Genomic DNA, 57,443 nt, shown 5'->3' on the forward strand with positions numbered 1-57,443 from the left:
TGCGCATGTGGTCGTGTGGGCGCTGGACTCGGAGCTGTACACGCTGGTGGTGCTGGCCGGGGTCGCGGTGGTGGGGGTCGTGGCAGGGGTCCTCGCACGTGGTCCGGCCGCGCGGACGGGTGCCGCCGCCGCGGCCACCGTCGCGACGGGCGGGCTGGCGATCGCCTCCGCGCTGTCGGCGGGGTTCCGGCTGGAGGTGGCGGCCTTCGCGGCAATCGCCGTCGCCGCACTGTCCGCCCTGACGGCGGCCGGACTGGCCCGCCAGGCTGAAGGCAGGGTGGCTCTCGGGGTCGAGGTGCCTGGGTGGTGGCTGGCCGGGGTCGGGTTGATCATGGCCGTGTCCGATGCCCGGCTGGTGAGTCTCGCGCTGGCCTGCAGCGGCGTCCTCGCGCTGGCCGTCGCCCTGCGCCCGGATCGGCGTCCGGCCGCCTGGGCCGGGCTGGGCCTGCTGCAGTTCGCCCTCTGGCTCCAGCTGGCGATCTCGAACGTCACGGCCCCCGAGGCGTACACCGCGTCCCTGTCCGTGGCCGGCCTGATCGCGGCATGGCTGGCCAGGCGGCGTGATCCCGGTGTCTCCTCCTGGGTGGGCTACGGCACGGCGCTCGCGCTGACCTTCCTGCCGAGCGCGTACGCGGCCTGGAACGACCCCGGCCTGGCCAGGCCGCTGCTGCTCGGCGTGGCCGCGTTCGCCGCGACCCTGGCCGGGGCCTGGGCGCGGCTACAGGCGCCGCTGATCCTCGGCGGGGCGGTGCTGGTGGTGACGGCGGCCCACGAGTTCGCGCCGACCCTCGCCGAGTTGATGGGCGAGGGTCCGCGCTGGCTGCCGATCGCGCTGGCGGGCGCGTTCCTGCTGTTCACCGGGGCGACGTACGAGCACAGGCTGCGTGACCTACGCAAGATCCGCAGGTTGATCGTCAGGATGCGCTAGCCGATCGGGGGAAGGCCCGGTGGTCAAGACGGATCGGCCGGTTCGATGCCCGCGAGCAGGTTGAACGCCCCCGTCAGCAGGTTGAGCGCGACCAGGCCGACGATCTCCGCGATCACCCGGTCGCTCCAGCCGTGCGACCGCAGCTCGGCCACGTCCTTGTCGCCCAGAGAGCCGGGCTCGGCGAGCACCCGCATCGCCACCCCGATCAGCGCCGCCTCACGCGCGTCCGTGGAGGTGCCCTGCCTGGCCAGCGCGATGTCGCTCTCGCTCAGGCCGGCCTTGCCCGCCGCCCTCGCGTGGGCCTGCTTGCACATCTCGCAACCGATCCACTCCTGTACGGCCAGCGAGATCTTCTCGCTCAGCGGCCTCGGGAGCTTCGATCTCTTCATGGCCCTGGTCAGCCCCAGGTAGCCCTCCAGCAGCGCCGGAGAGTGTGCCATCGTGGCGACCATCTCGCCGACGGAGCCATGGCGGCTGATGAGGTCCGTCAGCAGTTCGCGGGACTTGTCCGGAGCGTCGGCGGGTTCTAGAGCGGTCAAACTTCGCATGTGTCCTCCTCCACCCTGAATATACCCCGCCAGGGTATAAGCAAGACGGCCCCGGCTAACCCGAGATGACGATCGTCTCCGACGACGAGTCCGCAGGTGGGTCCGGCTCGTCCTCCCTCCGGCGCGACCGCCCAGGCAGGCGGGACAGAGGCGACAGGCGCGGCAGGGGCAGCCATTGCAGGCCCGCCGCGGCGAGCAGCGCGCCGCCCACGGCGGCGATCAGCAGCGTGTACGCGGGAACCCCGCCGGACTCCTGCCGCTGCGCCGCCTCTCCAGCAGCAACCTTCTCCTGCGCGGACGCCGTGGCCACCGGAACCTGAGGAACGGCCGTGGCCACCGCGCCCTGCGGCGACACCGTGGGCACCGCATGACCGGAGCCGACGGTCACCTTCTCGCCCGGCAGGTCCGGGAATCCGGGCGGACGTACGGCGTCCCAGTAGTCGGTCCCCCGCGACACGAAGCCCTCGACCACTTCCTTCCCCACGGGCTTGATCTCGAGACCGCCCGGAACCGTGAGCACCCCCACGTCGTGCGGCTGGAACATCCCCTGGATGCCCTCGACCTTCCACACCCCTTCCGGCACGACCACCGACGTGGCGTAGTGCCCGGCCTCGGGCAGGGCCGTGCCGTCGAAGGACAGGCTCTTCCCGTCCTTCTCCCTGGTGAGCCGCAGCCCGACGGCCCCGAGCTCCCCCTCGAACGGGTGGGTGCCGTGCTGAAGCACCCAGAAGCCCAGCGCGTACGGCCTACCGTCCTCGAACCGGGCCGGCAGCGGATCCAGGTACGTCACCGCCCAGCCGCCCGCCGCGGCGGCCGGAACGGTCACGGCGCTCAGGGCCGCCACCGCGGCGACCAGCACGGCCAGCATTCTCCTCATAGGATCACCTCGGTGTAGATACACCGGGCGCGCCACGCAGGTTCCAGGAGCACAGGGCCAAGGAGATGCGACGTCGTCCTCGGCCATGCGCTGAAGCCCTCGTGCCTGTCCCTCGACGCGGCGCAGCCGTCGCAGGTGCTCCTGCTCGCCGTCGGTGTATCCGACCATCTCGCCTCACTCGCTACACCGACAGCGGCAATATACCCCCTCCTGTATTCCCTGGCGGAATCCGCTCAGGCCGCCTGGTTGCTCATGAACTGCGAGATCTTCCACTCCCCGCCGTTCCGCGTGACGACGAACAGCTCGCGGCTCTCCTCGTCGTCCTGCTTGCTCGTCGCGCGGACGATGGCGTTGTCGCCACCGGCCGCACGCGACTCCTCGATGGTGTGCGTCTGGCCCTTCATGTCCTGGAGCCGGTCCTTGAAGAGCTTGGCGATCGCGTCGGAGCCCTTCGCCGTGGGCTCCCCGTCCAGGGCGACCACGGCGTCGTCGGCGAACTTGCCGGCGGCCTGGTCCGCGTTCCCGGACTTGAGCGCGTCGAAGAAGCCCTGGACGACCGACCGCGCCTGGCCGGCCCCACCCGTTTCCGTCGGCGAGGCGGTGCCCGTATCCGTCCCGATCGGCGGTGACATGTCGGTGTCGTCAGGCGACATCATGGTGTCCGTCGGCGTCATCGGGCTCGCCGCGCCCTTCATGGCCTGGGAACTGTTGCCTCCCGCGGCGCAGCCCGCCACGAGCATGGCGGGGACGATCGCGGCCAGCAGGAGTGCCCTGCGCTGAGAAATCTTGCTCATGGCCGCTTGATGCCCCCGCCACTCACGAGCGAATGCGCGGTTTAGGCACTTTGCACGTCTCCTTTACCTCGTTCGGCATTACTCGGCGAAATGACCGGTTTTGGCGAGACCGTTCAGAGCTTCGATCGTTGCCCCCACGAGACCATTGCGGCAGGTGGCGCGGATAGCGTCCGTCCAGTGCCGCGAACACAGGCGAACCCCGAACCACTCCCCCAGCGCGAGGACGCCGAACGCTGCGACAGCGTAGAGGCGGGACGGCGCTGCGTGCTACCAGCGGCCCACCGGAGTCCGCACGTCTACCCCCCGGCCGAGAGCAGCAGAGGCTGACGGCGCCGCAGCGGGCACGCCAGACGGTCGCGCCGAGCGGCGCCCCCACGCCCCTGGACACGACCGGGAACAGCACAAAACCAGGCCCAGGCCGTCGTGCGAGCTCACGGCCTGGGCCTGGTTTTCACTGGTGACTAGACGGCCACCTCCACGAGCCCGCCGGCCACCCGTACCGGATAGACCGGCACCGCGATCTCCTTTTCGTCCAGGCACACCCCGGACACCAGCGAGAACACCTGCTTGTGCAGCGGCGAGGCCACCGTCGGCTCACCCTTCCTGGTGCCGACGATGCCGCGCGAGAGCACGTACGCGCCGCTGAACGGGTCGAGGTTGTCCAGCGCATGCAGCGTGCCGTCGTAGGTGCGGAAGACGGCAACCTGCCTGCCCTTCACCAGGGCGCAGACGCCGCGTTCCGGGAGCAGCGCGTCGAGGTCGCAGATCGGGGTCCAGCTCATTGCGCCATCACCGGCTTGATCTGGCCGCGCTCGCTGGCGAACACGATCGACGGGTCGGGCACGCCGGGCGCGTTGACGAAGCTGACGAACCTGCTCAGCTTGCCGGGGTCGTCCAGGGTGGCCGCCCACTCGTCGGCGTACGTGGCGATGTGGTGCTCCATCTGCGCGTCGAGGTCGGCGCAGATGCCGAGCGAGTCTTCCATGATCACCTCGCGTAGGTAGTCGAGCCCGCCGTCCAGCGACTCGATCCAGGCGGCGGTGCGTTGCAGCCTGTCCGCCGTGCGGATGTAGAACATCAGGAACCTGTCGATGGTCCTGATCAGCTCTTCCGAGCTCAGGTCCTTGGCCAGCAGATCGGCGTGGCGGGGCTTGAATCCGCCGTTGCCGCCGACGTACAGGTTCCAGCCCTGCTCGGTGGCGATGATCCCGAAGTCCTTGGACCTGGCCTCGGCGCACTCGCGGGCGCAGCCGGAGACGGCGGACTTGAGCTTGTGCGGCGAGCGCAGGCCGCGGTAGCGCAACTCCAGCGCGATGGCCATGCCGACCGAGTCCTGCACGCCGTAGCGGCACCAGGTCGAGCCCACGCACGACTTGACGGTGCGCAGCGCCTTGCCGTACGCGTGCCCCGACTCGAACCCGGCCTCGACCAGCCGCCGCCAGATCTCCGGGAGCTGCTCGATCCGGGCACCGAACAGGTCGATCCGCTGCCCGCCGGTGATCTTCGTGTAGAGGCCGAAGTCGCGGGCCACCTCGCCGATCACGATGAGCTTGTCGGGCGTGATCTCGCCGCCGGGGATGCGCGGGACGACGGAGTAGGTGCCGTTCTTCTGGATGTTGGCCAGGAAGGCGTCGTTGGTGTCCTGCAGCGTGGCCCGCTCGCCCTCGAGCACGTGCCCGTTGTGCAGCGAGGCCAGGATCGAGGCCACGGCCGGCTTGCAGATGTCGCAGCCCCGGCCCTGGCCGTGCTCGGTGATGAGCTGGGAGAACGTCGTGATCTTGCGGACGCGTACGATGTCGAACAGCTCGGCCCGCGAGTACGTGAAGTGCTCGCACAAGTTCTTGCTGACCTCGACGCCCGACTTCTCCAGCAGCTGCTTGAGCATCGGCACGCAGCTGCCGCAGGTGGTGCCGGCCCGGGTGCACGCCTTGATCCCGGGGACGTCGGTGACGCCCTTGTCGGCGATGGCCGTGCGGATGTCGCCCGCGCACACGTTGTTGCACGAGCACACCTGCGCCTCGTCCGGCAGGTCCAGGCTGGCCCCCGCCCCGCTGAACAGCAGGTCGGACGGCGATGCCGGGAGCGCCTTGCCCACGAACGGCCGCAGCGACGTGTACGGCGAGGCGTCGCCCACGCAGATGCCGCCGAGCAGCGTCTGCGCGTCGTCACTGATGAACAGCTTCTTGTAGACGCCGGCCACCGGGTCCATGTAGGTGACGTCCAGCGCCCCGTCCATCGCTCCGAACTGCGCGACCTCGACGCCGAGCAGCTTGAGCTTCGTGGACATGTCCGCGCCCTCGAACGTCGAGGACCCGCCCATGATCCGGTCGGCGGCCACCTCGGCCATGTTGTTGCACGGCCCGACCAGCCCGTAGATCATCCCGCTGAAGAGGGCGCACTCGCCGACCGCGTAGATGGCGGGGTCGGAGGTGAGCATCGAGGAGTCCACCACGATGCCGCCCCGCTCGCCCACCTCCAGCCCGGACGACCTGGCCAGCTCGTCGCGCGGCCTGATGCCCGCCGAGAAGACCACGACCTGCGCGTCCAGCACCGTCCCGTCCGGCTTGCGCAGCCCGGCGACCTCGCCGTCGGACAGCACGATCTCCTGCACGCCGGCGCCGGAGTGCACGCCCAGCCCGAGGCTCTCGATGTGCTGCTTCAGCACCGCGCCGCCGCCCTCGTCGACCTGCCGCGGCATCAGCCAGGGGCTCATCTCGACGATGTGCGCCATCAGCCCGAGCGACCGCAGCGCGTCGGCCGCCTCAAGACCGAGCAGGCCGCCGCCGACGACGACGCCCTCGGCCGCGTCCTTGGCGGCCACCCTGATCGCGTCGAGGTCCTCGATCGTGCGGTAGACGAATGCGTGCTCGGCCCCGGGCACCGGCGGCACGAACGGCGCCGAGCCCGTGGCCAGCACCAGCACGTCGTACGGCTCGACGTCCCCGTCGGCGGTGACCACGTGCTTGGCGTCCCTGTCGATGCCCGTGACGCGGCTGTTCAGCCTCGTCACGATCCCAGAAGGCACGGCGTAGGTGAGGTCCTCCGCGCTGGTGCCCGACAGGTAGGAGGTCAGGTGCACCCGGTCGTAGGCCGGGCGCGGCTCCTCCCCGATCACGGTGACGCGCCCGTCGAAGCCCTTGCTCGTCAGGGTCTCGACGAGCCGGTGAGCCGTCGGACCGTACCCAACGACGACGATCCTGTTCATACGGAGATCCCTTCCTGCTCGCAAAGCCAGCCGACGATGCCCTCCACGGCGTCACGGCAGGTACCGCATCCGGTCGTGGCCCTGGTCGCGGCCGCCACCCCGGCCACGTCCCGCGCCCCCGCCTCCCAGCACGCCCTGATCTGGCCCTTGGTCACGTTGTTGCACTGGCAGACCTTGGCCGCGTCGGGCATGAGCGTCGGGCTGTCCGCCACGGGCGTCGCGGACAGCCCGGGGAACAGCAGCCCCGCCCGATCCCCCGGCACGGGTCCGCCGCGGTCGAAGAGCTGGGTGAGCGTGCCGACGGCGTCGCTCTCGCCCAGCAGGATCGCGCCGACCAGCCGGCCGTCGCGGATGACGAGCTTGCGGTAGGTGCCGCGGGCCCGGTGGCTGAAGCGGACGACCTCGGCGTGCTCCTCGGTGAGGTGCGTCTCGCCCATGGCGGCCAGCTCGACGCTCCTGGCCTTGAGCCTGGTGACGAGCCTGGAGCCGCGGTAGAGGGCCTTGCCGCCGGTGATGACGTCGGCGGCCACGGAGGCCTGCTCCCAGGCGGGGGCGACCAGACCGTACACAGTGCCGTCGTGCTCGGCGCACTCGCCGATGGCGAAGATCGACGGGTCGTCGGTGCGCATCTCGTCGTCCACGACGACGCCGCGCCGCACCTCCAGCCCGGCCTCCGCGGCCAGCCCGGTCACGGGGCGGACGCCGCAGGCCAGCACGACCAGGTCGGCCTCGATCAGCTCGCCGTCCGCCAGCAGGACGCCGTCCTCCCGCACGGCGCCGGCGCTGACGCCGGTGCGGATGTCGACGCCGAGCCCGGCCAGCGTCTCGCCGAGCACCTCGCCGGCCTCGACGTCAAGCTGGCGTTCCATGAGGTGCCCGGCCAGGTGCAGCAGCGTGACCGGCAGGCCGCGGCCGGCCAGGCCGCGGGCGGCCTCGATGCCGAGCAACCCGCCGCCGACGACCACCGCCCGGCGGGCCTGGTCGGCGGACTGCAGGATGCGCTCGCAGTCCTCCAGCGTGCGGAACGGGATCGCCCGCTCCACGCCGGGGATCGGCGGCACGATGGCCTCGCTGCCGGTGGCCAGGACCAGCAGGTCGTACGGCTCGCGCCGCCCGCCCTCGGTCACGACGTGCCTGGTCTCCCTGTCGATGTGGGCGACCGCGCTGCCGAAGGCCGCCTCGACGTTGTGGGCGGCGTACCAGGAGGAGTCGAGCAGCCGCACCTGCTCGGGGCGCGAGCTGCCGGCGAGCACGTTCGACAGCAGCACCCGGTTGTACGGCTGGCACGTCTCCGCGCCGAGAATTGTGATCTTCATGTGCGGGTCCCGGGTGCGCACCTCGCTGACCAGCCGCGACCCGGCCATCCCGTTCCCGACGACGACGAGCCTCATGAGTCCCTCTCCACCCTGACCGCGCAGACCTTGAACTCCGGCATCTTCGACGTCGGGTCGAGGGCCGGGTTGGTGAGCCGGTTGGCGCCCTCCCAGTGGAAGGGCATGAATACGGTGTCGCGCCTGATGGCGTCGCTGATCCTGGCGACGGCCTTGGCCTCGCCTCTCCTGCTGCTGACCCGCACGACGTCCCCGGCGGCGATGTCGAGCTGCTCGGCCAGATCCGGGTGCAGCTCGACGTACGGCTCGGGAGCGGCCTGGACGAGCGCCGCGATCCTGCGGGTCTGCGCGCCGCTCTGGTAGTGGGCGAGCACCCGGCCGGTGCTCAGGTGGACGGGATAGTCCGCGTCGGTCTCCTCCGCCGGGGGCCGGTGCTGGACGGGGACGAACCTGGCGCGGCCGTCCGGGGTGGCGAAGGAGTCGAGGAACGGGCGCGGCGTCCCGGGGTGCCCGGTCTCCGGGCAGGGCCAGAACACGCCCTTCTCGGCGGTGATGCGCTCGTACGTGATGCCGGAGTAGTCGGCGACGCCGCCCTTGCTGGCGCGGCGCAGCTCGTCGAACACCTTGACCGGCTCGGTCTCGAAGCGGTGCCCGAGCCGCCCGGCGAGCCCGGCGAGCACGTCGAGGTCGCTCCTGACGCCCTCGGGCGGCGCGGTGGCCTGGTTGCGGAGCAGGACGCGTCCCTCCAGATTGGTCATGGTGCCGCTCTCCTCGGCCCACTGCGTGACCGGGAACACGACGTCGGCCATGGCGGCGGTCTCGGACATGACGAAGTCACAGGTCACCAGCAGGTCGAGGGAGGCGATGCGCTCGGCGACGTGCTCGGCGGCGGGCGCGGAGATCACCGGGTTGGAGCCGAACAGCAGCAGCGCCTTCGGTCCGCCCGGGGTGCCGAGGGCGTCGAGCAGCTCGTACGCCGACCGCCCCGGCCCCGGCAGGGACTCGGCGGGCACGCCCCACACCCCGGCGACGTGCTCGCGCGCGGCCGGGTCGTCGATCTTGCGGTAGCCGGGGAGCTGGTCGGCCTTCTGGCCGTGCTCCCGGCCGCCCTGCCCGTTGCCCTGCCCGGTCACGCAGCCGTACCCGGAGCCGTGCCGGCCGGGCAGGCCGAGCGCGAGCGCCAGGTTGATGAACGCGGTGACGGTGTCGGTGCCCTTGGCGTGCTGCTCGGCGCCGCGCCCGGTCAGGATGTACGCCTTCCTGGCCGCGGCCATGGCCCGGGCGGCCTGCCGCATCCGGTAGACGGGCACTCCGGTGATCCGCTCGACCCGCTCGGGCCACCAGGAGGCCAGCGAGGTGCGTACCTCGTCGAACCCGGTGGTCCGCGTGGCCACGTACTCCTCGTCCACCAGCTCTTCGGCGACGACCAGGTGCAGCAGCCCGAGGGCGAGCGCCAGGTCGGTGCCGGGCGTGGGCTGCAGGTGCAGCCAGGCCAGCTTGGCGGTCTGGGTGCGGCGCGGGTCGATGACGATCATGCGCGGGCCGGTCAGGTGCCGGACGAACGGCGGCATGGTCTCGGCGACGTTCCCGCCGGCCAGCAGCACGATGTCGGCCTCGGCCAGGTCGGTGATCGGGAACGGCATCCCGCGGTCCATGCCGAACGCCTTGATGGAGGCGGCCGCCGCCGACGACATGCAGAAGCGCCCGTTGTAGTCGATCTGGCTGGTGCCGAGCGCGACCCGGGCGAACTTGCCCAGCGTGTAAGCCTTCTCGTTGGTCAGCCCGCCGCCGCCGAAAACGGCGACGGCGTCGGGGCCGTGTTCGACGCGGATGGCGCTCAGCCGGTTCGCCACGTAATCGAGCGCGACGTCCCATTCCACGGGCTCGCCGTGCAGGAGAGGGGTGGTCAGGCGCTCGCCGTTGGAGAGCAGGTCGCCCGCCGTCCACCCCTTCTGGCACAGCGCGCCCGAGGCGTTGGCCGGGATGTCGGTCCTGGGCCGGATGGCCAACTCAGGACCGATTTCCATGCCGCACTGCAGAGCGCAGTACGGGCAGTGCGTCTTCACCGCGTCGGCCACGATTCAGACCCTGGCGTGCGCGAGGCTGGCCACGGACTTGACGCCGACGGTGCGCATGTAGCACCACCAGGTCAGGCCGAGGCAGGCCGCGTAGAAGATGGCGAAGGTGAGGAAGGCGGGGGCAGGGGTGCCGGTGGCGGCGAAGGCCATGCCGAACGCCCGGTTGATGAGGAACCCGCCGAGCGCTCCGACCGCCGAGATGATGCCGATGGCGGCCGACGCCTGGCGCTTGCCGTACAGCAGGGCCTCCTCGCTCTCACCGCGCTCGGCCACGGCCTTCGCCTGGAAGATCGCGGGGATCATGCGATACGTGGAGCCGTTGCCGATGCCGGAGGTGAGGAACAGCACCTGGAAGGCCAGGAAGAACAGCCAGAAGTTGCCGGAGGTGCTGGCCACCCAGACCAGCAGGACGCCGCCGCCCATCGCGGCGAAGTTCCACAGTGTGACGGGCGCTCCGCCGAGCTTGTCGGCCAGCCAGCCGCCCACCGGCCTGATCAGCGAGCCGACCAGGGGCCCGACGAAGGCCACGACCGCGAACGGGGAGTCGGGGAACAGGCTCTTGCTCAGCAGCGGGAAGGCGGTGGCGTAGCCGATGAACGAGCCGAACGTGCCGATGTACAGGAACGACATGATCCAGGTCTGGGCCTTGCCGGCCACCGCGAGCTGCTCCCGCGGGCTGGCCTTGGCGCTGGTCAGGTTGTCCATGAAGAACCAGGCGCAGACGGCCGCCACGACGGCGAACGGGACCCAGAACCAGCCGGCGGCGGCCAGCCCGAGCGAGCCGATGACGAGCGGCATGACGAGCTGGACGGAGCTGACGCCGATGTTGCCGCCCGCGGCGTTCAGCCCGAGCGCCACCCCCTGCTTGTTGCGGGGGTAGAAGTAGGTGATGTTGGCCATGCTGGAGGCGAAGTTGCCGCCGCCGAAGCCGGCCAGGGCCGCGATCACCAGGAACAGCCAGTACGGCGTGTCCGGGCTGCTCACCGCCACCCCGAGAAGCACGGCGGGGATGATCAGCAGCAACGCGCTGACCACGGTGAAGTTGCGCCCGCCGAACTTGGCGGGGCCGAAGGTGTAGGGGATCCGCAGCACGGAGCCGATCAGGTTCGGCAGGGCGACCAGCCAGAACAGCTGGTCGGTCGTGAATTCGTAGACCCCCAGCTTGGTGGCCACGATGCTCCACAACGTCCATACGGTGAAGCCGAGGTGCTCGGCAAAGATCGAGAAGATCAGGTTGCGCCGTGCGACGCGCTTGCCTGAACTCTCCCAGAAGGCTGGGTTGTCGGGATGCCACTCAGCGATCCAGCGCGCCATCGAAACTCTCCTACACTCGGCGACCGGGGATCTCCAAGGTAGGAATCGCGCGTTACGCACTCTGACAATCCGTGGCTGTGCGTTCGTTACATGTGATTCACCGACGTAACAAGCCACGCACAAGCGTCACGCCGGAAACATGCTCGTAATGATCGGTTACGCGGCGCACGCTCGGGTAACAGCTCTCACATCAAGGGGGGAAGCATGATCAAGAAGCTGCACCAGATGGGCCTCAGGTCCAGTCACATGTACACCGCGGGGGCCCTATCGATCGCCGTGTCCTTCGGGACCTGGTTCCTGTCGAGGAACGTCGAGCGAGCTGGCCTGGATCGGGCCGACCGGTGGGGGATCTTCATAGGCGAGTGGGCTCCGACGTGCTTCGCGCTCGGGGTGGCACTCCGCATGGAGGAGACCCATCGCGAGATCGGGGAGCCAGAGATGGGGGTGTACGACGAGGCGGAGAGGGCGCGAGCCAGGACACCCGCCGGTATTTAACGGATCATGTCACGCAGGTCACGTCACCGAGCGTGACCTGCGTGATGTGTGTGGCCACGGCGCCGGTCACGGCGACTCGGCGGCCGTCAGTCCTGGCTGCCGCCGAGTCGCTGGAGCGGCTCGTCCGTCAGCCGGTACTTGAGCCACTCGTCCTGCCGGACCGCGCCGAGCTTGTCGTAGAAGCCGATGCTCGGCTCGTTCCAGTCGAGCACCGCCCACTCCAGCCGCTGGTATCCCCGTTCCGCGCAGATCCTCGCCAGCTCCCCCATCAGCGCCAGGCCGTGCCCGCCGCCGCGGTGCTGGGGACGTACGTAGAGGTCCTCCATGTAGATCCCGTGCACGCCCCGCCAGGTGGAGAAGGTGAGGAACCACAGGGTGAAGCCGGCGACCTCGCCGTCCTGCTCGGCGATGTGGACGAAGGCGGCGGGGTGGTCGCAGAAGAGGACGGCGCGCAGTTGTTCCTCGGTGGCACGTACCTCGTGGGCGGCCTTCTCGTACTCGGCGAGCTCACGGATCATGTCGAGGATCGCGGGCACATCTGCGGGCGTGGCAGGACGAATCATGCCCAACAGCGTAGGCGCAGGCGCGGACTACCCGTCGCGGGCGAGGGACGCGATGGCGGTGGCGGCCCACCCTCCGTCAACGCCGCCGCCTGGGCTACCAGCGCTGGTGGACCTGGGGGCGGATCAGCTCGTCGTAGACCGACCGCACCGCCGCCAGCGTGTCGGCGGCGAGCGGGGCGAGGGAGGCCGCGGCCGCGTTCGCGGCCGCCTGGGCCAGCCCCGCCACGATCAGCACCATGCCGATCGTCATCGGCAGGTCCATCGGCATCCCGGCCAGCTTGTAGTGCATCTCCGCGCCGTGCAGGTACATCGGCAGATGCAGCACCACCCCCGCGACGGTGGCCAGCGTGCCCAGCCAGAAGTACAGCGGTCGAGCTAACTCGACGCCGCCCATGAGTTCCCCCTTCGATCGATCACAGCAGGCGGCCACCCCGAAGCCGCCACTTGACGAACAGCACCCGCATGGGCCCGTTCACGAACAGCCACTGGCCCAGCCAGACGACCGTGAACATCAATACGAACGCCCACCAGGACACCGGTCCCCGAATGCCCGGCACCAGGCCGGCGTCGAGCAGCACCCACATGAGCAGCCCCTCCGGCACGGCGGTGACCAGCCCGAACAGCGTCGGCCAGTCCTTGTCCCAGCGGAACTGCATCAGCAGGTGGTACAGCAGCTCCCAGCCGACGCCGGCCACGGCGACGGCCAGCAGCACGAGATAGGCGTCCTTGACGGACATCGGCAGCAGCAGCGTGAGCAGCGCGGTCAGCACGGTCCCCACCGTGGCCAGCACGAACAGCCGGGTCTGCACGCGCCCGGCGAGCGTCGGGATCAAGCGAGCCTCCTGTTCGCCACCCACTTGAGCCACTGGGACACGGACCTGAACGGGCCGAGCCCCTTGCAGAACCCGCGCCTGGCCAGGTCGTCGGCGATGTCGAGCGCGGCGGTCTGCATGCCGAGGAAGCTGTCCACGGCCAGGAAGTGGTTGCCGGCGGTGGCCGCGCCCGAGGCGTAGAGCACGCCACCGTCGCTCTCCGCGCCGAGCACCTCGAAGTGCGGGCCCACCTGCAACCGGCCCGCCTTGTTGGGCCGCGCGCCGCCGTGCTTGAGCAGGTCGTCGAGCACCCGGTGCTCGGGCATGTCGGCCTCGAGCCCGGTGCAGTCGATGATGAAGTCGGAGGCGTACTGCATGCCCGCCGAGTTCGCGCTGCGGGTGTAGGTGACCAGCCGGCCGTCGGGCGCCTGGTCTATGCGTTCCACGACGGCCTGCACGGCGTGGTACCAGCTGCCCTGCCTGGCCCGGTGCAGCTGCTCCTGCCAGCGGGCGAGCTTGGGCGTGGTGGTCCCGGCGACCAGCCCGGCCAGCCTGGCCCGCCGCTCGGGGGACGCCTTGCGGAACTGGGCCTTCAGCTGGCCGCCGAACGCCGACTTCGGCATGGTGAACGCCTGGTAGGCCCAGCCGCCGCCGCCCTTGCGCCGCATGAACAGATGCGGCCCGTGCGCCCCGGTGACGTACGTGCGGAAGAGGTGCACTATCTGCGTCTGCAGCCCGTATCGCTCCCGGTCGTCCATGAGCCGCTGCAGCACGCGCGAGGCCACGATGCCGGCGCCGCGCACGACCACCACGCCCGGGCGCTTGCGCAGCTGGTCGTAGACGTGCTCGTGCGGCTCGTACGCGTTGACCACCCGGTATCGCTCGCCCTGCCGCTGCCGGAACTCCTGCAGGTCGTCGAGGAACTTCAGCCCCGGATAGCCCACGGCCAGATGCACGTATCGGGAGCGCAGTACCACCCGCTTGGTCGGCCCGCTGCCGGACGGCGGGGTCAGCACGGTGAAGTAGCCGCCGCCCAGGCGCTTCCTGACCATGCGCACCTGGCCCTTGGCCAGCATCTCCCAGTAGCCGATGCGGTCGGCCTCGCGCCGTACGCTCCACGTGACCATCGCGGACTTCGGGCTGTAGAAGTCGGCCATGAGCGGCTCGGTGAGCACCTGGAGCAGCGGCTTGAGCGAGCGCTCCTGCCACGCCTCCTGCACCGCGTACGACGGGAAGCCCCAGATGTTGTCGGGCCGTGCGCCCGAGTCGGAGCGGATGCGCTCGTGCGCCGGAAGCTGCGAGACGCGGGTCAGGTATTCCCAGGTCTGCCAGGGGGAGTCGCTGTTGGAGAGCACCCGCATGGCCGACGCCGCGACGCCGCTGACGCGCAGGACGTCCACCAGGGTGAACGAACCCAGCCCGCCGCCCACCGACACCAGCGGCATGTCGTACACCGGAATGCCGGCCGACTCCACCAGCCCGTCGGCCCAGACGGAGGAGTGGAGTAACTCCGGCGTCAGATCTCCCCAGGACACGAGAGCTAAAGGTAGCGTAAAGGCCCCGAATTCAGTCCCACCAGAAAGACCAGGCGTGTCCCCCGATGATCTGCTCTGCGTAGCCCTGGAGATCGCCGGCGCTCTGGACGACGTTGTCCGGGCAGAACGTCCAGTGCTCGGCCGCCACGTGTAACGCGTGCTCGGGATCCACCGGCGGCGCGGCCACGCTCAGCTCCAGCGTGTTGAACCCGACGCCCACCACCCGCGCCCCGAACCGGTCCTCCCAGCTGCGCACCACCGCCGCCATCGGCACCATCCACTCGTTGTGGTGCAGCGCGCCCTGCCAGCCCATGACCGCGAGCGCGTCCGCGCCCCTGGCGGCCGCGACCAGGCCGAGCGGCATGCCCCTGGCGGCCAGCTCGCGCGCGTACCAGTCGGCGACCGCCTCGGGATCGGCCTTCGGCACGCCGGGCGGCGCCAGGCCGGGGCAGATCGCACCGTAAGGCTCCAGCTCGGCCAGCGCGTCCTGCGGCATCTGCGTCACCCACTCCTGCCACACCTCGGCCATGAAGCCCTCGGCGGTGAAGTGGTCGATCATGCGTGGATCGTCCGGCACGACCTGCCCGACCGCCCAGGGCTGCGCCGACTCGTCCAGCAGCAGAGGCCAGAGCCCGCTGTGCGGATGCCACTCGCGCAGGCGCGCCCAGTCTTCGCCGGTCGCCGGTTCGTCGCTCATCCAGAACGCCGGCCTGGCCGCCTCGCCCTGCCGGGTATAGCCGGGGTCAGGCCAGACCACGTCGCCCGGGGGCAGGGGAGCAGACAGCGTACGGCCCCTGCCGCCGTCGGGGAACAGCCGGCACAGCTCTCGTGGCAGCCGGTGATCGTTCATGCCCTACCGTTCCGATACCGAATCCTGTCTCGGAGATGGTAGTGCCGCTGGTCGCTCCAGCACCTTCGGTGGTACGCGAAAAGCCTGGGGCTGCGAGAATGAGAGGTTGTGATCCCCTTTGCCGCGGTGCTGTCCGACCTCGACGGCGTCCTACGCCACTTCGACCATGCCGCCCAGACCGACATCGAGGCCCGCTACGGCCTGCCCCTGATGAAGACGGCCTTCGACCCCGTGCTGATCACGCCGCCCACGCTCGGCCAGGCCACCGAGGCGCAGTGGGCGGAGTCGATCGTCGTCGCGCTCGGCGGGGACGAGCGGGCGCGGCAGGCCGTCGCCGAGTTCATGGAGGTGCGCTTCTGGGTGGACGAGGAGGTCAAGGCGCTGCTGGCCACGGCCCAGCAGCACGTCCCCGTGATCCTCGTGACCAACGCCATGGACACGGTGGAGGAGCACCTGGACCGGCTGGGGCTCACCTATTTCGCCGACGACCTGGTCAGCAGCGCCAGGGTCGGCGTGGCCAAGCCTGACGCGCGGATCTACGAGATCGCCGCGGAGCGCGCCGGGGTCCCGCCGGAGCGCTGCCTGTTCGTCGACGACCGGCTCGCGAACGTGGAGGCGGCCAGGGCGCTCGGCATGACCGGCGTCCACTACCGCACGGTCGCGGACCTGGCGGCCGTCCTCAGCTACTAGGGCATGGCCAGGTCGAAGAACGCCCGCTCCAGCTCGACCGCCAGGCGGAACACGTCCAGCACCTCATGCCGCCGGGTCTCGTCCAGCCCTGCGCCCAGCCGGTCCAGCTCGCCGCGCAGGAACGCGACCCAACCGCGGAACTCCGCGCCCTCGTGCAGCTCGATCCACTCCCGGTGGACGAAGCTCTCCGGCAGCGGCGCCTCGGCCCGCGAGGCCCAGCCGAGGTAACACCACTCGGCCACGCACAGCACGGCGACGATCAGCGGGTAGTCCTGCTGTGTCCGCACCTCGTCCATGAGCTGACGGAACGCCGCCGTCACCGGCTCCAGCGGCACCTCGGTCCGCCCGCCCAGCTTCGCCAGCGCGCGGTGGAAGTAGGTCTTCTCCTCCGTGGTCGCCACCTGCCCGAGGAACCTCCCGTACGGGACCCGTGCCTCGAACGTGTCGGCGCTCGCCACGGCCGCCCCGAGCAGGGCCGTGAAGGAGTCCACGAACTGGAAGTCCTGCTCCAGGTAGCGCCGCATGTCGTCGTCGGCCGCGGTGCCCGTCGTGATCGCCATGGCGAACGGGTGCGTCACGACCGCCGTCCACTCGGGCTCGCACTGCTCCCGGAGCCATTCGCTGAAAGATCGCTCATTCACGTAGGAATTTGTTTCCGGCGCGGCTCGCGCCAACCGCGCCGGAAACGTCATGGGACCGCCGCCCCCGGCCTGCTGCCGGCGAGCTGCGCACCTCGCCTGGCTGGGGGCGGCGGCGAGAGAGCCGCCGGTCAGTACCCGCCGTACGGGTTCTGGGAGGAAGACGACGGCGAGGGGGCCGGGGCGCTCGACTTGTGGCCGGACGGGTGCGTCTTCGACGGCGAGGGCGACGGGGTGGCTGATGGCGTGCCTCCCGCTCCCGTGGACGTCGGCTTGGTGCCCTGCGGGGCGATGACGCCGATCAGGCCGTGCTTGGTGCCGTCGATGCCCGCGGAGAACCACAGGGCGTTCTCGCCGCCGGTGGCCGCGGTGCCCGGCTCCAGGTCCCACAGGCCGGGCATCACGACCGGCTTACCGTCGGACGTGCGCAGCGAGCCCATGTGACGGCCGCGCTTGTACGCGTGCACGGTGCCGTCGCCGAAGTTGCCGACCAGCAGCGCGCCGGCGTACTCCTTCCAGCCCTTGGGCGCGGCGGTGAGGGCCCAGGGGGCGTTGAGCCCCGTCCTGGAGATGCGGCCGGTGAGGCGCCCGCTGGCGTTGTAGCGGCTGACGAAGCCCTTGCCCTTGCCGAAGACCGGCTTGCCCGTGGACGGGTCGCGCAGCGCGTAGGACACCCAGATGTTGCCGTTGGCCACCGCGACGTTGTACGCGTGGTAGCCGTCGGGCAGGTCCGGGTCCGCGAACTGCCAGCGGCCCAGACGGATGCGCCGGAAGTCCTCGTCGAAGGCGTGGATGCGGCCGCTCGCGAAGTCGGCGGCCAGCAGGTATGCCTCGTCCTCGGTCTCGACGAGCTCGAGGCCCTTGTAGTCGGCGCCGCGGGTGAACGCCGCTATGATCGCGTTGGCCGGGTCCACCTCGGAGTTCCAGCCGGTGATGGCGCCGCTCGGGCTGGAGAAGATGAAGGTGGCGGGCTTGCCCTTCACGGTGAAGCCTTCGCCGGAGTTGAACACCTGGCCGGTCGGGGCTCCGCCCGGGATGGCCACTTCGGTCTGCTCCTTCTTGCCCGTACCGGAGTAGACGGTGGCGGTGCCGGTCCCCGTGTTGGAGACCCACAGAGTCTTGCCCATGGCCAGGCCCCACGGGTTGACGACCTTGGGGTCGGTGACCGGGGCTTTGCCCTGGACGTCCGACACAAGGGGGATGACGTCGAAACGAGTCCTGGTGGTGGCGTGTGCGGGAGAGGTGAGAGTCGCTCCCAAGACGACCGCAACAGCGCAGAGTGTGATGATGCGTGGCCGCATCCGTTGCCTCCTAGTTAGCGCTTGTGACGCGAGATACGCGGAGGGCGTGAGGCAGGTTCAGCCGGGGTGGCGAAATATCGGTATTGGAGTTGCTCCGTGTCATGCGGGGAGAAGGAGAGTTATGAACGTGTTGGGCATCGACATCGGCGGCTCGGGGATCAAGGGCGCACCCGTGGACACCGAGGCCGGGCGGCTGATCGAGGAGCGCCTGCGCGTGCCCACGCCTCAGCCGGCCGGCCCGGATGACGTGGCCGGCGTGGTGGCCTCGATCGTCCGGCATTTCGCTTGGAATGGTCCGGTCGGCGTCACATTTCCCGGTGTCGTCGTGGACGGCGTCGTGCGATCGGCCGCCAACGTCGACCGCTCGTGGCTCGGCGTGGACGCGGCCGCGTTGTTCGGCGGCGCGACCGTGCTCAACGACGCCGACGCGGCCGGCGTGGCCGAGATGACCTTCGGCCGGGGGCGTGGGGAGCGGGGGACCGTGCTGGTGCTGACGTTCGGGACGGGGATCGGCAGCGCCCTGTTCACGGACGGGACGCTGGTGCCCAACACCGAGCTCGGGCACCTGGAGCTCCACGGCAAGGACGCCGAGCACCGGGCCTCGGCGCGGGTGCGCGAGGAGCACGACCTGAGCTGGGAAAAGTGGGCCGAGCGGGTGCAGGAGTACTTGGAGCACGTCGAGATGCTGTTCTCGCCGTCGCTGATCGTGATCGGCGGGGGAGCGAGCAGGAAGGCCGGCAAGTTCCTGCCGCACATCACCCTCGCCACCCCCGTGGTGCCGGCCGCACTCGAGAACGAGGCGGGCATCATCGGCGCGGCCCTTGCGGCGCGGCCCTGAGCCGGCTCAGGACGATACGGCCTCGGCCGGCTCGGTGTTCGGCCCACGACCGCTAGGCACGATATTGGGATGCGCGGAGCGGGCGCGTCGGGCACTATGGGCGGTTGGCTCCGGGGAAGCCGGGCTCAAATATCCTTGAAGCAGTATGGGAACGCCTTCGTTGTCCTCTCCACTCGCCGACCTCCAATCCCGCCTGCCCGAGCTCATGCCGCGCGACCAGCGGCGGCTGCGGCGCAGGCTCGACGGCATGCGCCGGGTGCGCTCCCGCGACACCCGCGACAAGATCGCCGCGGAGATCCTCGCCGACGTGGAGCGGGCCGAGCAGCGACTGGTACGGCGCCGCGAAGCCGTACCAGAGGTGAGATATCCGGAAAACCTGCCGGTCTCTCAGCGCAAGGACGACATCCTCGCGGCCATCCGCGACCACCAGGTCGTGATCATCGCCGGCGAGACGGGGTCGGGCAAGACCACCCAGATCCCCAAGATCTGCCTGGAGCTGGGCCGTGGCGTACGCGGGCTGATCGGCCACACCCAGCCCCGCCGGATCGCCGCCCGCACGGTCGCCGAGCGCATCGCCGAGGAGCTCGGCACCGAGCTGGGCGAGGTGGTCGGCTACAAGGTCCGCTTCACCGACCAGGCGAGCGACCGCACCCTGGTCAAGCTGATGACCGACGGCATCCTGCTGGCCGAGCTGCAGAACGACCGCATGCTCGACCAATACGACACGCTGATCATCGACGAGGCCCACGAGCGCAGCCTCAACATCGACTTCATCCTCGGCTACGTGAAACAGCTCCTGCCGAAACGCCCCGACCTCAAGGTCATCATCACCAGCGCCACGATCGACCCCGAGCGGTTCTCCCGCCACTTCGGCGACGCGCCGATCGTCGAGGTCTCCGGCCGCACCTATCCCGTCGAGGTCCGCTACCGGCCGCTGGACGAGGACGACGACCAGACGCAGGGCATCGTGACCGCCTGCCAGGAGCTCATCACCGAGGGCCCCGGCGACATCCTCGTCTTCCTGTCCGGCGAGCGGGAGATCCGCGACGCCGCCGACGCCCTGACCAAGGCTGACTTCCGCAACACCGAGATCCTCCCGCTGTACGCCCGCCTCAGCGCCGCCGAGCAGCACCGCGTCTTCCAGCGCCACACCGGCCGCCGCATCGTGCTGGCCACCAACGTGGCCGAGACGTCGCTCACGGTCCCCGGCATCAAATACGTCGTCGACCCCGGCTACGCCCGCATCTCCCGCTACAGCCACCGCACCAAGGTGCAGCGCCTGCCGATCGAGGCCATCTCCCAGGCCAGCGCCAACCAGCGCAAGGGCCGCTCGGGGCGCACCTCCGACGGCATCTGCATCAGGCTCTACGAGGAGGAGGACTTCCTCGGCAGGCCCGAGTTCACCGACCCGGAGATCCTGCGCACCAACCTGGCCTCGGTCATCCTGCAGATGACCTCGATCGGGCTCGGCGACATCGAGGCGTTCCCCTTCGTCGAGCCGCCGGACCGCCGCCAGGTCAAGGACGGCGTCAACCTGCTGCACGAGCTGGGCGCGTTCGACGCCCATGACAAGCTCACCCCCATCGGCCGCAAGCTCGCCGGCCTGCCCGTGGACCCCCGCCTGGGCCGCATGGTCCTGGAGGCCGAGAAGAACGGCTGCCTGCGCGAGGTCATGGTGATCGCCGCCGCCCTGTCCATCCAGGACCCTCGCGAGCGCCCCAGCGACAAGCAGCAGCAGGCCGACGAGAAGCACCGCCGCTTCGCCGACCCCGAGTCGGACTTCATGGCCTACCTCAACCTGTGGAACTACCTGCGCGACAAGCAGAAGGAGCTGTCCTCCAGCGCGTTCAGGAGGCTCTGCAGGGCCGAATTCCTCAATTACCTGCGCGTCCGCGAGTGGCAGGACATCTACAGCCAGCTCCGCCAGGCGCTCGGCGCCCAGCCCAACAGCGCACCCGCCGACCCTCACCACGTGCACGTGTCCCTGCTCGTCGGGCTCTTGTCGCACATCGGCGTCAAGGACGTCGTGGAGAAGCGCGGGCAGGACGGACGCCGGCCGATCCAGGAGTACATCGGCGCCCGCAACGCCCGCTTCGCCGTCTTCCCCGGCTCCACGCTGGCCAAGAAGCAACCGCAGTGGGTCATGTCGGCCGAGCTGGTGGAGACCTCCCGCCTCTGGGCCCGGGTCAACGCCAAGATCGAGCCCGACTGGGTCGAGCCCCTCGCCCAGCACCTGGTCAAGCGCACCTACTCCGAGCCGCACTGGGAGAAGAACCAGGGCGCGGTGATCGCCCTGGAGAAGGTCACCCTCTACGGCGTGCCGCTCGTGACCGGCCGCAAGGTCAACTACGGCCGCATCGACCCCGACCTGTCGCGCGAGCTGTTCGTCAGGCACGCCCTGGTCGAGGGCGACTGGGACACCCACCACCGCTTCCTCGAGGAGAATCGCAAGCTCCTGGAGGAGGTCGAGGAGCTGGAGAACCGCGCCCGCCGCCGCGACATCCTGGTCGACGACGAGGCCTTGTTCGACTTCTACGACCAGCGGGTGCCCGCCGACGTGGTCTCGGCCCGCCACTTCGACTCCTGGTGGAAGCAGGCCAGGCAGGAGCAGCCGGAGCTGCTGACATTCTCGCCGGAGATGCTGGTCAACGAGGGCGCCGACATCAGCGCCCGCGACTACCCGGACGCCTGGAAACAGCTCGGCCAGCGGATGAAGCTGACCTACCAGTTCGAACCGGGCGCGGACGCCGACGGCGTGACCGTGCACGTGCCGCTCCAGGTGCTCAACCAGGTCAGCTCCGACGGCTTCGACTGGCAGATCCCCGGCCTGCGCGAAGAGCTGATCACCGCGCTGATCCGCTCCCTGCCGAAGCACCTGCGCCGCAATTTCGTGCCCGCCCCCAACTACGCCAAGCAGGTGCTGGCCGGGGTGGAGCAGGGCGGGGAGCCGCTGCTGGCGGCCGTGGAGCGTGAGCTGCTGCGGCTCACCGGCGTACGCGTGCCGCGCGACGCCTGGCAGCTCGACCAGGTGCCCGACCACCTGCGCATCACGTACCGAGTGATCGACGAGCGCAAGCGCACGGTGGCCGAGGACAAAGACCTCGACGCCCTCAAGCGCCGCCTGGCCCCGCGGCTGCGCCAGACGCTGTCGCAGGCGGGCGACGACCTCGAGCAGACCGGCCTGCACACCTGGAGCTTCGGCCGGCTGTCGAAGGTATTCGAGCAGGGCCGGATGAAGGGCTATCCGGCGCTCGTGGACGCGGGCGACTCGGTCTCGATCAAGATCTTCGAGATGGAGGCCGAGCAGCGCCGCTCCCACTGGCCCGGCGTGCGCCGCCTGCTGCTCCTCAACGTCACCAACCCGGCCAAGTCGCTGCTAGGCGGCCTGTCCAACCAGGCCAAGCTGGCCCTGTCACGGAGCCCGCACGGCGGGGCGGTGGCGCTGTTCGACGACGTGGTCAACGCGGCCGTGGACAAGCTCATGCTCGACGTCGGGGGCCCGTCCTGGGACCCGGTCGCCTTCGACCGCCTCTACCAGCACGTACGAGCCCACCTGTACGACACGGCGGCGGATGTGCTGGCGAAGGCGGAACAGATCCTCGCGGTCTGGCACGAGGCGGGGGCACGCCTCGACGCGCTCCGCCCGAGCGCGGCGACGGACGACATCCGCGACCAGCTCGGCAGGCTCATCTACCCGGGCTTCGTCACGGCCACCGGCTACCGCCGTCTATCCGACATCCTTCGATATATCCGGGCCATCGACCGCCGCCTCACCAAGCTTCCGGAGGAGCCCTGGCGGGACCAGGAGTGGATGGATCGGGTGCACAAGGTCGAGGACGACTATCACGACCTGCTGCAGAAGCTGCATCCGGCGCGGCGGGGGGATCCGGACGTGGCGGAGATCGGGTGGATGATCGAGGAGCTGCGGGTGAGCTTCTTCGCCCAGACGCTCGGCACGCCCACGCCGGTGTCGGAGAAGCGGATCGCGAAGGCGATGGAGAAGCTCACACCGTGAAGATCGCGAGCCCTCGCCACACCGATCGGCCACCCCGCCAAACGGCGAGGCGGCCGATCGGCTGAGAATCACGCGGGCACGAGCTCCACGTCCCGCTCGTAGAAGCGGTGCCCCGCCACCGCCTCAGCGAACTCCTTCGCGATGTCGTTCCCGTCCCCCATCACCACGCCCACGGCGTTGGGCAGTTGCGCAGCCTCGACGAGCTGCCTGCCGGAGCCCACCGCCGCGATGGCCTTGCCGTGCTTGAACGCCTCCTTGAGGAAGAACTGCGCCCGTCCGGTCGCCGCGAGCGCCGAACCGTCGGCCGCCACCACCGCGTCGTAGATGACCGAGTTGGCCGCGCTGAGCTGCCGGTCCACCGGGAGGCCGCCCACGGTGCCCTCCGCGGGGGCGACGATCTCGCAGGTCGCCCCCTGGCCCTCCAGGAACCGCCGCAGGTTCGTGACCGCGGCAGCGTCCGTGCCGTCCGCCATGAGAATGGCGATCTTGCGGGTGGCGATGCCGCGCGGCTGGTTCGTCATGCTGAGGGCGGGGGAGGCATTCGAGTGGACCTCGGCCATGGCCGGCTCGGGGAGGCCGAGGCCCTGGGCCACCTGCGCGGCCAGGTCCGGGTGGATCTTGCCGAGGTGCTGCACCATGCCCTCCTTGATGTGCCTGCGCTCCACGTGCCCCAGCTCGAACAGGAACGCGGCCACGATGTGCTGCTTCTCCCAGCCGGCCATGCTGTTCCAGAACAGGGTGGCCTGGCTGTAGTGGTCCTCGAAGCTCGGGCTGCGCATCCGGATCTTGGAGCCCTCCACCTTCTCCTGGTAGTGCCGGTAGCCGTCCATGGCCGCCGGGCAGCCGCCGCTGATGGAGTTCGGGGCGTAGCTCGTCCGGGACTCGTGGATCAGGTGCTGGTGGAAGCCGTCGCGCTGATCGTTGCGTACCTCCGCGATCGGGCGGTTGATCGGGATCTGCGAGAAGTTGGGCCCGGCCAGCCGCAGGAGCTGGGTGTCGAGGTAGGAGAAGTTCCTGGCCTGCAGCAGCGGGTCGTTGGTGAAGTCGATGCCGGGCACGAGGTTGGCGGTGTGGAAGGCCACCTGCTCGGTCTCGGCGAAGAAGTTCTGCGGGTTGCGGTTGAGGGTCATCTTGCCGATGGGCCGCAGTGGCACCTGCTCCTCGGGGATGATCTTCGTAGGGTCGAGCAGGTCGAAGTCGAAGTCGTACTCCCGGGACTCGGGCACGAGCTGCACGCACAGCTCGTACTCGGGGTAGTCGCCGCGCTCGATCGCCTCCCACAGGTCGCGCCGGTTGAAGTCGGGGTCGTTGCCCTGGAGGCGCAGGACCTCATCCCACACCAGCGAGTACGTCCCCAGCACCGGCCGCCAGTGCCACTTGACGAACGTGCCCTGCCCCGACGCGTTCACGAGCCGGAACGTGTGGACCCCGAACCCCTGCATCATCCGGTAACTGCGCGGGATCGCGCGGTCGGACATCAGCCACATGACCATGTGCAGCGACTCGGGCTGGAGCTGCACGAAGTCCCAGAACGTGTCGTGCGCCGACTGGGCCTGCGGGATCTCGTTGTGCGGCTCCGGCTTGACCGCGTGGACGAAGTCCGGGAACTTGACGCCGTCCTGGATGAAGAAGACCGGGAAGTTGTTGCCGACGAGGTCGAAGTTGCCCTGCGTGGTGTAGAACTTGGTGGCGAACCCGCGCACGTCCCTGACGGTGTCGGCCGAGCCGCGCGAGCCGGCCACGGTGGAGAAGCGCACGAAGGTCGGCGTCTTGGCCGAGGTGTCGTTCAGGAACGCGGCCGTGGTCAGATCGCCGAGCGGCTCGTACAGCTCGAAGATCCCGTACGCGCCGGCGCCCCTGGCGTGGACCACGCGCTCGGGGATGCGCTCGTGGTCGAAGCGGGTGAGCTTCTCGCGGAAGTGGAAGTCCTCCATGAGCGTGGGCCCGCGGGTGCCCGCGCGCAGCGAGTTGTCGGTGTCGTCGACCCGGACGCCCTGGTCCGTGGTCATATTGAGGTCGTCCTGCGGGACGCGCTGGGCGTCGAGCTGGCGGTCTTTGGCGTCTCGCTCTGGTTGCATGGAAAAATCCCCCTTGTGGTTACTTGTCGGGCTCTCACCAAGTGCCCGAAGAAATGAGCCGAAACAGGTTCGGGCAGGGGGATTGATGATCAAGGCTGTGGTGTTCGACGTCGGCGAGACGCTCATCGACGAGACGCGCATCTGGTCGCGCTGGGCCGGGCGGCTGGGCGTGAGCAGCTTCGTGCTGATGGGCGCGCTCGGCGGCATGGCCGCCCTTGACCGCCCGCACGCGGACGCCTTCGAGCTCATCCGGCCGGGGTTCGACCTGGACGAGGAGGACGCCGCCTGGGAGCGCGACGATCCGCACGGCCTGCGCAACCACTTCGACGCCGACGACCTCTACCCGGACGTGCGGGAGGCGCTGGCCGCCCTGCGCGCGGCCGGGTTCCAGGTGATCATCGCGGGCAACCAGCCGAAGCGGGCCTACGACGCGCTGGTCGCGATGGACCTGCCGGCCGACTCCGTGCACACCTCCGAGGGCTGGGGGTTGTCCAAGCCGCAGCCGGAGTTCTTCACCAAGGTGGCGGCGGTCGCGGGCCGGGAGCCCGCCGAGATCCTGTATGTGGGCGACCGGCTCGACAACGACGTGCTCCCGGCGGGCCGGGCGGGCATGCGCACAGCGCTGCTACGCCGCGGCCCCTGGGGCTACCTGCACGCCGAGCGTCCGGAGGCGGCGGCCGCCGACGTGATCGTCGACGACCTGCATGCCGTTCTGTCCGCCGCGCAGAGGCTCACCTGAGGTCCTCGCCGGGATCGATCCGGATCGCACGCTCCTCGGCGGACATGTCTCCGGAGTCGTCGCCCCAGTCGTCGCCGATCTCCTCGTCCTCCACGTCCGACTCCAGCCCTTCGTCCGGCTGGGTCAGCCGGTGCTTGGGGCGGGGCTCGCGGAGCCGGTCTCTGGCCTCCCGGTGCAGCCGCTCGTCGAGGGTGTCCCTGTGCTGAGGGTCATCCCCGACGACCTCGTGGCGAAGGCCGAGATCCTCGGTCCACTCGGCGACCTCGATCGCCTGCTCATCGCTCATGCCGTACCGGTTCGGAGGTGTTTCGGTCATACGTTCCCTCTACCCAGGGGACCGGCGGGAATCCTAGGACTTGGCGTGCCTGAGTGCCTCGGCAAGCTCTTTCTTCCCCATCTGGGACCGGCCGGGAATGTCCGCTTTCTGTGCCTTCTCGTACAGCTCGGCCTTGGTGGCCCCTTCGCGGGAGCCGGCCGGGGAGGTCTGCTTGGGGACGCTGAGCGCCTTCAGCTCTTCCGCCCTGCGCTCCTTGAACGCCTTGCCGAGCTCCTTGAGCCGCTTCTCGCCGGCCGACTTCGCCAGTGCGGGGAGGATCTTGGTCTCCTCCTCCTCGACGTGGTGCGTGACGGCCGTGATGAGCTCTTTCAGCGTCTTGCGGAACTCCGTCGTCCCCGGCTGCGCGCGTACGAGGGCGTCGAGCAGGACTTCGGCCTCCTTGTGCTCCTCGACGCTGTGGTGCGCGTCGATGCCCGGGTAGACCCGGTCCTCCTCGGCGCGGGCGTGCGCGATCAGGAGGGCGTGCAGCTCGGCCACGGTGGCCTTCGGATCGCCCTTCTCCTTCTTGAGCCGCTCGAAGAGGGACTCGACGGTCCGATGGTCACTGGTGATCAGGGTGATGACGTCGGTTGCCATGGGAGCCCCGCTACCCGAGTGGGTGGCGTCCATTCGCGGTCATTCCAGCTCGCGCAGCCTCGCGTGAGTCTCCTTCAGCTCCTGGCGGAGAGTGACGAGCTCGCGCTCCAGTTCGAGGATGCGCCGGATGGCGATGAGGGTCATGCCCTCCTCGGCCATCCGCGTGACGTGCTGGACGGTCATGATGTCGTGGCGGGAGTAGCGCCGCTGCCCGCCGCTCGACCGGCTCGGGCTGATGATGTCGTGCTGGTCGAGCCGCCTCAGGTAAGCCTGCTGGACCTGGAGCATCTCCGCAACCTGCCCGAGTGAGTAGAGGGGGGCGTGCTCGTCGTCGAAGGGCAGATCGGGCATCACGACCTCCTCGTGGGACGGGGGCGGGCCGGGGTGCCCGCCCCCGTCCCCGCCGATCAGGCCTTGATGGCCTTCGTCTCGCCGCGCTGGATCTCCACCTTGCGCGGCTTGGCCCGCTCCAGGACCGGGATGCGGACGGTCAGCACGCCGTTGTTGTATCCCGCGTCGATCTTGTCGCTGTCGAGGTGCTCGGACAGGTAGACGCGCCTGGTGAACGTGCCCATGGGGCGCTCCCGTACGAACAGCCTCTCGTCCTCCGCGACCTCCTCCTCGCGGCGGGCGCTGACGCTGAGGACACCGCGGTCGACCGTCACCTCGATGGAGTCGGGGTCGATGCCCGGCAGGTCGAAGCGCAGCAGCACGTCGTCCTCGCGGCGCAGCCCGTCCATGGGCATGATGGTTCCCTCAGCGCCGAAGGTCTGCCGAGCCAGGCGGTCGAACTGGCGCTCGAACTCCTGGAAGAACGGATCTATCGAGGTCAAGAGCATTTCCGAACCTCCTCACTACTTGTCTACTTGTAGCTAACCTACAAGTTCAATTACAGATTAGCTGTAGAGACATGTGTAGGCAAGTGATCGTTAGACACTCCTCACCTGGAGGTAAGAGCGTCAGGCGGCCGGGCGGCGGCCGGGAATCCGCCCATAAGAGGTTCAGATGAGCTCGAACTCCGGCCGGTCCCTGCTGACGAGCGTCGCGTAGTGGCCGCCGCGCGCCATCAGCTCGTCGTGGGTGCCGCGCTCGACGATCCTGCCGTGGTCGAGCACGACGATCTGGTCCGCGTCGCGGACGGTGGACAGGCGGTGCGCGATCGTGATCGTGGTACGGCCCCGCGCCAGCGCGTCCAGCGCCTCCTGCACGGCCCGCTCGGTCTGCGTGTCCAGCGCGCTGGTGGCCTCGTCGAGGATCAGCACCGGCGGGTCGCGCAGCAGCGTGCGCGCGATGGCCAGGCGCTGCTTCTCGCCGCCGGAGAACCGGTAGCCGCGCTCGCCCACCTCTGTGTCGTAGCCATCGGGCAGCGAGGCGATGTGGTCGTGGATGCGCGCGGCCCGCGCCGCCTCCTCCAGCTCCTCGTCCGTGGCCTCCGGCTTGGCGAAGCGCAGGTTGTCCGCGATCGAGGCGTGGAACAGGTACGTCTCCTGCGAGACCACGCCGACCGCCGCGCTCAGCGTCTCGAACGTCAGCTCCCGCACGTCCACCCCGTCGATCGTCACCCGCCCGCCTGTGACGTCGTAGAGCCGGGGCGGCAGGTAACTGAGCGTGGTCTTGCCCGAGCCCGTCTCGCCCACGACGGCCAGGCTGGCGCCCGCCGGGACGGTGAGGTCCACGCCGGTGAGCGTGGGGGCCTCGCCGTACGAGAAGCCGACGTTCTCGAAACGGACCTCGCCGCGGACGCGGCGGAGCGACCGCGTGCCCGGATGGATGTCCACGGGCAGGTCCAGGTACTCGAAGATGCGGCCGAACAGCGCCAGCGAGCTCTGCACCTCGACGCCGAGCCGCAGCAGCGACACCGCCGGGCGGAACAGGCTGACCTGCAACGTCGTGAACGCCACCAGCGTGCCGACCGAGATGGTGCCGGTGTAGCCGACGGCCCAGTAGATCATCGCGGGCATCGCGGCCATGACGATCTGGATGGACGCCTGCCGCCAGCGCCCGGCCATGCTCGTGCGCACCCCGAGGTCGGCCAGCTCGTCGGAGGCCCGGCCGAAGCGCTCGGTCAGCTCGGGGGAGCGGCCCATCGTGCGGCCCAGCATGATGCCGCTGATCGACAGCGACTCCTGCACCATCGAGGAGATCTTCGCCAGCTTGCGCTGCCGCTCGGCGGTGATCCGCTTGCGCTCCTCGCCCACCTTGCGGCTGATCCACACGAACACCGGCAGCAGCAGGAGCGAGATCACGGTCAGCCGCCAGTCGAGCGCGACCATGGCCACGATCGTGGCGATCACGGTGGTGAGGTTCGAGACGATGGAGGTGGCGGTCGAGGTGACGACCTGCTGCATGCCGCCGATGTCGTTGGCGATGCGCGACTGCACCTCGCCGGTCCTCGTACGGGTGAAGAACGCCAGCGACATGCGCTGCAGGTGCCCGTACACCGCGATGCGCAGGTCGTGCATCACCCGCTGGCCGATCGTGGTGGAGATCAGCGTCTGCACCACGTCGAAGACGCTGGTCGTGACCGCCACCGCGATCATGCCCATGGCCAGCAGGGCAAGCAGCCCGGCGTCCCTGGCCGGGATCGCCACGTCCAGCACCTCGCGCAGCAGGAACGGCGAGGCGAGCGACACGAGCGACGAGAGCAGGATGAGCGAGCCCACCAAGGCCAGGCGGCCACGGTAGGCGCGGAACAGTTTGATGATGCGCCGCAGCGGCGCCCGTGGTTCCTCCTCCAAGTGGTGCTCCTTTCAGATGTCCACTCAAACAGAGGTTAACTCATATTTGTTCCGGCTAAACTTAACGACATGGATGAAGGCGTGGGGGAGAAGGAGCTCGCCGAGCTCCTGCACCTGGTCAGCCGGCGGCTGCGACACGGATACGTGCGGCGGCTGGTCCCGCTCGGGCTCAGCCCGAGCCAGGCGCGTGCGCTGCGCGTGCTCGCCGACGCCGACCCCGAGCGGCCGCTGCGGATGGTGCGGCTCGCCGACGAGCTGCGGATCGTGCCGCGCTCCCTCACGCCCGTCGTGGACGCGCTGGAGGAGGCGGGGCTGGTGCGCCGGGAGGTCGATCCGGGCAACCGCCGCTCCACGCTGATCGTGATCACCCCGGAGGGCCGCGCCGCCGCCGACCGGGCCCGCGACGCCCGCCGGCAGGCGGGCGAGGACCTGTTCGCGGCGCTGTCGGCGGAGCAGCGCGAGCAGCTGAGGGAGCTGCTGAGCGTGGTGGACGCCCAGTTCAGGTGAGATACGGGCCTCAGTGCTCGGTGACCACGCCGCCGACGACCGTGCCGATGCAGGGCGGTTCGGCCAGAAGCGCCGCGTACGGGTAGCGGCCACGGGCGTCGAAGACGGCGAAGTCGGCGCGGGCTCCCGGCCCGAGCGACCCGATCCGGCCCGGGCCGCGATCCATGCCCAGCGCCCTGGCACCGCCCAGCGTGGCCGCCTCGACCAGCCTGCGGTCCAGCCCCCGGGGCCGCAGCCCGAGCTCGCGCGCGTGCCGCCTGATGGCCGCCGCCAGCGCGATCGGCCCGGAAGCGGCGTCCGCGCCGGGCGAGTCCGGGCGGTCACCCGGCCCCGGCGAGGCGACGCGGCCGCCTGTGCCGAGGGCGACGACGTCCCCGTCGTCCAGCAGGGCCAGCATGTCGGCGGCCGACGCCCGAGACGGGCACAGGGCGGGTACGGTGCCGCGCAGCCGGAGCAGCTTGCGCTCGCCCGGATCCAGCGGCCTGGCGCACACCACGTGGCACAGCGGCCCCAGCACCCCGGCCTCGTCCAGCTCGGCGGGCGAGTGCCGATCCAGATCGGCGAGCAGCCGCAGCCCGAACGTCCTGGCCAGCACGGCCACGTCCTCCAGCACCTGCGGATCCCCGGTGAAGGCCGCGATCCCCACCGCGCTCGGCCGGTCGACCTCCCGGATAGCCGTGATGACCGCGTCCCTGCCGTGCTCCTCCCACTCCTCCTCGCCGAAGCTGGTGACCTCGACGTACGAGATGCCGTGCGGCAGCCCCGCGGGATCGGTCAGGCCCGACACCACGCTTGCCCGCGCGGTCACCCCTGGGGTCGTCGAGCGGGCGGCCGAGCAGGCGTCGACCAGCCCAGCGACGATCATCCCCGGCCACCGGCGCTCCTCCGCGGCGGGAAAGCGCGAGAGCAGCTCGGCCCGCGGGCCCACCTGGAGGACCCGATCGCGCTTGGTCACCACGGCCCCGTCGCGGATGGGTTCGTCGCAGACGGGCAGCACGAGCGGGGCGGAATGGAGGACGACGGGAGCGGGCGGGCGGCGTCCGGTGATCGGTCGGACACGACGTCCGGCAACCGGTCCAGCACGCGTCGCAGGCGGCATCAGCACTCCCGTCGAATTTACCCTTCTGGGAATTAAACGCGAGTCGCGCCAGGGAATCAATCAGGTCGAACCAGGTAAATCCCTAGGTAGATAGCGTCCCGACAGCCTCGCCAGTTTCAAACTGAGGTGCAGGGCGAGCCGCTCCCCGCCGTCCTTCAGGTCCGTACGCGCGAGCTCCTCCACCCGCTGCAGCCGGTAGTACAGCGACGTGCGGTGCAGCCGCAGCGCCCGCGACGTGGCGACCGCGCTCCCCGCCAGGTCCAGGTAGGTCTCCAGCGTCTCCAGCAGCGGCAGGTACTGCGCGTCGGCCAGCAGCCCCTCGAGCCCCGGATGCAACTCCTGGCCGGGCAGGTGGGTGAGCATCCGGTACACGCCGAGCCGCGCCCACTCCGCCGTGCCTCCGAGCCCCGGCACGCGGGCGGCCACCTCGGCCGCGTGCCTGGCCTCCTGGTACGACGCCGCCGCCTCCGCCAGCCCCGGCCTGGGGCGGCCGACCCCGACCGCCACCGGCACCGGCATGGCCGTGTGCAGCTCGTCCGGCGAGACCGGCGGTCCGGCCGTGAGCAGCACGGCGTGGTCGTAGCGGACGAGATGCAGCGGATGGTGCCCGCTCAGCCGCCGCCGCACCGCCAGCAGCCCCTGCTCCAGCGCCGGCCGGAGCGCCTCGGACGGCTCGGCGGCGCGCGGCCTGGCCACGTACACGGTCACCGCCTGCGCCTGCGGGAACGCGCCCGCCTCGATGAGCTGCCTGGCCGCGTCCGGCTCGCCGAGCAGCAGCCCGGTGACCGCCTCCAGCTCTCGGTGCGAGGCCAGCCCGGTGGCCAGGCTCTCGTGGAAGAGGGTCAGCGCCAGGGCCGGGGCGGCGGCCGCGGCCTCGGCGACCTGCGCGTCCGACATGGGCGGCTCCGCGTCGATGAACCAGAGGAAGCCCAGCAGCGCGTCGGCGTGCCGCAACGGGACGCAGACGCGCGGCAGCAGGCCCAGGTGCGGCGCGCCCTGGGTGCGGATGGGGCCGGGCGCCTCGTGCACGCCGGCCGCGCGTAACCACTGGCGTACCTCGGGGGTGGTGTGCCGGCGCAGGATCGAGTCGCGGCGGATGTCATCTATGGCGCCGTTCTGCTCGCTGTAGGCCACGACGCGCTGGACGCGGTCCTCGAGCAGGAGAGGGCGGCCGAGACGGGCGGCGAGCTCGTCCGCGGTCCGCTGAAGATCCGCCACAGCTACCCCGTTACGTGGATTTTTCAACACTTGTAGGAAACATCCCTACAGGTCTTCCCTACAGCTGCTCGGTGATCTCCGTCAATAACGTCTATACCGTCAATCCGTGAATGCCCCGAAGAAGCTGCTGAAGGGTTTACTGGCGGCCATCGTGCTGATCCCGGTGAGCCTGCTGGCGACCCCTGCTTCCGCAGCACCCCCTACCGACCCCGAGCACCCCTGGCGGCAGGACCACTGGCCGCAGACGCAGCCCTGGCAGCTCGACGCACCCATCGACGCCCAGACCCTGCGCACCCGCCCGCCGGGCGGCATCCAGCCCATCGACCCGCAGAACTGGGAGAATCCCGACAACATGACGTGGGCGGACTACAAGAAGCCGCCCGGCACCAAGTGGAACGACCCCGCCGTCAAGGGCTCGAAGCGCACGTTCAAGGGCGCGCTCGTGCTGCTCGACTACCCCAACCAGCCGTTCGTGGTCACCCAGCCCAAGGGCTCGACGATCTTCGCCAACCCGAGCGCCGAGGCCCACGACGTCCCGCGCGACCAGGTCGCGAAGTTCTACCAGGACTTCCTCAACTCTCCGAACGACCTCAACAAGGGCCACACCATCCACGAGTACTGGATGGAGGACTCCGGCGGCCGCTTCGGCGTGGAGCTCACCGGGTTCGGCCCGTACACGATGCCGGGCAAGGACCACGAGTACGCCATGGAGTACCAGCGGGACGCCTGCCCGGCGGGCGACACCTGCACCAGGAACCTGCGTACCGACGGCAACGCCGCCTGGCTCGCCGACGTCGGCCAGGAGGTGGCCGGCCAGTACGACTTCGTCTTCTACCTGAGCGCCGGCCAGGACGAGTCGTCCACCTGGCAGGAGTTCGGGATGATGAAGTTCCCGGCCAAGGAGAACGTGCCCGACGAGTGGGGCCCGCCCGACCCCAACCTGCCCAACTGGTCCAGGACCCGTTACGTCGAGTGGACCTCCTGGCAGGCCGGCTCCAGCTTCTGGCCCAACGCCCGCTTCGGCGTCGACTCGGTCCAGGCCGAGAGCTCGGGCATGGCCGTCTACGCCCACGAGCTGAGCCACATCATGGGCATCGCCGACAACTACAACAACCCGTATGCCGTGCCGCCGAAGAGGGCGTACACCGGCATCTGGGAGATGCTCAGCCGCGGCAGCTTCAACGGCCCCGGCGGCCCGCACTCGCGCTGGCTGATACCGCCGACCTCCGGCGCGTCCATGGGCGCCCAGCACATGCTCCGCAACAAGATCCAGCTGGAGATGATCGACGAGCAGAACGTCCTGCGCCTGTCCCGCGAGGCCCTGGACGAGTCCGGCCTGGTCACCGCCAAGGTCCTGGCCCGGGCCGCGCAGCCGGGCCAGAACGAGCTGGGCGGCGTCAACGTCTCCTTCGACACCGGTGACAAGAGCTCGTGCCCGCAGACCGACCCGCTCTGCGACGGCGGCGGCTACGAGAACTACACCGTCGAGGTCGTGGACCGCATGGGCACCGACTCCTTCACCCCCGACGCCGGCGTGCTCCTGGCCAAGACCAAGAACCAGGACCGGCCCCCGTTCGAGTGGGTGATCGACGCCAACCCGCAGGACATCGGCATGACCGACTACGTGATGCCCGACGGGACCAAGGTGCCGATCACGATCGGCGACTACCGCCAGCTCTCCGATGCCCTCTTCCACGCCGGCACCGACTCCGGCAGCGAGTACGAGTACGTCGATGAGGCCAACCGCCTGCACTTCTACGTCACCGACCTCAAGCGCGACCGCGACGGCGAGCTCTCCTACACGGTCGCCGTCCGCTCGCTCGACGGCGCAGGCCCGCAGCGGCGCGGCGTCAAGCTGCTCCCCGCGGTCGGCGTCCCCGCCGGCAAGAACCTCTCCTCCTGCAAGTTCCCGCTGTTCAACACCGGCAAGGCGGCCCCGGCGCAGGGCCAGCACCCGGAGGACGTCAGCGCCTACCTCAACTCCGACGTCTACCGCCTCAAGGCCGAGGTCCAGGGCAAGGGCTGGACCGCCCAGGTGCCGAACGCGCTGGCCTCAGTCGCGTTCGGCAAGCAGGCGCTCGTGACCGTGAACGCGGTCCGCGAGGCCGGCGGCGACCGGGTGGCCAGGGTCAAGCTCACCGCCACCTCGGAGAGCGACCCGGCCAAGACCATGACCGCCACCTGCGCCGTGATCGGCCTCTAGCAGACACGACGGGGTACGGCCGGCGCCGGCCGTACCCCCTCGGCTTGGATCAACCCCCACTCGGGGACCCCGCGATCCCCCCGCAGGAGGGGAAGAGGCGATTTAATTGCTGCGGGGAGCAAAGCTCCCCGAGTCCCCCGCAGGAGAGGAAGAGGCGTTTGATCATCACGGGGAGCGGAACTCCCCGCACAGGGGGTGTTCGTTGACAGGGGACCTGCCCGACAAGATGGGGAACCTGCCGGACAAGACCGGGGACCTGCCCGCCAAGCCGCGCCGGCGGCGGAGAAAGGTGCCATGGGCCGCGTCGGTCTCCGCGGGCCTGGCGGCGGCCGCGGCGAGCGTCCTGGCGGCGTCCGTGGAGTGGGAGATCCCGCCGGTCGCCAAGGTCGGCGTGACCCTGACGGCGGCCGTCCTCGTGGGACTGGCCACCTGGGCCACCACCGAGTCGCGGCCCAAACGCCCGGCGCTCCGCGAGGCCGGCACCGTCGCGCCCGACCAGTGGCCGCCCGTCCCCGAGCATTTCACCGGACGCGCCGAGGCCCTCGCCGAGCTGCGCGACGTCTTCTCCGCCCGCCGGAAGGCCTCCGGCCTCACCCCGCCGCTCGTCGTCTCCGTGTACGGCCGCGGCGGCGTCGGCAAGTCGGCGCTCGTGACCAGGTTCGGGCAGGAGGTCGCCGACTGGTTCCCCGACGGCCGGCTCTACGCCGACCTGCGCGGCGGCGTCGACGCCCCCGTACGCCCCGACGAGGTGCTCATCGGCTTCTTACGCGCGCTGGACGTGCGCCTGACCACCGACCCTGGTGGCCTGGACGAGTTACGCAAACTTTGGCTGACCTGGACCAAGGGCCGCAAGATCCTCATCGGCCTGGACAACGCCCACGACGCCGACCAGGTCAAACCGCTGATCCCGGCCGAGCCGGGCTGCGCGGTGCTGGTCACCTCCCGCGCGCCGCTGTTCCTCAACGGCACGCACGACACGCGGCTGGGGGTGTTCAGCGAGGCGCACGGCGTGGAGCTGCTGGCCCGGCTGGCCGGCGGCGCCAGGATCGTCGAGGACCTGGAGTCCGCCAAGGAGATCGTCCGGCTGTGCGACTACCTGCCGCTGGCGATCAACATCTGCGGCGGCCGGCTCGCCACCCGGGAGCAGTGGACGCTGCGCGAGATGGCCGGCCGGCTGGCCGACACGCGCCGCCGCCTCGACCAGCTGGAGCTGGCGCCCACGGTCGACAAGAGCGTGCGCGCGTCGGTGCAGCTCAGCTACGACGACTGCACCGGGATGCAGCGCCGCCTGCTGCGCCTGCTCAGCTCCCTCACCGCGCCCGACGTGCCTGGCTGGGTGGCCGGCGAGCTGCTCGACATCTCCGGGCTCGACGGCGCCGACCAGCTCGAGGCCCTCATCGACGCCCAGCTCGCCGAGTGCTCCGGCACCGACCAGACCGGCATCATGCGTTACCGGCTGCACGACCTGGTCAGGGTGTTCGCCGCGGAATTGGACGGGCAGGACGAGGCCGAGCGGCGCCGGGCGGCGACCGAACGGGTGCTCTACGGCTACCGCCGCCGCGCCGAGGAGGCGGCCCAGAACCGCTGGCCGCAGGACTGGAGCCGGGGCGGGCGCCGCGCCAGCGCCGACGGGCAGCTGCGGGCCGGCGACTGGCTCAACGCCGAGCGCCTCTCGCTGCTCGCCATGATCCACCTGGCCAGGCAGCTGGAGCTCTGGGAGCTGACGTGGGGGCTGGCCCGGGCGTTCTGCTCGCTGTGCCACTCGCTGCGCGCCTACTGGTCCGACTGGAAGGCCGTCGCGGAGATCGGCTGCGAGGCCGCCTCGCGGACCGGCGACGGGCGGGCCCTGGCCATCGCGCTGCTCGACAGCGCGTCCGTCCACGGCGGCCTCGGATTGCGCGAGCGGGCGCTGGAGGAGGCCGAGCGGGCGCTGGAGATCTTCACCGAGCAGGGCGAGTCGTGGTGGGCGGCCAGGTCGATGCGCACAATCGGGATGACGCTGTTCAGCGAGGGCCACCTGGACCGGGCGCAGGACTTCCTCATCGGGGCCATCACCGCGTTCACGGGCGAGGAGGACCTGTGGTGGATGGCCCGCACCCAGCGCAACCTGGCCGAGATGCGGATGGCCGAGCGGCGGCCCGAGGAGGCCAGGGAGCTGCTCGAGGACGCCCTGGAGATCTTCAAGCGCGAGGGCAACCGCTACTCCGAGGCCCAGACGCTGCGCGTCTACGGCGAGGTGCTGGCGGCGCAGGCGCGCGGCGAGCACCGGGCGGGCGACCACAAGGTCGCGGCCAACCTCTTCACCAGGGCGGGGTTCAGCCTGGACCGGGCGGCCGAGATGTTCCGGCAGCGCGGGGAGCTCTGGGAGGAGGCCCGCTGCCTGCGGGCCGCCGGTGAGGTCGGCGACCCGGCCAACGGGCTGCGCGAGCTCGACTACGTGCGGCGGGCCGAGGAGATCCTGGTCGCCCTGGGGGACTCGTGGGGGGTGGCTCGCACCGCCGTGTCGGCGGGCCGGGCGCTGGCCCGGCTGGGCCGGATCCAGGAGTCCGAGGAGCAGCTGCGCCGCGCCGTCCACGGGTTCGAGGAGCTGCAGGACCGGTGGTGGATGGCGATGAGCCTGCGCTACCTGGGCGAGGCGCACCTGGACGCCGGCGGGCGCCTGGCGGCCGTGGCGCCGCTGGAGCAGGCCAGGGAGATCTACCGGAGCCTCGGCAACGAGGCCGGCATGCGCAGGACCCTGGAGCTGCTCAGACGCGCGGAGTCCTCGGCGTAGCCCTCAGGTGAGCGGGGTCCTGAGCAGCGCCCCCGCCGCCTGCCTGGCCTGGGTGATGCTCTCCTCGAACAGCTTGCGCGCGTGCGCCGCCTGGTCGGCCAGCTCCTTGATGTGCTGGTGGGCCAGCTGGTCATGAACGGTCTCGGCGATCAGCTGCTGGTACTCCGGGGTCTTGGCGGCCAGCGCCTCCAGTCGTTGGTGCGTCCGGTAGACCTTGTCCGTCTTGATCACCTGCTTGGCGTACTTCTCCAGGTGGCGTACCCGCTGCGACAGCGACGTCCAGGCGGCGTCCAGCGCGCTCGTGTACGGCCTGAACGCGTCCTCCATCCCGGGCGGCAGCTCGCGGGGGATGAGCTTGCCGTGCTCGGCGTGCATGGACGACAGCTTGCGCAGCCGCTGGGCGATCTGCCAGACCTCCTCGGGCAGCGTCACCTGGTTGTCGATGGTGTCGATCAGGCCCGCCCGGTGCACCTTGGAGTTGAGGATCACCTCGACCGCGTTCTGGGCCCGGCGCAACAGCTGCTGGCAGGGGTAGTCCAGGTCTTCGGCGAGGACGTAGTGGTCGGCGTACGTCTGCGCCAGCCGGAGTCTTCGCTTGGTCGTGCGATATGAGCCGTCCAGCGCCATCCACCGGAGCAGGACGATCATCCCGATGCCGACACTGGCCACGAAGATGATCGGGACGCGCGTCAGGATGGAAATCAGTAACAGGAAGCCGGGGAGCACGAACAGGAGGGCGGGGTCGTACGTGGTGTCCATTCGCCTGCCGGATCGAGCCATACGGAGGATGTGCGGGCTCGACCGCAGCTCTACCGAGATCTCCGGGGGCAGCGATGGATCGATCACCAGCCGTGGAGGCAGAGCTCGTGGATCCATACGTTCATGCTGCGTTATAAACCTTGAATCCGCTCATATTTGGCGGACATATAGGGTCGAGATAATGAGTGACATGACGAGGTGGATCGATCTGGAAGGCGCGGTCAACGCGCGTGACCTGGGCGGGCTCCCTACGCGTGACGGTGATGTCACCCGACGCGGTCGGATCTTCCGCGCCGACAATCTTCAGGGGCTCACCCCCCGGGACGTGGACCTGCTGGTCGGCGAGCGGGAGCTGCGGCATGTCGTGGACCTCCGCTCCAACGCCGAGGTCTCGCTCGAGGGCCCCGGGCCGCTGACCCAGGTGCCCGAGGTGCGGCACCACCATCTGACGCTGTTCGCCGAGGGTGGCAGGCACACCGACGTCGAGGCCGACAGCATCGACGTGGACCGGGTGCTGCCGTGGGCCGAGCGCCGGCTGGACGAGGAGCTGCGGGTGACCGGCTTCTACTTCGGCTACCTGCGCGACCGCCCGGACGGCGTGGTGTCCGCCCTGCGCGCGATGGCGTTGAACGACGGGGCGGCGCTGGTGCACTGCGCGGCCGGCAAGGACCGCACGGGCGTGCTGGTGGCGCTGGCACTCGAGGTGGCGGGCGCCACCCGGGAGGCCATCGTGGCGGACTACGTGGCCACGGGGGAGCGGCTGGAGCTGATCCTCAAGCGGCTGCGGGAGAGCGACACATACCGCGGAGACCTGGACTCCAGGCCCGCGGACGACCACATGCCCCGGGCGAGGTACATCGAGCAGTTCCTCGGCGTCCTGGACGACCGCTTCGGCGGCCCGATGGGCTGGCTGGCCCAGCACGGCTGGACGGCCGCCGACACGGCCGCCCTGCACGCCCGCCTGCGCGACTGACTTCCTTCGGAGGCCCGGGTGCGGCTCCTCGACGGGCCCGCACCCGCAGCCCCGGTGGTCAGCTCAGGTGGACGACGATGCGCTGGGTGGCCGACAGGCGGGCCGCCTCGATGACGGCCAGCGCCTCGATCGCGCTCTCCGGATCCACGGGCGGCGCCGTACCGTCCCGCAGCGCCGCCTCGACCCCCTTGTAGAAGTCCAGGTACGCCCCCGCCTCGGTGCGCACGACCCGATGCTCATCCTCCGTGCCGACCACGCCCCAGCGCGCCTCCTCATCCTCCCCGAACCCGGACGAGTCAGGCACGACCCCGCTCCGCAACCGCTCCTCCTGCACGTCCATCCCGTGCTTCACGTACGCGGCCGCCGACCCCAGCACCCGGAACCGCGGCCCCAGCCGGGCGGCCACGGCGCTCACCCACAGATGAGACCGCGCCCCATCGTCGTGCGTCAGCGCGATGAACGTGTCGTCATCCGAGGCCACCCCGGCACGCCTGACGTCGCTCTCGCAGTAGACCTCCCGCACCGGCCCCAGCAACTGCACGGCCTGGTCGACGAGGTGGCTGCCCAGGTCGTACAGCAGCCCGCCGACCTCCTCCGCGCCGCCGCTCTCCCGCCAGCCGCCCTTGGGCGCCGGCCGCCACCGCTCGAACCGCGACTCGAACCGCCGTATCTCGCCCAGCGCCCCTTCACCGGCCAGCCGCCGCACGGTGAGGAAGTCGCCATCCCACCGCCGATTCTGGAACACGGTCAGCATGACCCCACGTTCCTTGGCCAGCCGCACCAGCTCCCGCCCTTCCTCGGCGGTCCGGGCGAGCGGCTTGTCGACGACGACAGGCAACCCTTGACCGAGCGCCGCCGCGGCGGTGGCGACATGCGTCCGGTTGGGCGACGCGACCACCACGAGATCACACCGCCCCCACAGCTCCCGCACGTCGGCCACGCCCGCAGCGCCGTACTTGGCGCCCACCTCGGCCTGTCGCCCAGGATCCCTGGTCACGACAGCGGTCAACGACAGCCCCGGAGTGGCACGGATCAGGGGAGCATGAAAGACCGCCCCCGCGACGCCGTATCCGACGAGCCCGACCCGGATCTCACTCATCGGCCCAGGCTATCCCTGGCCGGCGCGAAACCACTTGGCCGGCCCACAACGCGCTCCGTAACGGCGCTCAGCCACTGAAGGGCTCAGAGGCCGTGTTCCTGGAAGGTCCTCAGCCGAAGTACGCCGGGTGGCGGGTCACCCGGCGAAGCCGTACGAACTCATGATCTTATGGGTTCTGGGGGTCGTCACGTTCGGCGAGGAAGCGCTCGAACTGCGCGGCCAGCTCATCGCCCGTGGGCATCGGGGTTGACTCGGCGATGAGGTTCTCGCGGTCGGCGCCGCCTGCGAACGCGTCGTACTGCTGCTCCAGCCCGCTGATGGCCGTGGACAGCTCGGAGGAGGCCCTGATCTGCTCCTCGATCTCCGACGTCGTGCGCTGGGCCGCGTCATGCAGCTGCTCCATCGGGAACACCAGCCCCGTGCCCCGCGTCACCGCCTCCAGCGCGGTCACGGCGGCGGTCGGGTATTCGGCCTGGGACAGGTAGTGCGGCACGTGCACCGCGTAGCCCAGCGCGTCGTAACCCTGCGCCCCGAGCCGGAACTCGATCAGCGCCGCGACGCTCCCCGGCACCTGGACCCGCCCGAACGCGCTCGTCTGCGAATTGATGAGCTCGGGACGGCTGGCGTGCATCGTGATGCCCAGCGGCCGGGTGTGCGGGACCGCCATCGGGATGCCGTGCATCGTCACCAGCTTGCTCACCCGCAGCCGGTCCATGAGCGCCGCCACCGCCTTGGTGAACAGCTCCCACTCCCGGTCGGGCTCGGGCCCGCTCATCACCAGGAACTGCGTCCCCGTCGAGTCCTTCATGACGTAAACGGCCAGCTCCGGGCTCTCGCACTCGACCCAGCGGTCGGTGTCGAAGGTCATGATGGGCCGGCGCGACCGGTAGTCGAGCAGCCGGTCCAGGTCGAATGTCGCCACGACCCGGTGCTCCAGCTCGGCCAGCAGGTGGCCCAGTGCGAGGCGTCCGGCGCCGCCCGCGTCGACGAAACCGTCGAAGTGGTACAGCAACACCGGATCGAGCAGCTCGGGCGCGTCGTCTGCGAGCTTGTAGAGGTCCTTCGGGTCGAACACGGTTGGACAGCCTTTCCCTAGGTACTCTTCAACAGAACCTACGGCGGGTCAGAACGATTCCGCGCCTCCGGCTGGCCGGAACGATTCCGTGGACGGAACCCTATCGAGGCACAACGGGTGCATGGACGGGGACCCGGAGCTGGAAGAGTTCGCCACCAGGATGTTCGACCTGGCGCGGGCGGGCGACACCGAGACGCTGCGGGCGTACGTGGAGGCCGGGGTTCCGGTCAACCTGACCAACGGCAAAGGTGACACTTTGCTGATGCCGACGGCTTATTTACGGTCACGCTGAGACCGTCCGCACGCTTGTAACATGCGGGGCCGATGTCGACCGCGCCAACGATCGTGGACAGGCACCGCTCGCCGGTGCCGTGTTCAAGAAGGAGTCTGCCGTGGTCAGAGCGTTGCTGGACGCGGGTGCCGATCCGAGCGCCGGAACGCCGTCCGCGATGGACACGGCATAAATGTTCGCAAATGACCAGTTTATCCAGTGGTTCTCGCAAAGCGACTCATAGTGCGAAATAAGCATTAAAGGCACCGAAGTGTCGAGTGTGGCCTTTCGAACAGTCCATCGTCATGCTGGATGGCGTGGCTACTTCTGCGCACTCCTTCAGTAGGCGACCACTCCACATCCCTCCACTGCCATGCCCGTTCCCCAGTGAGGTCAATGAGCATGCCACGGAGGTCGACCCGGAGAGCCACACATGGCTGGCCGCCTCAAAAATGCTCACCGGCGCCGCGACGATCGAACACTTCCGGCGCTCCAAGATCGGCCTGCTCGCGGCCCGGACCAACCCCACCGTGCCCCGTGACAGCCTCCGGCTGATCAACGACTGGTACAACTGGCTCTTCGCGTTCGACGACGCGTTCTGCGAGGGCGAGCTGATGGGACATCGGGCCTCCGCACTGGCCCACGCCCTGCCGCCGCTCCTCGAGATCCTCGACGGCCGCGGTGACCCGGACGACACCGACCCGTTCGGCCTCGCGCTCCACGAGCTTCTCCACCGCATCTCCGAGGCCGCCACACCCGCGCAGGTGGACCGGTGGCGGATCACGGTGAAGGAGTACCTGTTCGCCCAGATCTGGGAGGCCGCCAACCGCGAGGTCGACCTGATCCCCACCCCCGCGGACTACGTGCTGATGCGCCGCATCACCGGGGCCACGTACACCTGCTTCGCCCTCATCGACGCCGGCGGCGGCTACCGGCTCGAGGCGGAGGAGTGGCATCACCCTGACGTCCGCATGCTCTCCGACCTGGCGTGCGACCTCATCGGGTGGGACAACGACCTGCTCTCCTACGCCAAGGAGTGCCGTAACGACAAGGCCCGGCACAACCTCGTCACCGTGCTGGCCACGCACAAGTCCCTCTCGCTCCAGGAGGCCCTGCTCGAGGTCTCCCAGATGCACAACGACGCGATCGCCGCGTTCATCGACCGGCGCGCGGCACTCGACCGCTGGGCCACCCTGCCGGTCCGCAAATACGTACGCGGTCTCGAACACTGGGTCCGCGGGCACATCGAATTCTCGCTTGCCAGCGCTCGTTACGTGGGCGCGTGGCCCGACGACACCCGCTGGCCTCAAGCTGTCTGAGGTCAGCTCTCGCCCGGGGCGTCCAGCTCGCCGAGCGCGAGCGCGGACGCCTCGTCGAGGTCGAGCCTGGCGCCCTCCTCGAAGGCGTTCTTGTAGGCCAGCTCGCCCATCCGGCGCACGCAGTCCCGCACGCACGCGTCGTGGTCCTCGGTCAGGAACGGCGCGCCCATCTGCGGCAGGCCGGCCGCCTTCCAGTTCTGCTGCAACGCCCCCAGCAGCTGGGCGGCAGGCGTCAGATCGTCCCGAGCGGCGAAGATCCGTGCTGTCGTCTCCAGCACCAGCAGGGTGCCGAGCGTGTCGTGGAAGTGCCGCTTGATCCGCAGCCCCTCCCTCGCGCTCTGCAGCGCCTCCTCGGCCCGGTTCGTCGCGAGCCTGGTGAGCGACAGCGCCCACAGCGCGTACGAGCTGACCCACAACTCGCCGCGCTCCCTGCACACCTGCAGGCAGTCCTGCAGCAGCGACTCCGCCTCGTACAGCTCGCCCTGCGAGGACAGCACCAGCGACAGCTCGACGATGGCGGGCAGCAGGCCCGGGTTGAGCTCCTTGTTGTCGGTGTTGAACTCGATCGCCACGCCCAGCAGCGCGCTGGCCTTCTGCAGGTCGCCCTGGAGCAGCGCGGCCGTGCCCTGCATCTTGGAGGCGAGGATCACCGCCCTGGAGTCGCCGACCTGGACGGCCTCGGTGCTGCACGTCTCGGCCGCCTCCTGGGCTCCCGCGCTGTCGCCCTGGGCGCTGCGCACGTAGGAGAGCACCCACAGCGCCTTGCACCGTTCCTTGCTGGGCCTGGGGTTGGCCTCCAGCGCGCGCTCCAGGTAGAGGCGGCCCTCGCGGACGAACCCGCAGCACACCCACATGAACCACAGCGACGACAGCAGGGTCAGCGCCAGGACTTCCTTGCCGGGCGTCTTGAGCGCATGCTCCAGCGCCACCCGCACGTTGTCGTGCTCCTGGCGCATGCGGACGAACCAGTAGATCTGCCGCGGCCCCGACCAGGCGTCCTCGCTGCGCTGGGCCAGGCTCAGGTAGTAGTCCAGATGACGCTGCCGCATCTGCTGCTTCTGGCCGAGCTTGTCGAGCCACTCGTCGCCGTATTCCGCCAGGGTGTCGATCAGTTTGTACCTGACCCCGGCGTGGTTGCTCCTGATCAGCAGGATCGACTTCTCGACCAGGCCGGTGACCAGGTCGGTGAGGTCCTCCGACGGCAGCCGCCCGTCGGCGCACACGAAACGGGCCGCGTCGAGCTCGAAGTCGCCCGCGAACACCGACAGCCGCGCCCAGAGCAGCCGCTCGGCCGGCTCGCACAGCTCGTGGCTCCAGCCGATGGCCGCGCGCAGCGTCTGATGCCGCGGCAGCGCCGTCCGGCTGGCGCCGGCCAGCAGGCTGAACCGGTCGGCCAGCAGGCCCAGGATCTGCTCCACCGACAGCGCCCGCAGCCGCACCGCCGCCAGCTCGATCGCCAGCGGGATGCCGTCGAGCCGCCGGCACAGCTCGGCGACCGCGCCGATGTTGCCCTCGTCGAGCTGGAAGTCGGGCACGCTGGCCCCGGCCCGGGCGGCGAACAACTGCACGGACTCGTTGGTGAAGAGGTTCTCCGCAGGATCGTCGCCGGGCACCTGCAGCGGCGGCACGGGGACCACGTGCTCGTACGGCAGGTGCAGCGACTGCCGGCTGGTGGCCAGCACCTTGAGATTGGGCGCGGCCTCCAGCAGCTCGTGCACCAGCTCCGCGCACCCCTGCACGACGTGCTCGCACGTGTCGATGATGAGCAGCATGTCGCGCTCGCCGACCCACTCCGACAGCGACTCCGACTCCGCCCGCGAGGACTGGTCGGCGATGTGCAGCGCGGAGGCGATGGTGTGCTTGACCATGCCCGCGTCCTGCAGCCGGGCCAGGTCGGCGAACCAGACGCCGTCGGGATAATGGGAGCGCACCTGGTGCGCCAGCCGCAGCACGGTGCGAGACTTCCCCACACCCCCGATGCCCGTGACGGTGACCAGCCGAGATTCGGCGAGGTGCCGTTTGAGGTTGGCAAGGAGACGCGTCCGGCCGATGAAGCTGGTGAGCTCCGCCGGTAGATTGCCTTCTCGCCGCCAGCCTGTCGGGGTGGCCATGAGCAGCCTCACGGGGGATAGGCGACACCTGCCCTCGCATCGTACCGCCGTGAATCCTGCCTGTCCTTGGACCCGCGGACGTGCTCGGTGTTGGTTTGTAGACCTGGGTAGCATGTTGACCGTGGAAGATTTCTACCCTGAGCAGACGGCGGACGACAAGGACCTCGGCTGGGGCGACGACCTGCCGGACGAGGACGCGGACGAGTTCTACCTGGACAACAAGCCCCCGCACTGGGGCTGAGTCCCGGCTCTCCCGATGAACGGACACGCGCTGCGCCCCGCCGCGCCCGCCGACTACGACGCGATAGCGGCTGTGGTCGACGAGTGGTGGGGCCGCCCCATCCTGGGCTCCCTGCCCCGGCTCTACCTGGACCATTTCCACCGGACGAGCCTGGTCGCCGATGGCCCTGACGGGATGGCGGGCTTCCTGATCGGTTTCCTGTCGCCGTCGGCGGCGGACGAGGCGTACATCCACTTCGTCGGCGTCTCACCCGGCGCCCGGGGCGGCGGGGTCGCCCGCGCGCTGTACGAGCGCTTCTTCGCGCTGGCCCGCGACCACGACCGGCACGTGGTCAAGGCCATCACCTCGCCGGTCAACGAGGCGTCCATCGCCTTCCACCGCCGCATGGGCTTCACGGTCGCCGGCCCCGTCCCCGATTACAACGGCCCAGGCGCCGATCTGGTCACCTTCGAACGCCCCCTCTGACCACCGCCGCCGCTCGGCCTCAGCGAACGTCATCCGCCGCTGCCGGTGCCTGGGCGACCGGCGTCGTCATCCCTGTGGTTCGTACTCGTCGTCGCTCATCCTGGCCAAGGTGAGCGCGGCGGCGGCGAATCCGAGCGCCGTCAGTCCCCAGGCGGCCCCGTCCAAGACCTTGGGAGCGTCGCTGATCACGAAGGCCAGGTGCAGCGGCTGCGAGGCGACCAGCGCCAGGCCGGCCCAGGCAGGGATCACATGTGCCCGCCACAGGGCCGCGCCCAGCAGGACGGTGCCCAGGACGTGGCCCAGGACGAAGATTCCCACGGAGGCCGCGAGGGCGGGCTGTGCCGCCAGCGCCTCCAGCAGCGCGGCGCCGTCCGAAGGGCTCAGCCCGGCCGTGACGGCGGCCAGGGCGGCGGCGTCCGAGGCGCCGAGCGCCGCCATACCCAGGTAGCCGGGCAGGGCCAGGGTGATGGCCGCGATCGCCAGCACCGGCGCACCGCGCAACGCCATCCGCGCCATCGCGAACAGGGCCGGGACCAGCACGAGCGTGGCGATCGGGATGAGCCAGAGCACCGCGTCCTGCGCCCCCTGCCCGGCGGCGACCGCGGCCAGCTGAGCCGCGGGGTCGTCGGTGGTGCTGTAGGGGAGGATGACACGCAGGACGGCGACGCACAGAGGGCCGAGCGGCAGGAGCACGGCGAGGGCACGACGGCGGAAGGCACGCGTGTCACGCGCCTTCCGCATGGTGGCGGAGCCGATGGTCATGATGTCTCCCATTCAGTCGGACCGGAGCGGGCCGAGTAGTCGCCGGGCCCGTCCGGGCAGGCTCATGGTCGGTCGTGGAGCGGCTGCTCCGGCACGGCGTACGCCCCCGCCGCGACCGGGCGATCTTCCCGGCCGCTCTGGGGGCCCGCCCCTATGCGCGGGCCTCGGCGAGCGCCCATCATGAACGCATGAAGGTGCTGGCCTGGGGCCTGTTCGCGGTGGCCGTGACCGAGGCGGTCGCCGGCGTGACGGCCGCCGTCGTGGCGGGGATGACCTTCGAGGCCGCCGCCGAGAGCTTCATCGTCACGAACTCCGCCATCGGCCTCTCCCTCGCCTGCGCCGGCGTCCTGCTCGCCTGGCAGCGCCCGCGCAACGCCATCGGCTGGCTCCTGCTGGCCGCCGCCGTCACACAGGCCGGCACCGCCGCGGGCGCGGGCCTGCTGGCGATCGGCGAGGTGCACGGCTGGCCCGAGGGCATGCAGCGGACGCTCGTCACGTTCGCCGCCTACTCCTGGCCGTGGTCGATCGCGCTGTGCCTGCCGCTGGTCCTGCTGCTCTTCCCCGACGGCCGCCCGCCGAGCCCCCGCTGGGCCTGGCTGGTCCCCGTGACGGTCCTGACCGCCCCGCTCTTCGTGCTCGAGATGGGCGCCTCCCCGACGGGCCTGTCGGCCGGCTCGAGCGTCGTCGGCTACCTCACCATCCCCGCCCACGAAGACCTGGCCGCCCTCTGGACGGCGACCGAGGTGCGCGGCGCCGTACTGGTCCTCGCCGCCCTCGCCGGGCTGGCGCTGCGCTACCGCCGGGGCGGCGAGCGCGAGCGGCGCCAGCTCCTGTGGCTGCTGCTCGCCGTGGTGCTGGTGTTCGCGGCGGTCATGGTCTGGTGGGGGGTGTTCGAGGCCGGGCCGGTGCTGGTGCTGCTGGCCATCCCGCTGGTCCCGATCGCGATCACCGTCGCCATCCTGCGGCACGGCCTGCTCGACATCCGCCTGATCGTCTCGCGTACGGTGCTGTACGCGCTGCTGACCTCGGGCGTGATCGCCCTCTACGCCCTCCTGGTGACCGTCCTCGGCCGTGCTGGGCCGGGCGACTCGGTGTTCGCCACCGTGCTGATCGCCGTCGGCTTCAACCCGGTCAGGGTACGGCTGCAGCGGGTCGTCGACCGGCTCCTGTACGGCGACCGCGTCGACCCGGCCCGGGCCCTGTCGCGGATCGGACGCCGCCTGGCCGACCCCGCACCCGGACTGGCCGGGGCGGTGGCAGCGCTCTGCACGGTCCTGCGCCTGCCCTTCGCCGCGCTGCGCTCCGCCGACGTCGAACGCACCTCGTACGGCACCGCCCCCGAACGCCTCCACACCGTCCCCCTCGTCTACGGGGGTGACCGCGTGGGCGAGCTGATCGTCGGCCTGCGACCGGGCGAGCGGGCGGTATCCGCGGCCGACGCCCGCGTCCTGGAGCTGCTGGCCGTGCCGCTGGCGGTGGCCGTACACGCCACCGGCCTGTCCGAGGAGCTGCAGCGCATCCGCGAGCACATTGTCGTGGCCCGCGAGGACGAGCGCCGGCGGCTGCGCCGCGACCTGCACGACGGGCTCGGCCCCACCCTCACCGGCGTGGTGTACCAGGCCGACGCGGCAGGGAACGTGCTGGCCGACGACCCCGCCCGCGCCAAGGAGCTGCTCCTCAGGCTCCGTGCCGAGGTGACGTCGGCCATCGAGGACATCAGGCGCCTGGTGTACGGCCTGCGCCCGCCCGCGCTCGACGACCTCGGCCTGGTGGGCGCGCTGCGGCAGCAGGCCGAGCGGCTGTCGCTCGACGTCAGCATCCGCGCCTCCCACAACCTGTCCGCGCTGCCCGCCGCCGTGGAGGTGGCCGCGTACCGCATCGTCACCGAGGCGCTGAACAACGTCGCCCGTCACGCCCGGGCCACCACCGCGCGGGTCGACCTCACGCTCGGCGACCGCCTCCACGTCGAGGTCAGCGACGATGGCGCGGGTGGCGGCGACGGAGTGGGTGGCGGCGACGGTGCGAGTGACGGCGCTTGGCGGCCGGGGGTCGGCCTGCGATCCATGCGTGAGCGGGCGGAGGAGCTCGGCGGCACCTGCGAGGCGGGTCCCGGGGACGGCGGCGGCGGGCGGGTCGTGGCGCTGCTGCCGCTGGCGGTCGCGGTGGCGGTGGCGTCATGAGCGTCCGCGTCGTGATCGCCGACGACCACCCGGTGGTACGTGACGGGCTCGCCGCCCTGCTGTCCACTCTGCCGGGCATGGAGGTCGCGGGGACCGCGTCCAGCGGGCGGGAGGCGGTGCGGGCGGCGGTCACGCTGGCGCCGGACGTCCTCGTCCTCGACATCCAGATGCCGGGAATGTCGGGCATCGACGCCGCCCGGGAGGTGGCCGCGGCCGCGCCGGGGGTGGCGGTATTGATGCTGACGATGTACGAGGACGACGAGTCGGTGTTCGCGGCCATGCGCGCCGGGGCTCGCGGATACGTGCTCAAGGGCGCGGAACAGGACGAGATCGTGCGCGCGATCCGAGCCGTGGCCGCCGGCGAGGCGATCTTCGGCCCCGGCGTGGCCCGCCGCGTGCTCGGCCACCTGACTGCCCCGCGCCTCTCGGGTGAGCCGTTCCCCGAGCTCACGCGGCGGGAGCGGGACGTACTCGACCTGATCGCCGCCGGCCACGCCAACGCCTCGATCGGGGCGCGGCTGGCGCTGGCGCCCAAGACGGTGAGCAACCACATCTCCAGCATCTTCGCCAAGCTCCAGGTCGCCTCCCGGGCCGAGGCCATCGTCCTGGCCAGGGACGCCGGCCTCGGCCGCCCACCCGATCCGCAGGAGTGAGCGACGGCCGGTCGACTTGCCGGGGGTGGGCGGCGGCCCTGTCGGCAACGTCCGCACCCGCGAATCTCCATCCGCCGCTGACCAGGGTGGGATTTAATCCGTGGCCCGATCCGGGCAAACCGAGCTACGTTCCGTCGCATGGCGGAGATTCACGGCACGTGCGACGACCGTTTCGGCGAGGTACGCGAGATGCTGGCGACCTCCCTGGCCAACGGCGACGACGTGGGCGCCTCGGCCGCGGTGTACGTGGACGGCGAGCCGGTCGTCGACCTGTGGGGCGGGTACGCCGACCCGGACCGCGACGTCCCATGGCAGCGCGACACCATCACCAACGTCTGGTCCACCACCAAGACCATGACGGCGCTGTGCGCGCTGATCCTCGCCGACCGGGGCGAGCTCGATCTGGCCGCGCCGGTGGCCGCGTACTGGCCCGAGTTCGCCGCCGCGGGCAAGGAGCGCGTACAGGTCCGGCACGTCCTCTCCCACACCGCCGGCCTGCCGACCTTCGACGCGCCCATGAGCGTCGAGGACCTCTTCGACTGGGAGCGGTCCACGGCCCGGCTGGCCGCCCAGCCCACCCGCTGGGAGCCGGGCACCGAGAGCGGCTATCACGTGGTCACCCAGGGACACCTGATCGGGGAGGTCGTCCGCCGCATCACCGGCCGCACCCTGGGCACGTTCTTCGCCGAGGAGGTGGCCGGACCGCTGGGCGCCGACTTCCACATCGGCCTGCCCGCCGAGCACGACCACCGCGTCGCCCCGGTCATCCCGCCCTCGCCCCCTGCCGGCGACCGCCGGCCGGACGAGCCGTTCCATCCCGAGATCCGGGCTGCGGACGCGAACACCACCGCCTGGCGGCGTGCCGAGATCCCGGCCGCCAACGGACACGGCAACGCCCGCTCGGTCGCCGCCATCCAGTCGGTGCTGGCCTGCGGCGGAGCGCTGGGCGGCGTCAGGCTGCTGTCACCGGCGGGCTGCGAACGTGCCCTGAAGGAGCAGTATCACGGCCTGGATCGCTACCTGGGCGCCCGGATGCGCTACGGCATGGGGTACGCCATCTATGGCGGTCAGCGCACGTGCTACTGGGGCGGATGGGGCGGCTCCATGGTCTTCGTCGACCTCGACGCCCGGATGACGGTGGCGTACGTGATGAACCAGATGGTCGACCGAGGCGGACTCGGCGACGAACGCGCCCTCGGCATCGTCCTGGCCGCGTACTCGCCGGCGGCCGGGCGCGGGGAGCCGCTCAGGGCGGATCCGTCACCGCGCGCCCGCCCTGAGCACAAAGCCCCCTGGATCGGCGGCTAACTCACCACATCCTTGCGCCGGAACCGGCGGAAGGCCACCGCGATCAGGATGGCCGCATACGTGATCGACACCGACGCGCCCTTGGCCATGCCGCTCCAGTCCAGCTCCGGTGCCAGGGCGTCCAGCCAGGCGTTGTTCCAGAACGTGGGCAGGAACTCGCGCAGCACCCCCAGCGCCTCGACCGCCTGCAGGATGTTGCTGACGATCCAGAGCCCGACCGCGCCGCCGACCGCCCCCAGAGGGGAGTCGGTGAGGGTGGAGATGAGGAACGCCAGCGCGGCCACCACGAGCTGGCTGACCAGCGCGTACCCGATCACGATGCCGAAACGCGGCAGCACGTCGAACGCCGGGATCGTCTCGCCCGTGCCGGGCACCTGGATGTCGTTCCACCCGAACGCCAGCGTGCCCGCCAGCAGCGCCATCAGCGGCAGGCAGATCACGGCCGCCGCCGAGTAGCCCAGCGCCACGATCAGCTTCTGCCGCAGCAGCCGGTCCCGGGGAATCGGCGCGGCCAGCAGGTAGCGGAGCGACGACCAGTTGGCCTCGCTGGACACCGTGTCGCCGCAGAACAGGGCGACCGCCACCACCAGCAGGAAGCTGGCCGACACCGACAGGGCGAACGCGGCGAAGTTCAGGCCGCTCTCGGTCGCCAGGTCGGAGATGCGCAGCGACGCCTGCCCCCCGCCGTTGGATTGCGGCCCGAACTGGAACGCGATCACCAGAATCCACGGGAGTGCCAGCAGCAGCCCGAACATGACCATCGTCCGCCGCCGCTTGAACTGCCTGACGATCTCCACCCGCAGTGGCAGCGTGCGGCGGGGCGCGTAGCCCGGCGCGGCGGTCATGATTTGTCTCCGATGAGGTCGAGGAACACGTCTTCCAGTCGTGGGCCTTGCCCGTTGGCGCCGGCGGCCGGGGTGAGCAGCCGCGACACCGGCCCGGCGGAGACCAGCCGGCCATGGTGCATGACCACGACGTGGCTACAGGTCTGCTCCACCTCGGCGAGCATGTGACTGGAGACGATCACGGTACGGCCGTCCCGCGCGTAGCGCTTGAGCACCTCGCGCATCTCCCTGATCTGAGGTGGGTCGAGACCGTTCGTGGGCTCGTCGAGCACGAGCAGGTCCGGCAGCCCGAGCATGGCCTGCGCGATGGCGAGCCGTTGCCGCATGCCCTGGGAGTAGGTGCGTACCGCACGCTCCAGTGCCTTGCCCAGGTCCGCGATCTCCAGCGCCTCGTCGAAATGGGCGTCGGCGGCCGGGCGCCCGGTGGCGGCCCAGTAGAGCTCGATGTTGTCCCGTCCGGACAGGTGCGGCAGGAAACCGGGGCCCTCGACGAACGACCCGAGCCTGGAGAGCACAGGCGCTCCCGGCGTCACGCGGTCGCCGAATATCCGGATCTCGCCGCTGTCCGGCCGGATGAGTCCCATCATCATCCGCATCGTGGTCGTCTTGCCCGCGCCGTTCGGCCCGAGCAAGCCAAGGACCTGGCCCTGCTCGACCCGGAACGACAGCCCGTCGACGGCCAGCTCCCCATTCCGGTACGCCTTCGTCAGCCCGCTGATCTCCAACGGCACCGGCTCGCCGCCCTGCTCGGACGGGGCACCGCGAGCGCCTGCGAGGCCGGCGGCCGGCGCCTCCCCCGACTCGCCGTGCGCGATGGAAGCAGGCACGTCATGCGCCTGGCCGTTCGGCCTGAGGACAGATGCCTTGTCCGCCTGGCCGTTCGGGCTGAGGACAGATGCCTTGTCCGCCTGGCCGTTCGGGCTGAGGACAGGCGTGTCGTGTGCTTGACCGTTCAGCGTGAGCGCGGGTGCGTCATGCGGCTGTCCATCGACAGCCGACACGGGTACGGCGTCGGGGACGATCGCAGGTGAGTCGTCCGGCCTGGCAATCCCCTCCGAGGCGGGTACGGCCCGGCGGCGCAACCTGGCCCCTGCCGGCCCTCCGGCCGAAGTGCGGCCGGTCGCCAGCAGGGCGGCGGCGATCACCACGGCGGTCAGCGGCATCGCCCACACCCACCATGCGACCCCGGTCGGGGGCGCGGCGAGCGTTCGCACTGTCGGCACGGTGAGCGTGGGGGAGGCCAGCGACACCTGGTACGTGGCGGGCTCGGCCGGAGTCGCGAAGCCCATGTCGGTCGTGGTCACCACCAGGCGGAGCCGGTGGCCGACGGCGAATTGGTAGTCCACGGCCGGAAGGGTGATCGTGGCCTCCACGCTGCCCGCGCCCTCCGGGATCGTCACCCGGATCGGCGCCACCAGCCCGGCGGGCAAGGAGGGCGGCTGCACGCTGTCGGCCACGTCGTACACCTTCGCGAACAGCGTCGCCTCGCCCTTGCCCGACACCTTGACCTTGGCTGTGCTGCTGCCGGTGAGCTGGAGCGGGGCGGTGAGCGGCGGGGACTCGAACGCGGCGCTCTGGCCGGGCATGTCGATCGACACGCCGCCAGTGCCCTGGCCGCCCAGCAGGGCGCCGACGCCGGGCACGGTCGAGATCGAGGCGGGGGCGCCGCCGGGCGGGTTCACGACGTTCTGCTCGGGGCCGCTCAGCTCCACGGTCGTGGTGCCGGTGCCAGCGAGGCCCGGGTAGGAGGCGGCCTCCGGGTGCAGGCGGATGCGCTGGCGGGTGCCGGGGTCGCGGCCGCCGTCGCGCGTCACCGTGAAGGCACTGACCGGCGGCGCCGTCTGGGCCGAGCCGTCACCCTTCAGGTAGCGGGCGAACCAGGCCGAGGACTGCTCGAAGAGCCAGTCCGCCTCGCCGTTGCCGCCGTCGTGCCCGCCGTCGAACCATCCCAGGCTGACCGGGGTGCCGGCGGCGGCGATCGCCTTGGCGTTGGCGTCGGCGTGGCTGAGCGGGAACAGCGAGTCGCGCTGGCCCTGCAGGAGCAGCGTGGGCGCCTTGATCTGACCGGCCACGGTGATCGGGCTCGACTTGCGCAGCAGGGCGACGGCCTCCGGTGTGGCCTTTCCGTCCTTGGCTACCTGCTGGTAGATGTCACAGATCGCGGGCATGAACCTGCCGCATCGCGCCTGCTCGGCGGTCGGCGGCGCGCTCTCCTGCTGCTGACCCAGCAGCGCGAAGCTGTCCAGCGACACGCCCTGGCCGAAGAAGATGCCCGCCCACATGCGCTTGAAGACGCCGGTCTCGGGCCCCTGCCCGGCCGTTGTCGCGGCCGCGTTCGGGAAGAGCGCGTCGGCCAGGTCGGACCAGGTGATCTGCGGCACGATCGCGTCGACCCGCTGATCGTAGGCCGCCGTCATCAGCGCGATGGCGCCGCCGTACGAGCCGCCCGCGATGCCGACGCGCGGGTCGCCGGAGGCGTCGAGCTGGACCTCTGGACGCTTGGCGAGCCAGTTGATCAGCTGCTTGACGTCCTTGACCTCGTAGTCGGGCGAGTTGAGCGCGATCTCGCCGGTCGAGCGGCCGAAGCCGCGCGCCGACCAGGTCAGCACGGCGTAACCGTCCTGGGCGACCTGGATCGCCTGCTGCCGCACGCTCTGCTTGCTGCCGCCGAAACCATGGGCGATCAAGACGGCAGGCGCCTTCCCGCCACCTGGCGGTGGGAAGAACGTCGCATCCAGCTCTACCCGTTGGTCGTCGGCTGGTCCGTCAACGACGGTTATCTTCTGGTCCTGGCCCCGTACTTCGGGATCCGACGGCCACACGAGCCACGTCGTCACCCCGATCAGGGCGAGCGCCGCTACCAGTGCGGCCACACGCTTCATGACGGCGAGCCTACTTTCCGCACCTGAGAGATCCCTGAGACGACGCTCACGCCGGGATCGCCCGTGTGGTGCTCGATGCCGTTGAGCTGCGGAACCACGAAGATCACAAAATGCCACCGGCCGCTGGAACGTCGTGGACCGCTGCACCGTGGTCATCGGCACGAACCCGCCCCGGGCCGCATCTCTTGCTCACGGACGCCAGGCGGGTAAAGATCGTAAGATCATGATCTCGGCGTACACGCAAGGAGGCAAGGGTGACGGTCCATGAGGTAGAGGCGCCGGTGGAGGTTTTCCTGCCGGCCACCTACGCGGCAGCCGTACCGTACGACCTGCTGGCCCGCCTGAGACGGGACACCCCCGTCTGCTGGATCCCCGAGCCGGCCATCGGCCCGTGGCATGAGGGCCCGGGCTACTGGTCCGTCTTCAGGCACGCCGACGTCAAGCAGGTCCTGCGCAGCCCGGAAGACTTCTCCTCCCACCTCGGCGCCACCCAGATCCGCGACTTCGACAACCCCGCCGACCTGGCCTTCTCCCAGGCCCAGATGGTCAACATGGACCCGCCCGGCCACTCCCGGCTGCGCAAGATCGTGGCGGCGGCCTTCACACCGCGTGCGGTGCGAGCACTGGAGCGGACGATCGCCGAGCGCGCGGCGGCGCTGTTCGCGCAGGGCGAGTGCGACTTCGCGGAGATGGCCGCCGACCTGCCCGTGTGGACGCTCGCCCACGTCATGGGCGTTCCGGCACAGGACATGCCGCTGCTGTATGACTGGGCGTCGCAGGTCATCGGCTACCAGGACGTCGACTACGCGGAACTGTCCACGGCCGACGTCGAGTCCCTCACCCCGATGGGCCGCCTGGCCATCGCGGCGAGGCCCAAGCTGGAGCCCGGTACGCACCCGCGCTCCCGGGCGGCCCTGACCGACATGTTCGCCTACGCGCACGCCCTCGCCGAGACCCCCGTCGACGACGAATCCGTCATGTCCGCCATGCTGAAGGGCGGTCTGACCGAGGCCGAGTTCGAGAACATGTTCTTCCTCTTCGCCGTCGCCGGCACCGAGACTCTGCGCAACGGCATCCCCGGCGGCCTCCTCACACTCCTCCAGCACCCCGCCGAGCTGGCCCGACTGCGCGCGAACCCCTCCCTGCTGGACTCCGCCATCGAGGAGATGCTCCGCTTCTGGCCTCCCGTCATGAACTTCCGCCGTACGGCCACACGCGACCTCACCCTCGGCGACCGCCGCATCCGCGTCGGCGACAAGGTGGTCGTCTACCACGCCTCCGCCAACCGCGACCCGTCCGTCTTCCCCGACCCCGACCGCTTCGACATCTCCCGCACCCCGAACGACCACGTCAGCTTCGGCTTCGGCCCGCATTTCTGCCTCGGCGCCCACCTGGCCCGCGCCCAGTTCCGCTCGATCTTCAGTGAGCTGCTCTCCTGGGACGTCGAGCTCGCGGGCAGCCCCCGACGGCTCACGTCCAACTTCCAGAACGGCCTCAAACACCTCCCCGTACGCCTGACCCGAGCAGCAGGTACGCCCGGTTGATCGGGGGCGCCCCGATTCGCATCAGACCTCCGTAACGGCAGCGTCATCGTGCGTCCCGGCAACGTGAACCCGAACCGCTCATAGAGCCCGCCGCGCCCCCATCACTTCCGGACCGGCGCAGGCCGCGATCTTGAATGACATGTCCCGGCTTCGTGCGATTGCGGGCGAACGGGCGTGGAGGAAACCGGGGGGTCGCGGATCTGTGCCCTGAGGACCGTAAGATGCACTCCCGTGAAGTCTCCAGCATCGATCAAAAAGGCCACAGAGTGGGCCTTGCCGCACTGGACCAGAGGCCAGGCGGGGCGCGAGACGCCGCAAGATCTGTTCAGGGTGCTCTACTTCGGTTGGCTGGTGGCGCTCACCCTCAAGCTGCTCGGCTCGGCCTGGGACGTCTCGTGGCACTTCAAGTGGCTGCGCGACGACCTCGCCCCGCCGCACCTGCTCAACTCCGCCGGTACGGCCCTCGCCCTCGCTCTGACCATCATCCACGGCTACACCGGCTACGGCGTGGACAAGGCGGCGCTCAGGCTGATCCAGTGGGGCACCGGGATCTTCCTCGTGGCGGTCCCGCTCGACCTGATCAACCACCGCGTCAACGGGCTCGACATCACCTCGTGGAGCCCGTCGCACATCATGCTCTACGCTGGAACGTTCTTCATGATCGCAGGCGTGATCCGCGGCTGGTTCATGGGAGCGCCGCCGGGCAGGGAGCGCACGGTCGTGCTGGGCGCGTTCTTCGCGTTGTTCCTGGAGAACGTGCACTTCCCCGAGCAGCACCAGGAGTACGGCATCCTGTCGATCGGCGCCTGGGACAACCAGGCCATCTACGCCGAGCCGATCCTGCTCCAGTTCGCCGCCGACCAGATGGGGCGGCCGGTGGACCGGACGATGGCGGTCGGGTTCTCGCTGCCCGTGCCCGATTTCCTCTACCCGGTCTACGCGGTGGTCGCCGGGCTGTCGGTGCTGGTGGTGGCGCGGCTGCTGATCGGCAGGTTCGGCGGCGCCACCCTCGTGGCCGGCGCCTACGTGGGCTTCAGGACGCTGATCTGGCCGCTGCTGACGTTCACCGGGTTCCCGCCGTCGGCGGTGCCGTTCTTCCTGATCGTGGCCGGGCTCATGGTGGATGTCGCGTTCCTTGTGCGGAGGCCGGTGGCGCGCGCCGTGCTGGGAGCCGCCGGCGTCACCGCCGTCGCGTACGGCGCGCTGGTCGCGCAGAGCGCGATCATGGGTTCGGTGTACGGCGCGCTCAAGGGCCAGGAAGGGCTGCTGGGCGCGCCCCCGCTGGTCACGTCGTCCGCTCTGTGGGCAGGGCTGGGCCTGCTGGCCGCCTGGCTGGCCGTCGAGTGGATCGCGGAAAAGCGCAAGCTGCGGCCGATCGAGGCCCCGGCGATCGCCACCGCCTAGATCGACGGCCTCAGCCGATGGAGGCCCGCGTGATCGCCACCGCCACCCCGTAGGCCAGGCCCATCACGGACACCTCGGCCGCCGCCCATCCCACCAGGGCGGTGGCCCGGCCCCGGCGTACGGCGGGCAGCAGGCGGAAGCGGATGTGCGCGGCCAGCGGCACCAGCAGCGCCACCAGCGCCGTCTTGACCACGACCAGCAATCCGTAGGGGCTGGTCACGATCGCGTCGGGCAGCGTCACTCCCGGGGTCAGCGCCATCGTGCCCAGCCCGGTGATCAGGCCCGACAGGCACACCAGGAGCAGGCAGACCGTGGCCATCCTGGAGAACTTCGGCAGCGCCACGGCCAGCAGGTCCTTGTGCGGCGCCACGAACACGGCCGTCGCCACCAGCCCGCCCGCCCACGCCGCCGAGCCCATCACGTGGATCTCCATCGCGACCATGATGGGGTCGTGCCAGACCGAGTTCACGGC

Annotated in this window: 48 protein-coding genes and 2 pseudogenes (1 of these 50 running past the window's edge); 18 read left to right on the plus strand and 32 right to left on the minus strand. The window is 70.5% G+C overall.

Annotated elements, in window-relative coordinates; translation table 11 throughout:
• Positions 1–928 (plus strand): SCO7613 C-terminal domain-containing membrane protein (locus tag EJK15_RS70755; protein ID WP_420847077.1); only part of this gene is annotated, 928 nt, incomplete at its 5' end.
• Between the two features lie 23 nt (positions 929–951).
• Here the strand turns inward: EJK15_RS70755 and EJK15_RS21420 are convergent.
• From EJK15_RS21420 to EJK15_RS21455, 9 genes and pseudogenes are all read right to left on the minus strand, one after another.
• Positions 952–1,476: a carboxymuconolactone decarboxylase family protein gene (locus EJK15_RS21420; RefSeq protein WP_138712239.1), complete on the minus strand. Its 525-nt coding sequence runs from the start codon at positions 1,474–1,476 to the stop codon at positions 952–954.
• A 55-nt stretch (positions 1,477–1,531) separates the two neighbouring features.
• The gene (locus EJK15_RS21425) at positions 1,532–2,353 is read right to left on the minus strand and encodes a hypothetical protein (protein WP_206061027.1); all 822 of its coding nucleotides are present in this window, start codon (positions 2,351–2,353) and stop codon (positions 1,532–1,534) included.
• 72 nt (positions 2,354–2,425) lie between these two features.
• Positions 2,426–2,521: pseudogene (locus tag EJK15_RS72895) on the minus strand (metal-sensing transcriptional repressor); the annotation flags it as partial.
• Positions 2,522–2,586: 65 nt separating this feature from the next.
• Entirely contained in the window at positions 2,587–3,147 is a 561-nt protein-coding gene (locus EJK15_RS21430) for a YybH family protein (protein WP_138712241.1), read from the minus strand.
• Between the two features lie 461 nt (positions 3,148–3,608).
• A complete protein-coding gene (gene nirD / locus EJK15_RS21435) occupies positions 3,609–3,929 on the minus strand; it encodes a nitrite reductase small subunit NirD (RefSeq protein WP_138712242.1) in 321 nt (106 codons plus the stop codon).
• Entirely contained in the window at positions 3,926–6,352 is a 2,427-nt protein-coding gene (nirB, locus tag EJK15_RS21440) for a nitrite reductase large subunit NirB (protein WP_138712243.1), read from the minus strand. Before nirB ends, nirD begins: the two co-directional genes overlap by 4 nt.
• Positions 6,349–7,743 (minus strand): FAD-dependent oxidoreductase, encoded by a 1,395-nt coding sequence (locus tag EJK15_RS21445; protein ID WP_138712244.1) that lies wholly within the window; start codon positions 7,741–7,743, stop codon positions 6,349–6,351. Before EJK15_RS21445 ends, nirB begins: the two co-directional genes overlap by 4 nt.
• Positions 7,740–9,761: a molybdopterin oxidoreductase family protein gene (locus tag EJK15_RS21450; RefSeq protein ID WP_138712245.1), complete on the minus strand. Its 2,022-nt coding sequence runs from the start codon at positions 9,759–9,761 to the stop codon at positions 7,740–7,742. The genes EJK15_RS21445 and EJK15_RS21450 overlap by 4 nt, the downstream gene beginning before the upstream one ends.
• Before the next feature lie 3 nt (positions 9,762–9,764).
• On the minus strand, positions 9,765–11,075 hold the full coding sequence (locus tag EJK15_RS21455; protein ID WP_138712246.1) for an MFS transporter: 1,311 nt from the start codon (positions 11,073–11,075) through the stop codon (positions 9,765–9,767).
• 204 nt (positions 11,076–11,279) lie between these two features.
• Here EJK15_RS21455 and EJK15_RS21460 point away from each other — a divergent pair, with 204 nt between their 5' ends.
• Positions 11,280–11,570 carry a hypothetical protein gene (locus tag EJK15_RS21460; RefSeq protein ID WP_138712247.1) on the plus strand — a complete coding sequence of 97 codons (291 nt, stop codon included), beginning with the start codon at positions 11,280–11,282 and terminating at the stop codon, positions 11,568–11,570.
• 86 nt (positions 11,571–11,656) lie between these two features.
• Here EJK15_RS21460 and EJK15_RS21465 read toward each other — a convergent pair whose 3' ends face one another.
• The 5 genes from EJK15_RS21465 to EJK15_RS21485 form a co-directional block, all read right to left on the minus strand.
• Entirely contained in the window at positions 11,657–12,133 is a 477-nt protein-coding gene (locus EJK15_RS21465; RefSeq protein ID WP_138712248.1) for a GNAT family N-acetyltransferase, read from the minus strand.
• 94 nt (positions 12,134–12,227) lie between these two features.
• On the minus strand, positions 12,228–12,527 hold the full coding sequence (locus tag EJK15_RS77640) for a hypothetical protein (protein ID WP_420847078.1): 300 nt from the start codon (positions 12,525–12,527) through the stop codon (positions 12,228–12,230).
• A gap of 19 nt (positions 12,528–12,546) precedes the next feature.
• Positions 12,547–12,966, minus strand: a complete 420-nt coding sequence (locus tag EJK15_RS21475; protein WP_138712249.1) for a hypothetical protein — start codon at positions 12,964–12,966, stop codon at positions 12,547–12,549.
• Positions 12,963–14,480, minus strand: a complete 1,518-nt coding sequence (locus EJK15_RS21480; protein WP_138712250.1) for a hypothetical protein — start codon at positions 14,478–14,480, stop codon at positions 12,963–12,965. The genes EJK15_RS21475 and EJK15_RS21480 overlap by 4 nt, the downstream gene beginning before the upstream one ends.
• Before the next feature lie 31 nt (positions 14,481–14,511).
• The gene (locus EJK15_RS21485) at positions 14,512–15,330 is read right to left on the minus strand and encodes a DUF4253 domain-containing protein (protein WP_138712251.1); all 819 of its coding nucleotides are present in this window, start codon (positions 15,328–15,330) and stop codon (positions 14,512–14,514) included.
• A 108-nt stretch (positions 15,331–15,438) separates the two neighbouring features.
• On the opposite strand from EJK15_RS21485, the gene EJK15_RS21490 reads away from it, so the two are divergent.
• Positions 15,439–16,020: an HAD family hydrolase gene (locus EJK15_RS21490; RefSeq protein ID WP_138712252.1), complete on the plus strand. Its 582-nt coding sequence runs from the start codon at positions 15,439–15,441 to the stop codon at positions 16,018–16,020.
• Here EJK15_RS21490 and EJK15_RS21495 read toward each other — a convergent pair.
• Entirely contained in the window at positions 16,017–16,661 is a 645-nt protein-coding gene (locus EJK15_RS21495) for a TenA family protein (protein ID WP_240777114.1), read from the minus strand. The two genes, EJK15_RS21490 and EJK15_RS21495, sit on opposite strands and share 4 nt — an antisense overlap.
• A 128-nt stretch (positions 16,662–16,789) precedes the next feature.
• The gene (locus tag EJK15_RS21500) at positions 16,790–17,959 is read right to left on the minus strand and encodes a TIGR03118 family protein (protein WP_138712254.1); all 1,170 of its coding nucleotides are present in this window, start codon (positions 17,957–17,959) and stop codon (positions 16,790–16,792) included.
• 121 nt (positions 17,960–18,080) lie between these two features.
• Between EJK15_RS21500 and ppgK the strand changes: the two genes are divergently transcribed.
• Both ppgK and hrpA read left to right on the plus strand, forming a co-directional pair.
• Positions 18,081–18,797 (plus strand): polyphosphate--glucose phosphotransferase, encoded by a 717-nt coding sequence (gene ppgK / locus EJK15_RS21505; protein WP_138712255.1) that lies wholly within the window; start codon positions 18,081–18,083, stop codon positions 18,795–18,797.
• Between the two features lie 145 nt (positions 18,798–18,942).
• On the plus strand, positions 18,943–22,812 hold the full coding sequence (hrpA, locus tag EJK15_RS21510; RefSeq protein WP_138712256.1) for an ATP-dependent RNA helicase HrpA: 3,870 nt from the start codon (positions 18,943–18,945) through the stop codon (positions 22,810–22,812).
• Between the two features lie 68 nt (positions 22,813–22,880).
• Here the strand turns inward: hrpA and EJK15_RS21515 are convergent, their stop codons facing one another.
• Positions 22,881–24,890, minus strand: a complete 2,010-nt coding sequence (locus EJK15_RS21515) for a catalase (protein ID WP_138712257.1) — start codon at positions 24,888–24,890, stop codon at positions 22,881–22,883.
• Positions 24,891–24,975: 85 nt separating this feature from the next.
• On the opposite strand from EJK15_RS21515, the gene EJK15_RS21520 reads away from it, so the two are divergent.
• Positions 24,976–25,629 carry an HAD family hydrolase gene (locus tag EJK15_RS21520; protein ID WP_138712258.1) on the plus strand — a complete coding sequence of 218 codons (654 nt, stop codon included), beginning with the start codon at positions 24,976–24,978 and terminating at the stop codon, positions 25,627–25,629.
• On the opposite strand, the gene EJK15_RS21525 is transcribed toward EJK15_RS21520, so the two are convergent.
• The 5 genes from EJK15_RS21525 to EJK15_RS21545 all read right to left on the minus strand — a co-directional run bounded on the left by EJK15_RS21525 (position 25,622) and on the right by EJK15_RS21545 (position 29,280).
• The gene (locus EJK15_RS21525) at positions 25,622–25,945 is read right to left on the minus strand and encodes a DUF5709 domain-containing protein (RefSeq protein WP_240777115.1); all 324 of its coding nucleotides are present in this window, start codon (positions 25,943–25,945) and stop codon (positions 25,622–25,624) included. The two genes, EJK15_RS21520 and EJK15_RS21525, sit on opposite strands and share 8 nt — an antisense overlap.
• A 33-nt stretch (positions 25,946–25,978) precedes the next feature.
• Positions 25,979–26,542 carry a hemerythrin domain-containing protein gene (locus EJK15_RS21530; RefSeq protein WP_171074448.1) on the minus strand — a complete coding sequence of 188 codons (564 nt, stop codon included), beginning with the start codon at positions 26,540–26,542 and terminating at the stop codon, positions 25,979–25,981.
• 39 nt (positions 26,543–26,581) lie between these two features.
• A complete protein-coding gene (locus EJK15_RS21535) occupies positions 26,582–26,893 on the minus strand; it encodes a MerR family transcriptional regulator (RefSeq protein ID WP_240777116.1) in 312 nt (103 codons plus the stop codon).
• A 56-nt stretch (positions 26,894–26,949) separates the two neighbouring features.
• Positions 26,950–27,381 carry an Hsp20/alpha crystallin family protein gene (locus EJK15_RS21540; protein ID WP_138712261.1) on the minus strand — a complete coding sequence of 144 codons (432 nt, stop codon included), beginning with the start codon at positions 27,379–27,381 and terminating at the stop codon, positions 26,950–26,952.
• A gap of 162 nt (positions 27,382–27,543) precedes the next feature.
• On the minus strand, positions 27,544–29,280 hold the full coding sequence (locus tag EJK15_RS21545) for an ABC transporter ATP-binding protein (RefSeq protein WP_138712262.1): 1,737 nt from the start codon (positions 29,278–29,280) through the stop codon (positions 27,544–27,546).
• A 69-nt stretch (positions 29,281–29,349) separates the two neighbouring features.
• Here EJK15_RS21545 and EJK15_RS21550 point away from each other — a divergent pair, with 69 nt between their 5' ends.
• A complete protein-coding gene (locus tag EJK15_RS21550) occupies positions 29,350–29,787 on the plus strand; it encodes a MarR family winged helix-turn-helix transcriptional regulator (RefSeq protein ID WP_138712263.1) in 438 nt (145 codons plus the stop codon).
• A 10-nt stretch (positions 29,788–29,797) separates the two neighbouring features.
• Here the strand turns inward: EJK15_RS21550 and EJK15_RS21555 are convergent, their stop codons facing one another.
• Both EJK15_RS21555 and EJK15_RS21560 read right to left on the minus strand, forming a co-directional pair.
• A complete protein-coding gene (locus tag EJK15_RS21555; RefSeq protein ID WP_171074449.1) occupies positions 29,798–30,742 on the minus strand; it encodes an amidohydrolase family protein in 945 nt (314 codons plus the stop codon).
• Positions 30,743–30,946: 204 nt separating this feature from the next.
• On the minus strand, positions 30,947–32,104 hold the full coding sequence (locus EJK15_RS21560; protein ID WP_138712265.1) for a PucR family transcriptional regulator: 1,158 nt from the start codon (positions 32,102–32,104) through the stop codon (positions 30,947–30,949).
• Positions 32,105–32,210: 106 nt separating this feature from the next.
• On the opposite strand from EJK15_RS21560, the gene EJK15_RS21565 reads away from it, so the two are divergent.
• Both EJK15_RS21565 and EJK15_RS21570 read left to right on the plus strand, forming a co-directional pair.
• Positions 32,211–34,307 (plus strand): M6 family metalloprotease domain-containing protein, encoded by a 2,097-nt coding sequence (locus EJK15_RS21565; RefSeq protein WP_240777117.1) that lies wholly within the window; start codon positions 32,211–32,213, stop codon positions 34,305–34,307.
• Positions 34,308–34,509: 202 nt separating this feature from the next.
• A complete protein-coding gene (locus EJK15_RS21570; protein WP_138712266.1) occupies positions 34,510–37,080 on the plus strand; it encodes an ATP-binding protein in 2,571 nt (856 codons plus the stop codon).
• 3 nt (positions 37,081–37,083) lie between these two features.
• Here EJK15_RS21570 and EJK15_RS21575 read toward each other — a convergent pair whose 3' ends face one another.
• Positions 37,084–37,956, minus strand: coding sequence for a hypothetical protein (locus EJK15_RS21575; RefSeq protein ID WP_138712267.1), 873 nt, complete (start codon positions 37,954–37,956; stop codon positions 37,084–37,086).
• 73 nt (positions 37,957–38,029) lie between these two features.
• On the opposite strand from EJK15_RS21575, the gene EJK15_RS21580 reads away from it, so the two are divergent.
• Positions 38,030–38,812, plus strand: coding sequence for a tyrosine-protein phosphatase (locus EJK15_RS21580; protein ID WP_338089880.1), 783 nt, complete (start codon positions 38,030–38,032; stop codon positions 38,810–38,812).
• A gap of 58 nt (positions 38,813–38,870) precedes the next feature.
• Here the strand turns inward: EJK15_RS21580 and EJK15_RS21585 are convergent, their stop codons facing one another.
• Together EJK15_RS21585 and EJK15_RS21590 are read right to left on the minus strand one after the other, a co-directional pair.
• A complete protein-coding gene (locus EJK15_RS21585; protein WP_138712269.1) occupies positions 38,871–39,911 on the minus strand; it encodes a Gfo/Idh/MocA family oxidoreductase in 1,041 nt (346 codons plus the stop codon).
• 166 nt (positions 39,912–40,077) lie between these two features.
• Positions 40,078–40,986: a proteasome assembly chaperone family protein gene (locus EJK15_RS21590; protein WP_138712270.1), complete on the minus strand. Its 909-nt coding sequence runs from the start codon at positions 40,984–40,986 to the stop codon at positions 40,078–40,080.
• Between the two features lie 121 nt (positions 40,987–41,107).
• On the opposite strand from EJK15_RS21590, the pseudogene EJK15_RS21595 reads away from it, so the two are divergent.
• Positions 41,108–41,450: pseudogene (locus EJK15_RS21595) on the plus strand (ankyrin repeat domain-containing protein).
• Positions 41,451–41,709: 259 nt separating this feature from the next.
• The gene (locus EJK15_RS21600; RefSeq protein ID WP_138712271.1) at positions 41,710–42,576 is read left to right on the plus strand and encodes a terpene synthase family protein; all 867 of its coding nucleotides are present in this window, start codon (positions 41,710–41,712) and stop codon (positions 42,574–42,576) included.
• Between the two features lie 2 nt (positions 42,577–42,578).
• Here EJK15_RS21600 and EJK15_RS21605 read toward each other — a convergent pair whose 3' ends face one another.
• Positions 42,579–44,699, minus strand: a complete 2,121-nt coding sequence (locus EJK15_RS21605) for an ATP-binding protein (protein WP_240777118.1) — start codon at positions 44,697–44,699, stop codon at positions 42,579–42,581.
• 244 nt (positions 44,700–44,943) lie between these two features.
• Between EJK15_RS21605 and EJK15_RS21610 the strand changes: the two genes are divergently transcribed.
• Entirely contained in the window at positions 44,944–45,393 is a 450-nt protein-coding gene (locus EJK15_RS21610; RefSeq protein ID WP_138712272.1) for a GNAT family N-acetyltransferase, read from the plus strand.
• A gap of 66 nt (positions 45,394–45,459) precedes the next feature.
• Here EJK15_RS21610 and EJK15_RS21615 read toward each other — a convergent pair whose 3' ends face one another.
• Positions 45,460–46,155 (minus strand): hypothetical protein, encoded by a 696-nt coding sequence (locus EJK15_RS21615; RefSeq protein ID WP_138712273.1) that lies wholly within the window; start codon positions 46,153–46,155, stop codon positions 45,460–45,462.
• 74 nt (positions 46,156–46,229) lie between these two features.
• Between EJK15_RS21615 and EJK15_RS21620 the strand changes: the two genes are divergently transcribed.
• The 3 genes from EJK15_RS21620 to EJK15_RS21630 all read left to right on the plus strand — a co-directional run bounded on the left by EJK15_RS21620 (position 46,230) and on the right by EJK15_RS21630 (position 50,296).
• Positions 46,230–48,335, plus strand: a complete 2,106-nt coding sequence (locus EJK15_RS21620; protein WP_206061021.1) for a sensor histidine kinase — start codon at positions 46,230–46,232, stop codon at positions 48,333–48,335.
• A complete protein-coding gene (locus EJK15_RS21625; RefSeq protein ID WP_138712274.1) occupies positions 48,332–48,988 on the plus strand; it encodes a response regulator in 657 nt (218 codons plus the stop codon). The genes EJK15_RS21620 and EJK15_RS21625 overlap by 4 nt, the downstream gene beginning before the upstream one ends.
• Before the next feature lie 138 nt (positions 48,989–49,126).
• Complete coding sequence (locus tag EJK15_RS21630) at positions 49,127–50,296, plus strand: serine hydrolase domain-containing protein (RefSeq protein WP_138712275.1); 1,170 nt, start codon at positions 49,127–49,129, stop codon at positions 50,294–50,296.
• On the opposite strand, the gene EJK15_RS21635 is transcribed toward EJK15_RS21630, so the two are convergent.
• Together EJK15_RS21635 and EJK15_RS74665 are read right to left on the minus strand one after the other, a co-directional pair.
• Entirely contained in the window at positions 50,293–51,141 is an 849-nt protein-coding gene (locus tag EJK15_RS21635; RefSeq protein ID WP_138712276.1) for an ABC transporter permease, read from the minus strand. The two genes, EJK15_RS21630 and EJK15_RS21635, sit on opposite strands and share 4 nt — an antisense overlap.
• A complete protein-coding gene (locus EJK15_RS74665; protein WP_240777119.1) occupies positions 51,138–54,023 on the minus strand; it encodes a CocE/NonD family hydrolase in 2,886 nt (961 codons plus the stop codon). Before EJK15_RS74665 ends, EJK15_RS21635 begins: the two co-directional genes overlap by 4 nt.
• A 254-nt stretch (positions 54,024–54,277) precedes the next feature.
• Between EJK15_RS74665 and EJK15_RS21650 the strand changes: the two genes are divergently transcribed.
• Together EJK15_RS21650 and EJK15_RS21655 are read left to right on the plus strand one after the other, a co-directional pair.
• Positions 54,278–55,567: a cytochrome P450 gene (locus EJK15_RS21650; protein WP_206061022.1), complete on the plus strand. Its 1,290-nt coding sequence runs from the start codon at positions 54,278–54,280 to the stop codon at positions 55,565–55,567.
• A 231-nt stretch (positions 55,568–55,798) separates the two neighbouring features.
• Complete coding sequence (locus EJK15_RS21655) at positions 55,799–56,971, plus strand: hypothetical protein (protein ID WP_240777120.1); 1,173 nt, start codon at positions 55,799–55,801, stop codon at positions 56,969–56,971.
• A gap of 10 nt (positions 56,972–56,981) precedes the next feature.
• Here EJK15_RS21655 and EJK15_RS21660 read toward each other — a convergent pair whose 3' ends face one another.
• Positions 56,982–57,443, minus strand: the 3' portion of a protein-coding gene (locus EJK15_RS21660) for a copper resistance D family protein (RefSeq protein WP_138712277.1). 570 nt of this gene lie beyond the right edge of the window; the window shows 462 of its 1,032 coding nt (coding positions 571–1,032); its start codon lies off the right edge, out of view; the stop codon is at positions 56,982–56,984.

The sequence above is a fragment of the Nonomuraea basaltis genome (assembly GCF_005893125.1).
Classification (GTDB): domain Bacteria; phylum Actinomycetota; class Actinomycetes; order Streptosporangiales; family Streptosporangiaceae; genus Nonomuraea; species Nonomuraea basaltis.

What these genes read in the sequence shown, in the direction of transcription:
- EJK15_RS21485 (WP_138712251.1), bottom strand. Translation starts at nt 15,330, where the DNA reads ATGAACGATCACCGGCTGCCACGAGAGCTGTGCCGGCTGTTCCCCGAC.
- EJK15_RS21625 (WP_138712274.1), top strand. Translation starts at nt 48,332, where the DNA reads ATGAGCGTCCGCGTCGTGATCGCCGACGACCACCCGGTGGTACGTGAC.
- EJK15_RS21465 (WP_138712248.1), bottom strand. Translation starts at nt 12,133, where the DNA reads ATGATTCGTCCTGCCACGCCCGCAGATGTGCCCGCGATCCTCGACATG.
- EJK15_RS21585 (WP_138712269.1), bottom strand. Translation starts at nt 39,911, where the DNA reads ATGAGTGAGATCCGGGTCGGGCTCGTCGGATACGGCGTCGCGGGGGCG.
- hrpA (WP_138712256.1), top strand. Translation starts at nt 18,943, where the DNA reads ATGGGAACGCCTTCGTTGTCCTCTCCACTCGCCGACCTCCAATCCCGC.
- EJK15_RS21520 (WP_138712258.1), top strand. Translation starts at nt 24,976, where the DNA reads ATGATCAAGGCTGTGGTGTTCGACGTCGGCGAGACGCTCATCGACGAG.
- EJK15_RS74665 (WP_240777119.1), bottom strand. Translation starts at nt 54,023, where the DNA reads ATGAAGCGTGTGGCCGCACTGGTAGCGGCGCTCGCCCTGATCGGGGTG.
- EJK15_RS21575 (WP_138712267.1), bottom strand. Translation starts at nt 37,956, where the DNA reads ATGGATCCACGAGCTCTGCCTCCACGGCTGGTGATCGATCCATCGCTG.
- EJK15_RS21530 (WP_171074448.1), bottom strand. Translation starts at nt 26,542, where the DNA reads ATGGCAACCGACGTCATCACCCTGATCACCAGTGACCATCGGACCGTC.
- EJK15_RS21630 (WP_138712275.1), top strand. Translation starts at nt 49,127, where the DNA reads ATGGCGGAGATTCACGGCACGTGCGACGACCGTTTCGGCGAGGTACGC.
- EJK15_RS77640 (WP_420847078.1), bottom strand. Translation starts at nt 12,527, where the DNA reads ATGGGCGGCGTCGAGTTAGCTCGACCGCTGTACTTCTGGCTGGGCACG.
- ppgK (WP_138712255.1), top strand. Translation starts at nt 18,081, where the DNA reads ATGAACGTGTTGGGCATCGACATCGGCGGCTCGGGGATCAAGGGCGCA.
- EJK15_RS21500 (WP_138712254.1), bottom strand. Translation starts at nt 17,959, where the DNA reads ATGCGGCCACGCATCATCACACTCTGCGCTGTTGCGGTCGTCTTGGGA.
- EJK15_RS21615 (WP_138712273.1), bottom strand. Translation starts at nt 46,155, where the DNA reads ATGACCATCGGCTCCGCCACCATGCGGAAGGCGCGTGACACGCGTGCC.
- nirD (WP_138712242.1), bottom strand. Translation starts at nt 3,929, where the DNA reads ATGAGCTGGACCCCGATCTGCGACCTCGACGCGCTGCTCCCGGAACGC.
- EJK15_RS21610 (WP_138712272.1), top strand. Translation starts at nt 44,944, where the DNA reads ATGAACGGACACGCGCTGCGCCCCGCCGCGCCCGCCGACTACGACGCG.
- EJK15_RS21445 (WP_138712244.1), bottom strand. Translation starts at nt 7,743, where the DNA reads ATGAGGCTCGTCGTCGTCGGGAACGGGATGGCCGGGTCGCGGCTGGTC.
- EJK15_RS21425 (WP_206061027.1), bottom strand. Translation starts at nt 2,353, where the DNA reads ATGAGGAGAATGCTGGCCGTGCTGGTCGCCGCGGTGGCGGCCCTGAGC.
- EJK15_RS21420 (WP_138712239.1), bottom strand. Translation starts at nt 1,476, where the DNA reads ATGCGAAGTTTGACCGCTCTAGAACCCGCCGACGCTCCGGACAAGTCC.
- EJK15_RS21635 (WP_138712276.1), bottom strand. Translation starts at nt 51,141, where the DNA reads ATGACCGCCGCGCCGGGCTACGCGCCCCGCCGCACGCTGCCACTGCGG.
- EJK15_RS21550 (WP_138712263.1), top strand. Translation starts at nt 29,350, where the DNA reads ATGGATGAAGGCGTGGGGGAGAAGGAGCTCGCCGAGCTCCTGCACCTG.
- EJK15_RS21430 (WP_138712241.1), bottom strand. Translation starts at nt 3,147, where the DNA reads ATGAGCAAGATTTCTCAGCGCAGGGCACTCCTGCTGGCCGCGATCGTC.
- EJK15_RS21600 (WP_138712271.1), top strand. Translation starts at nt 41,710, where the DNA reads ATGCTCACCGGCGCCGCGACGATCGAACACTTCCGGCGCTCCAAGATC.
- EJK15_RS21455 (WP_138712246.1), bottom strand. Translation starts at nt 11,075, where the DNA reads ATGGCGCGCTGGATCGCTGAGTGGCATCCCGACAACCCAGCCTTCTGG.
- EJK15_RS21460 (WP_138712247.1), top strand. Translation starts at nt 11,280, where the DNA reads ATGATCAAGAAGCTGCACCAGATGGGCCTCAGGTCCAGTCACATGTAC.
- nirB (WP_138712243.1), bottom strand. Translation starts at nt 6,352, where the DNA reads ATGAACAGGATCGTCGTCGTTGGGTACGGTCCGACGGCTCACCGGCTC.
- EJK15_RS21525 (WP_240777115.1), bottom strand. Translation starts at nt 25,945, where the DNA reads ATGACCGAAACACCTCCGAACCGGTACGGCATGAGCGATGAGCAGGCG.
- EJK15_RS21580 (WP_338089880.1), top strand. Translation starts at nt 38,030, where the DNA reads ATGACGAGGTGGATCGATCTGGAAGGCGCGGTCAACGCGCGTGACCTG.
- EJK15_RS21540 (WP_138712261.1), bottom strand. Translation starts at nt 27,381, where the DNA reads ATGCTCTTGACCTCGATAGATCCGTTCTTCCAGGAGTTCGAGCGCCAG.
- EJK15_RS21515 (WP_138712257.1), bottom strand. Translation starts at nt 24,890, where the DNA reads ATGCAACCAGAGCGAGACGCCAAAGACCGCCAGCTCGACGCCCAGCGC.
- EJK15_RS21535 (WP_240777116.1), bottom strand. Translation starts at nt 26,893, where the DNA reads ATGCCCGATCTGCCCTTCGACGACGAGCACGCCCCCCTCTACTCACTC.